The sequence below is a fragment of the Polynucleobacter yangtzensis genome (genome assembly GCF_027924165.1).
Lineage (GTDB): Bacteria > Pseudomonadota > Gammaproteobacteria > Burkholderiales > Burkholderiaceae > Polynucleobacter > Polynucleobacter yangtzensis.
Genome location: NZ_AP026973.1, coordinates 856,149 through 913,303 on the forward strand (window position 1 = coordinate 856,149; position 57,155 = coordinate 913,303).

The following is a 57,155-nucleotide window of genomic DNA, read 5'->3' on the forward strand; positions in this document are numbered from 1 at the left end:
ACCTTTATGCTCAGAAAATCGAGTGCACCTTAATTAAGCATAGTATTTATAAAGATTATGTCTTTTATTTAATTTAATTGATATAGCACTAATAAATGTAGGTTAATAATCTAAATAATATATATTGTCAGGCAATTTAATTTATATATAATCACTCTCTAATACGGTTTATATGTATCGTATATAACAACTTATTATTCGGAGAGTGAAAACAATATGCCTTCTTATAAAGAGCTTTTAGCCCAACGCGAGCAGTTGGATAAACAGATTAAAGAAGCAATTGCCCTAGAAAAGGCAGATGGTATCGCCAAGGCAAAGTTAATTATTGAGCAATACAACCTAACGGCTACTGACTTATTTAGTCGTAAAGCTGGCGTTAAGAGTGCTGGCGGCAAGGTTGCCCCTAAATACCGTAATCCTTCTACAGGTGAAACTTGGACTGGTCGCGGCAAAGCGCCTAAGTGGATAGAGGGTAGAGATCGCAGTAGTTATTTAATCTAAATCCTTGTTTTATTTGGGATTTAATACAAAAGGCCGCAAAATGCGGCCTTTTTGTTTGGATCGGCGTCCCCATCTAGCTAAATGCTAGGCACACTTCCTAGCAAGGGCTTCGACAAATAGGGGTTCTAATAATTCATGCCTGCTTCCGTGGGCCCAGCTTCCCTCTGCTTCTGGATTGGTGGCTGGATAGCCAATAATGAGCGGATTAAGGTCAATAAGGCCATTTTCGAGCTCTTTTTTGATGCTTTCGCTTAATGGGGGTTTGCCGCCTGAATTCTCATCCACAAGAGTGACTACGCCAGGATGTAACTTAATAAAACCTTCATCAACTAGAATAGGTATACGCTGTGTGTCCTTGTTTTTACTCAAATAATGTATCAAATGGACTTGCTCTACTGGTGGAATAAGAGCATCCAAAAAGATCAAATCGGGAGCTATGGATACGGCTTTCATGAGACCCTCCAGACTATCAACCGCCATCTCCATATCTACTTTAAGCTGCCAATCGGCGATGGCCTCTATTAATTCTTGCCCATTTTCAGATCTTCTAAATATCCCCATAGCAACGCAGTTTTGGGTTGTCTTTTGACGCATTGCTCTTTTTCTGCGTTGCAACTGCTGCTCCAGTGAGCTGGCTAATATCCTGCGATGTCCTCCCCGAGTCTTCCAGGCAATTAATTCACCCAATTCCACCATTTTCTGAACGGTTCCCAAGGAAACTTGTAAAACCTTGGCGCTTTGGCGGGTGCTGAGATATTCCGTTTCTGGGGTAATTGATTTCATATTTCCCTTAATTTCATTTAATTGTTTGAAGATTTAGAGAATAAAAATCAAAATCATTTGAATCTGTCGGCAATCCTTTAAAGAGGGGTAGGAAAGTTCTTATTAATTGCTCTAAATAGGGAGATACCCCCAAAACCCCTTAAATCAGGGAAAGCCCTTTATGTATCAATGGTCATTCGTGTTAAATTACTGTCGTAGTACCAGTATTTGCACAGATCAATTCGTGAAGCGGTATAGCCGTAGAGCGGATGGTTTTAACCACAGTTTTTAATCGGGAAACCCGATGAAAGGTGAGCATCATGATGCAGGATCAAAGAGATAATTCATATCTCTTCGGCGGAAACGCCCCCTACGTAGAGGAACTCTACGAATCCTACTTGCACGATCCAGCTTCCGTAGCTGATCATTGGCGAGATTATTTCGATAACGTGAAACAGGTTCCAGCAGTTGATGGTTCATCTCGAACTGACATTGCACACGGACCGATTGTTGCTTCATTTGCTGAGCGCGCTAAGCAAGGTCCTATCAGAACGATTTCTGATTCGGCTGACTCAGAGATGGGCCGCAAACGCGTTGCTGTTCAGCAGTTAATTGCCGCGTATCGTAACGTCGGCAATCGCTGGGCAAACTTAGATCCATTAAAGCGGACAGAGCGCCAGGACATTCCTGAGTTAGATCCCGCTTTCTATGGCTTTACTGATGGCGATATGGATATCGTCTTCAATACAAGTAATACATTCTTCGGTAAGAACGAAATGTCTTTGCGCGACTTGCTCCAAGCTTTGCGCGAAACATATTGCGGCACGATTGGTGTCGAGTTCATGTTCATTGCCGATCAAAAGATTAAGAAGTGGTGGCAAGAGAAGTTGGAGTCCATTCGCTCAACTCCACAATTTAATGTGGAAGAGAAGCGTCAAATTTTGGATCGCGTTACGGCTGCTGAAGGTCTAGAGCGTTACCTCCAGGCTAAGTATGTTGGTCAAAAGCGCTTCTCCTTAGAGGGTGGCGAGAGCTTTATCGCTTGTATGGACGAGTTGATTCGTGATGCAGGTAATAGAGGCGTTCAAGAGATTGTTATTGGTATGGCCCACCGTGGTCGTCTCAACGTATTGGTAAACACCTTGGGCAAAATGCCTAAAGACCTGTTTGCTGAGTTTGAGCACAAAGGCCCTGAAACATTGCCTGCGGGTGACGTGAAGTACCACCAAGGCTTCTCAAGCGATATTTCTACTCCTGGCGGTCCGGTTCACTTGTCATTAGCATTTAACCCATCCCATTTGGAGATCGTTAACCCAGTGGTTGAAGGATCTGCACGTGCTCGTATGGAGCGTCGCGGTGATATGTTGGGTGATCAAGTTATGCCAATCTTGGTTCACGGTGATGCTGCGATTGCAGGTCAGGGTGTGATGCAAGAAACATTGGCGATGTCTGAGGTTCGTGGTTACTCAACCGGCGGCACAGTGCACATTGTGATTAACAACCAAATCGGTTTCACAACTTCTGATCCACGTGACTTGCGTTCTAGCTTGTACTGTACCGACATCATGAAGGTTGTTGATGCGCCTGTATTGCACGTGAACGGTGATGATCCTGAGGCGGTAGTCTTGGCAACCAAGTTGGCTGTTGAGTTCCGCATGAAGTTCCATAAAGACGTGGCGATTGACATTATCTGTTTCCGTAAGCTTGGTCACAACGAACAAGATACGCCTGCAATGACCCAGCCATTGATGTACAAGATCATTGCTGCACACCCTGGCACACGTAAGCTATACGCCGACAAGTTAGAAACTCAAGGCGTATTGCCGGCCGGTACTGGTGACCTGATGGTTAAAGAGTATCGCGCTGCAATGGATGAAGGTAAGCAGACATCTGATCCAGTGTTGAGCAACTTCAAAGGTAAGTTTGCTGTGGATTGGTCTCCATTCTTAAATAAGAAGTGGACTGATGAAGCTGATACAGCAATTCCGTTGACTGAGTGGAAGCGCTTGGCTGAGAAGATTTCTACTATTCCAGAAGGTTTCAAGGCGCATCCATTGGTTGCTAAGGTTTATAACGACCGTGCAGCAATGGGGCGTGGTGAGACAAATATCGACTGGGGTATGGGTGAGCACATGGCTTTCGCATCCCTGGTTGCAAGCGGCTACCCAGTTCGCTTGTCTGGTGAAGATAGTGGACGCGGTACCTTTACTCATCGTCACGCGGTATTGCATGAGCAAAACCGCGAGAAGTGGGATACCGGTACTTACATTGCGCTTCAGCATGTCACTAAGGATCAAGCACCGTTTGTGGTGATTGACTCCATTCTTTCTGAAGAAGCAGTTCTTGGATTCGAGTACGGTTACGCTGCAGCTGAACCAAATACTCTCACTATCTGGGAAGCTCAATTCGGTGACTTTGCTAACGGCGCACAGGTTGTTATTGACCAGTTCATCGCTTCTGGAGAAGTGAAGTGGGGTCGTGCCAATGGTTTAGTGATGATGTTGCCGCACGGTTATGAAGGTCAAGGCCCAGAGCATTCCTCTGCACGTCTTGAGCGCTTTATGCAGTTATGCGCTGATACCAATATGCAGGTTATTCAGCCGACTACTGCAGCGCAAATCTTCCACGTATTGCGTCGTCAGATGATTCGTCAGTTCCGCAAGCCGCTGATCTTGATGACACCAAAATCATTGCTGCGTAATAAAGAAGCTGCATCACCTTTATCTGAATTTACAAAAGGTGGTTTCCAGACTGTTATTGGTGAGCGTGATGAGTCTATCGACGCAAAACAAGTCACCCGTTTGGTAATGTGCTCTGGCAAAGTCTATTACGACTTGGTTAAGCAGCGTGCCGAGAAGAAGATTGGCGATGTTGCCATTATTCGCTTGGAGCAGTTGTATCCATTCCCGCACAAAGCAGTGACTGCTGAAATGAAGAAATATCCCAAGTTGGAAGACGTGGTTTGGTGTCAAGATGAGCCACAAAACCAAGGTGCTTGGTTCTTCGTGCAACACAATATCTTGGAAAACATGTCTGATGGCATGAAGTTGGGCTATGCAGGCCGTCCTGCATCAGCATCACCAGCTTGTGGTTATGCCCATCTCCACCAAGAACAGCAGAAGTCTTTGCTGAATGCAGCATTTGCCAAACTCAAAGGTTACGTGATCACGAAATAATCGTCTTCATAACTCAACATACACATATATAAACAGGATTAATCATGGCTATTTTCGAAGTTAAAGTTCCACAACTCTCCGAGTCAGTTGCTGAAGCAACTTTGTTGCAATGGAAAAAGAAGGTTGGCGACGCTGTTGGTCAAGACGAGATCTTGATCGAAATCGAAACAGATAAAGTGGTTCTCGAAGTTCCAGCTCCATCTGCTGGTGTTTTGACAGAAATCGTTGTTGCTGACGGCGGTACTGTTGTTGCCGAGCAGTTGATTGCGAAGATTGATAGCACTGCTGTTGCAGCCGCAGCTCCTGCTGCTGCCGCACCTGCACCAGCTGCTGCTCCTGCTGCAGCTCCAGCGCCTGCTAAAGCTGCAGCTCCTGCTGCTAAAGCTGGCGCAGCCGCAGCTCCTTCAGCTGCAAAAATTCTTGCGGAGAAGGGTGTCGATGCTGGGCAAGTTGCTGGATCTGGTCGTGATGGTCGTATCACTAAAGGTGATGCATTAAATGCTTCTGCAGGTGGTGCTAAGTCTGCTGCATTGCCAAGCGCGCCAATTCCAACTGGCGATCGTCCAGAAGAGCGCGTTCCAATGAGCCGCTTGCGTGCTCGTATTGCTGAGCGTTTGCTCGAGTCTCAAGCAAACAACGCCATCTTGACTACATTCAATGAGGTCAACATGGGTCCAGTGATTGCTTTACGCAATAAATATAAAGACCAGTTTGAGAAGACTCATGGCGTGAAGTTAGGTTTCATGTCTTTCTTCGTTAAGGCTGCAACACACGCTTTGAAGAAATTCCCGCTCTTGAATGCTTCAGTTGACGGTAATGACATTGTTTACCACGGTTACTTTGATATCGGTATCGCTGTGAGCTCACCGCGTGGCTTGGTGGTTCCAATTCTGCGTGACGTAGACCAAATGAATTTGGCTGACATTGAGAAGAAGATTGCTGAGTTCGGCACTAAAGCTCGTGAAGGTAAGTTGTCTATTGAAGAGTTGACTGGCGGCACATTCTCCATCTCTAACGGTGGCGTATTTGGCTCCATGCTTTCTACTCCGATCATCAACCCGCCACAGTCCGCTATTTTGGGCATTCACGCTACTAAAGACCGTGCCGTTGTTGAAAATGGTCAAGTAGTTGTTCGCCCAATTAACTACCTTGCTTTGTCATACGATCACCGCATCATTGACGGCCGTGAGGCTGTGCTTGGTTTGGTTGCCATGAAGGATGCGTTGGAAGATCCTTCACGTCTTCTCCTTGATTTGTAAGAAGGGAAGATCATGAGCCAAGCTTTTGACGTAGTAGTAATTGGTGGTGGCCCTGGTGGCTATATCGCCGCAATTCGTGCAGCGCAACTCGGTTTCAAAGTTGCCTGTGCCGAATCTAATTCTTATGATGATCCTAAGGGTGAGCCACGTTTAGGTGGTACATGCTTGAACGTCGGTTGTATTCCTTCTAAGGCCTTGTTGGCTTCTTCAGAGGAGTTCGAGAAGATCAATCATCATGCTGCTGATCACGGAATTAAAGTGGGTGCAGTTAGCATCGACTCCAAGAAGATGATTGCCCGTAAGGATGACATCGTTACGAAAATGACTGGTGGCATTCAGTACTTATTCCGCAAGAACAAAATCACTTTGTTAAAAGGCCATGCTTCATTTGAAGGTAAGGGTGCTGATGGCTATCAAATCAAAATTGATGGCAAAGACAAAGAAACTGTTACTGCAAAGAATGTAATCATTGCAACTGGTTCTAAAGCGCGTCATCTTCCAGGCATCACAGTAGACAACGTGTTGATTTGCGATAACGAAGGTGCTTTGAAGTTTGATTCTGCCCCTAAGAAATTGGGCGTTATCGGTGCAGGCGTCATTGGCTTGGAGTTAGGTTCTGTATGGCGTCGTCTTGGCGCTGAAGTGACTGTGCTCGAAGCTATGCCTTCATTCTTGGCTGCTTGCGATGCTGGCATTGCAAAAGAAGCGCAAAAGTTGTTTGCTAAGCAAGGTTTGAGCATTAACACTGGCGTAAAAATTGGTGATGTGAAAGCTGACAAGAAGGGCGTAGTAGTTAATTACACTGACAGCGCTGGTAAAGCCGCAAAGTTGGAATGTGATCGCTTAATTGTTTCTGTTGGTCGCGTACCAAACACCGATAAATTAGGTTTAGATAAGATTGGTCTTAAAGTCGATGAGCGTGGCTTCATTCCTATTGATGACCATACTTGCGCAACTGCAGCGCCTGGCGTTTACGCTGTTGGTGACGTAGTGCGTGGACCAATGTTGGCACATAAAGCAGAAGACGAAGGTGTCTTGGTTGCTGAAGTGATTGCTGGTCAAAAACCACATATCGATTACAACTGCATTCCTTGGGTTATCTACACTGATCCTGAGATTGCATGGGTTGGTAAAACAGAACAGGCACTCAAAGAAGCTGGTGTTGCTTATAAAGCAGGTCAGTTCCCATTTGCTGCTAACGGCCGTGCGTTAGGCATGGGTCGCGCTGATGGTTTCATCAAAGTATTAGCTGATGCTAAGACCGATGAGATTCTTGGCGTTCATATCATTGGTGCCAATGCTTCCGACCTCATTGCTGAAGCAGCGGTAGCTATGGAATTCAAAGCAGCAGCAGAAGATATTGCTCGTATCTGTCATGCACATCCAAGTTTGTCTGAAGTGATGCGCGAAGCAGCGTTAGCGACAGACTCACGTGCATTAAATATGTAATTGAAAACCATTGAGTTTTACCAACAAGAGTTAAAAGCGCGCGGGTATCAAAGTGATCCCGCGCAGCTTCGTGCTGTTGAGCGTTTGCAAAAATGCGAAGACGAATGGATTGCCTATAAGGAAATCCGCAGCAATAAACTGAAGAAAAAGATTTTTAAGCCAAACCTCCCTCGTGGTCTTTATCTATGGGGTGGAGTAGGTCGCGGCAAATCTTTCTTGATGGACTGCTTTTATGCAGCATCCCCCTTAGAAAAAAAGATCCGTATTCACTTTCATGAGTTCATGCGTGAAGTGCATCGCGAACTCCATGAGTTATCAGGCTTATCCGATCCCTTAGACGAGCTAGCAAAGCGTATTTCTAATCGTTATCGCTTGATTTGTTTTGATGAGTTTCATATCAATGACATTGCCGATGCAATGATTTTGTATCGGTTACTAGATGCTCTTTTTGCAGACCGCGTACAGTTTGTGATGACCTCTAACTATCGTCCTGACCAGCTTTATCCAAATGGTTTGCATCGTGATCGATTGCTTCCCGCCATTAAGCTGCTCGAAGAAAAATTAGATGTATTAAACGTTGATGCGGGCAATGATTACCGTCGGGTACAGATGGCCCAAGTTGAGGCTTACCTGACTCCCGTTAATGCTGAAACACAAGCGACCCTAGGTCAAATGTTCCAAACGCTGATTGGTAATCAAAAAGAGAAGCGCAATCCTATTTTGAATATTGAGTCCCGTGAATTACGCCCTTTGCATATGGCTGATGGCGTAGTTTGGTTTGATTTCAAAACCCTATGTTGCGGTCCTCGTTCGCAAAACGACTACCTGGAGATTGCTAACCAGTTTCATACGGTAATTTTGTCTGGGGTGCCCTATATGCCCCCAAGAATGACAAACGAGGCCCGGCGCTTTATTTGGTTAATTGACGTCCTGTACGACCACAAGATCAAGCTAATCATCTCAGCAGAGGTTCCAGCCCCGGATTTGTATACAGAGGGTCAAATTACTGCTGAATTCTCCAGAACCGTGTCCCGTTTGATCGAGATGCAGTCTCGTGACTACCTGGATGCACCGCGCCGGGTAATTGATACCAGCTTGACCTAAAATAGGGTCATGAGCAGCTTTTCACCCCTTAATGCCGACTTGCATTGCCATTCAGTGATTTCTGATGGCACTTTGACGCCTGAAGAATTGGCGGAACGCGCCAAAGCGAATGGTGTGCATTTGTGGGCGCTAACTGATCATGATGAACTCGGCGGACAGAAGCGCGCTAGAGAAGCAGCCAGCGCTCTCAATATTGATTATCTCGGTGGTGTTGAAATATCCGTGACTTGGATGGGTGAGACTATTCATATTGTTGGACTTGGTATCGATGCGGAGCATATTGGAATTATTGAGGGCTTGCGTCAAACGCGTGATGGTCGCGCGAATCGTGCGCAGCTGATGGCTGAACAATTGCTCAAGGTAGGCATTCCTGGTGCCTATGAAGGTGCGCTTCATTTTGCCGGCAATCATGAGTTGATCTCCAGAACTCACTTCGCACGTTTTTTGGTGGAGCAGGGCGTGTGTCGCAATACAGAGCATGTATTTAAAAATTACTTGATAGAAGGTAAGCCGGGATACGTTCCTCATCAGTGGGCCAGTCTAGACAATGCTGTTCACTGGATTAAGTCCGCAGGGGGTGTAGCAGTGATTGCTCATCCAGGTCGTTACAGCAGGTTAAACGCCATGCAAATGGACGAACTCTACAAACACTTTAAGGACCTAGGCGGCTTGGCAATTGAGGTTATTACTGGCAGTCATAGTCCAGATCAATATAAAACCTTCGCAAAGATTGCACAGCAATACGGCTTCTTAGCTTCCCGTGGATCAGATTTTCATGATCCGAATGAAAGTCACATTGACTTGGGTAATTTGCCGCATTTGCCGGACCATCTCACTCCAGTATGGTCTGCCTTTCATTAATCGCCGACCACTTAATTCCTTAATTCATTATTCCCTAATCACTTAGAAAAAGAAAACAGATGTTTGCAGAACGCGTTCTCTCTGGCATGCGCCCAACCGGTAATTTGCACTTAGGTCACTACCATGGTGTTTTAAAGAACTGGGTGCACTTGCAGTCCGAATACCCTTGTTTCTTTTTCGTAGCGGATTGGCATGCATTAACTACCCACTATGAAACCCCGGATGTGATTGAGCAATCTGTATGGGACATGGTGATTGATTGGTTGGCAACAGGTGTAGATCCTAATCAAGCCACTTTGTTTATCCAAAGCAAAGTGCCTGAGCATGCTGAACTTTTCTTATTACTTTCTATGGGAACGCCATTGGGTTGGCTGGAGCGGGTGCCTACCTATAAGGATCAGATTGAGAAGCTAAAGGAAAAGGATCTCCAAACCTATGGCTTCCTAGGTTATCCGCTATTACAGGCCGCTGATATTTTGATTTATCGCGCCCAGTTTGTGCCTGTAGGTGAAGATCAGGTGCCTCACGTAGAGATGACTCGTGAAGTAGCTCGTCGCTTTAATTACTTGTATGGACGTGAGCCTGGCTTTGAAGAAAAAGCATTAGAAGCTGTTAAAAAATTAGGTAGCAAGCGCGCCAAGATGTACGCTGAATTGCGAGTTGCTTTTCAGGAGCGTGGAGATGATGAAGCTTTAGAACAAGCAAAAGCATTGTTGCAAGAAGCGCAAAGTCTATCCATGGCCGACCGCGAGAGACTCTTTGGTTTCTTGGAAGGTGCTCGCAAAATCATTCTGCCTGAACCTCAAGCGTTACTAACAACAGCATCACGCATGCCTGGTATCGATGGACAAAAAATGTCCAAGTCATACGGCAACACTATTAGTATTCGTGAAAATCCAGAGGATGTGATTAAGAAGATTCGTACGATGCCTACAGATCCTGCACGTGTACGAAGAACTGATGTGGGTGATCCAGCACGTTGCCCAGTTTGGCAGCTTCACACCGTTTACTCCAATGAAGAGACAAAGCAATGGGTGGATAAGGGTTGCAAGTCAGCAGGTATTGGATGTCTTGAATGCAAGCAGCCCGTAATTGATTCTATTTTGGCGGAGCAACAGCCTATGTTTGAGCGTGCTCAGAAGTACTTGGATGACCCTAGCTTGCTGCGTTCCATCATTGCTGATGGTTGCGATAAGGCGCGTAAGGTTGCGCAAGAAACTATGCGCGAGGTTCGTGAAGCAATGGGCCTGGCTTACGATTGAGAATTCATGTTGCCTAATGCGCATGATGTGATTTCCAACGCTTCCCCCTGGGTGAAGCGGTTTTCTCCGCTTATTCCAAAGGGTGGGGTTGTTTTGGATTTAGCGTGTGGATCCGGGCGTCACTCTGAGTGGTTGGCAAATGCTGGTCATCAGGTGTTAGCCGTGGACCAAGATATTTCAACTGTTCAAGCTTTGAATAATCCCCTCATTACCCCAAAGTGTTGTGATCTTGAGCAGGCAGCATGGCCCCTCGATAACTTTGCCTTCAGCGCCATTGTGGTGACCAATTACCTCTATCGCCCACATTTAGACCAGCTGCCCAAAATGCTACAAGAAGGGGGCGTCTTAATCTACGAAACCTTCGCCCTAGGGAATGGGGAATTTGGTAAGCCATCGAACCCGAATTTCCTGCTAAATCCAGGGGAATTGCTGGCATTTGCCGCTTCCTATGGGCTTAAAGTGGTGGCTTATGAGGACATTTATGTGGACCAGCCCAAACCAGCTATGGTTCAGCGCCTATGCGCCGTAAAAGGTGAGCTAAAACAGCGCATTCCGTTACAATTTCAGGGTTAAGACAGCTAAAAATCGGTGCATATTCGGTGACAAATACAGCTCATTCCAAAGGTATTAAAAAGCCTATTGCTGGCAGCATGCCAGCTATCGTTACTCCGATGTTTGAAGACGGCAGTCTGGATTACGCCAGCTTGCGTTCTTTATTGGATTGGCATGTGGCAGAAGGTACTGACGGAATTGTGATTGTTGGAACTAGCGGCGAATCACCTACGGTTTCTGTTGAAGAGCATTGCGAACTCATTCGTGTAACGGTAGAGCAGATTGCAGGACGTATTCCTGTGATCGCAGGTACTGGTGGTAATTCCACTATTGAAGCGATTGAGCTAACTAAGTACGCGAAGCAAGTCGGCGCTGATGCCAGCTTGCAAGTAGTGCCGTATTACAACAAGCCTACACAAGAGGGTATGTATGCCCACTTTAAAAAGATTGCTGAGTCAGTAGATTTGCCGGTAATTTTGTATAACGTTCCCGGAAGAACAGTTGCTGATTTGGTTGGCGATACCGTAGTGCGTTTAGCTGGTGTGCCAGGCATTATTGGCATTAAAGAGGCTACAGGCAGCTTGGAGCGCGGAACTTTATTGATCAATGATCTTAAGCGCGCTGGGCATCAAGATTTTTCAGTCTTCTCTGGAGATGATTTAACAGCCGCTATGTTGATGTTGATGGGTGGCAAGGGCAATATTTCTGTTACAGCCAATATTGCACCACGCTTAATGCATGAGCTGTGCGTTGCTGCTATGTCTGATGATGTAAAGCGAACACGTGAAATTCAATATCAATTGATTGCAGTTCACAAGGCGATGTTTACAGAAGCAAACCCAATCCCAGTGAAGTGGGCTCTGCATGAGATGGGTAAGATTACCTCTGGCATTCGTTTGCCATTAACGCCTTTGAGCAATTCCCTTCGTGAGCCATTAAAGGCAGCTTTAAAACAGGCCAACTTATTATGATGAATTTGCTTCAATCCATCCGTCGATATCTATCGATTATTGCTTTAGTCACTTGTAGCATTGCACTATTAAGTTCATGCAAGTCAGTGACCAGCAGCGATACAGTTGACTATAAGAGTGCTGGCGCCGTTCGTGGCCCTAATCTGTCATACCCCCCTGATTTAATTACTGCGCAAGCAGATCGTCGTTACATTGTTCAAGATGGCACAGCCACCATGTCTGAATATAATGCCGCGGTTAAGAAATCAGCACAGCTGCGTAGCAACGTCATGACTGGTATCCCTGGTATGCGGATTGCGCGTGATGGTGAGCGTCGTTGGTTGGTTGTAGAAAAGCCAGCGCCTGAGCTTTACCCACAGGTAAAAGATTTTTGGCAAGAGAATGGTTTCTTGCTAGTCGTTGACTCACCATCAACTGGCATTATGGAAACTGACTGGGCCGAGAATCGCGCAAAAATTGCGCAAGATTGGATTCGTTCAACTATTGGCGGCGCCTTGGATTCTGTTTACGATACTGGCGAACGCGATAAGTACAAAACTCGTCTTGAAGTTACAAAGCCTGGTGAAACAGAGATTTACATTACTCAGCGCGGCGCAATCGAAAAATGTACTACCGATACAACGGGCGCTTGTTTATCCACAATTTGGACTCCTCGCCCTAATGACCCTGAGTTAGAGGCTGCTTTTTTGGCGCGCTTGATGGAGCGCCTGGGCATGACTCAAGAGCAAGCAAAAGCAATGGTAGCAACACCTCTAGGTCCTAAAACTCCAAAAGCGAAGTTTGTACAAGATGGCGCTAATCAGGCTCATATTGAGCTCGGCGTAAGCTTTGATCGCTCTTGGCGGGATGTTGGATTGGCTCTTGATCGATCAAACTTTACCGTGGAAGATCGTAATCGTACTGCCGGTGTTTACTATGTACGCTACGTCAATCCTAAAGAATTGGGTGATACCAAAGGCTTCTTCTCAAACTTATTCAGCAGCAAAGATGATTCAAGCTTGAAGGCAAAAAAATATCAGGTTGTTGTAAAGAGTACTGGTGAGAATTCTGCGAATGTTTATGTGCAAAACGCCGAAGGTAAGCCTGAAAATACGCCTGCTGGATTCCAGTTATTAACCTTGTTAACAGAGCAACTCACAAGGTAATTCGTTTTTTTTTACAGCAAATAAAAAAGCCGCTTTTCAGCGGCTTTTTTTCTTCATGAAGAAGATTACTTCTTAGCGTCAGCAGCAGGAGCAGCTGGAGCTGGAGCAGCAGCAGGAGCTTCAGCAGCTGGAGCAGCTGGAGCAGCAGCAGGAGCAGCTTCAACAGGCTTTGCTTCTTCTTTTTTACCGCAAGCGGCCAAGGCGATTGCTAACATAGCAGCGAATACGAGTGACTTCTTCATTTGTAAATTCCTTTAAAAAATTAACAACAATTACCGGTAATTGTTCTCTGGATAAACCAAGGGATAGTCCCTAGGTAGTTTCCAGTATTTATTATATCCATCTCTGAAATCAGCTCTCAAAAGTAAGCCAGCCAGCCAAATAAGCCTCATAAAGGCTTGATTTATCAAGACTTTGGATTTTGGCCTTGGCAAGTAATTTTGATGCCGATAGGGTCTGCCAAGCGCGGATAATCGCTGGACTCTGTGCTTTTGTCATTTCTTCCCCGTTGCAATAAACCTGCTTATTGAGGGTCAAAATACGGGTTTGCGGATGGGGGATGAGCCTGCTGGATTCAAGCGCCTTCTGAAATTGCTGTGGGTTTAGAGGCCTATTTGGAGACTCAAAGATTGCTTGTTGCTTGGGTTCTGACAAGTAGCTAGTAATGCCAGGCAAGAAACCATTAATTTGATCGAGTTTTAATTCTTTGAGTTTAGAGCGCAGCTGTTGAATCAACTCCTCGGGTAATTGTTCGGCGCTGTGAGTTGCCTTTTGTTTTGGATCTGCAAATTTCCTCTCCAGGTCTGGAATATCCTCGAGAGATTCAGCTAGGCGCCATAATCCTTCTTGCAATAATTCTTTAAAACTAGGTGAACGGAATCCAACTGACCAAGTCTGGCAGCCTGGATCTAAAGCGATACCATCATGCGCAATGTGTGGCGGCAGATATAGCATGTCACCAGGTTCTAGTATCCAATCTTGCTCGGGCTTAAAGTGCTGCAAGATCTTCAGTGGTAACTTGGGATTGAGGCTGAGGTCTTTCTGTTCTGAAATGCGCCACTGCCTTCTGCCGGACATTTGAATAAGAAAGACGTCATAAGAATCAAAGTGTGGGCCAACGCCACCCCCAACACCAGCAATGCTAATCATCAAATCATCAAGACGAGCATCTGGAATGAAGCGAAACCAAGATAGTATTTTTGCGGCAGCAGGATGATGTGCCTCCATGCCCTGAAACAACAAAGTCCAGTTAGGCTTACCTATAGAGGGTATTGCTTGCTTGGAAAATGGCCCATGATCAAAAGTCCAAGGCTTAGCCTTCACTAAGCGTGACTCGACGTCTTCATTTAATGCAAATTGCAGCAATTGTTTTGACGGAATGGGGCTATCTAGAGGCTCGCCCTGATGGGCGGATAGGCCAAATGCAGGAATCGCCCCACGAATCAGCAGGGGCTTTTTATGCCAATACTGCGTCATGAATTGATCTGGGCTAATCCCCCCAAATAGGGCCCAGGGCTTACCTAGAGGGAGCTTTACTGGGGCTTGGGGTGGTTGATAGGGTTTGCTCAAGTAAAATGAGGTCATAAAGATATAGATGCTTTTAGAAACTGATTAATACCGAATGTTCGACAAATTCCGCATGAAGATTGAAAAAAATACTATCGTATCCCTTCGCTACAAGCTAACTGATGCACAAAATAATGTCATCGAAGAGCCAGATTCTCCGATGGTATACCTGCACGGTGGGTATGAGGGTACTTTTCCGAAAATTGAAACTTTGCTCGATGGTCAAGATGTTGGCTACGAGGCTACGATTCAGTTGGAGCCTAACGAGGCTTTTGGTGAATACGATCCGGAGCTTTTGAAGATCGAACCCCGCACACGCTTTCCGGAGCCATTGGAAGTGGGTATGCAGTTTGAGGGCGTTCCTGATGCTGAAGAGGATGCAGCTGCAGATGATACGGATGATGAGCCGCTCATTTATACCGTGACCGATGTTGCTGACAACCAAGTAGTTTTAGATGGAAATCATCCATTGGCCGGCATGGCTTTGCGTTTTTGGGTGCAGGTTGAAGATGTACGTGCTGCCACTGATGATGAGATTGAAAATCGCCATCCTGAAGGCGGAGAGAGTTTTTCATTTGGCATGCCTAATGACGATGATGGTGATGACGATGAAGAGTTTCCAGGTGGTGCATTAGGTGGCAACGATGCAGGGCCACGCACACTGCATTGATTTAAAAGCCTACAGACAAAATTAAAGGGATAGCATGCTATCCCTTTTTTCTTTTCAACTTTCTTAGCAAGGAATTACTCTTTCAACCATTCTTTAATGGCGTCTAAATCACGCTTGGTGTCGCTTGAGCTAGCATCTGCACTATCTGGGCTGTTGTTGAGTTTGGCAAGGGCCTTTTCTAGCGCTGCAATCTTAGCTTCCTGCTCAATCGTTGCATCAATCAAGCCTTTTAGCGCCATGGATACAGGGTCATCAATATTAGGTGTGATGCCATAAGCGGAGAAGTATTCTTTGGTTTTGCTATCGGCGCTTTGCGGTAAATCTGGATGCAATATGCGCGCAGGAATACCAACCGCAGTAGCACCAGCTGGAATTTCTTTGAGTACTACAGCATTAGAGCCAACGCGTGCACCATCGCCCACGGTAAATCCACCGAGAACTTTTGCACCAGCACTCACAACGACGCCTTTGCCCAGAGTGGGGTGACGTTTCACGCCTTTATAAAGCGATGTGCCACCTAATGTGACCCCCTGATAAATGGTGCAATCATCACCAATTTCAGTTGTCTCTCCAATCACAATGCCTAGGCCGTGATCTAAGAAAACTCTGCGACCAATCTTGGCACCCGGATGAATTTCGATACCAGTTAAAAAGCGCGAAAACATGGAGAGTACGCGTGCAATCCATTTCAGGCCAAGATTCCACAAAAAGTGGGAGACGCGATGCAACCAAACTGCATGCAGGCCTTGATAGCAAGTAATGACCTCGAGGCGGTTCCGAGCTGCAGGGTCTCTGGCAATGATTGAGTCGACTTGGTCGAAGAAGGAATTAGACATAAATAGATTTTAACGGGATGTGCTTATTTTCTCAGGAGCATCTGTTTAGCTATCCCTCGCAACAGATCGATTTCTTCCTTATGCAGACGACTTCGGGCAAATAGGGCTTGAATGCGTGGCATCAGTTTCTTCGGGTTTGCGGGATCTAAGTAGCCGATGGCCTCAAGTCCCTCGCGCCAATGCTCCAGCATGGCGGCAACTGCTGCAGGATCGGCAAAATCAGCCATTTCTTCGCGATTGGCTAAGGCGTTACGCTTACCGTCATGCTGGGTAAGTGTTTCTCTGAGGGTATAGGCGCAGACCATCAGCGCCTGGGCAAGATTGAGCGAGGGGTAATCGGGGTTGGCATCCAGCCAGACTCTGTGGGTGCATAAAGCCAAATGCTCGTTATCTAGCCCCGTTCTTTCTGGGCCAAAGAGAAGTGCCACCTGTCCACCGCTCTGGACTGAAGCCCCAATCAGGGACTTAGCAGCTTCCCAATCGATAGCGGGGGGACCAAACTCTCGGTCACGGCTGGTGAGACCCAAAACTAGCGAGCAGCCCTCGACGGAGGTGGTTAAGGAGTCATTCTCTATGGAGCCTTCAAGAACGTCTGCAGCACCGCTAGCTAGGGCTATGGCCTCGGGATGAGAAGCAACCCCCTTGATCTTTGGATTAATCAATCTGAGATCGCTAAAACCCATGGTTTTGAGGGCGCGAGCAGCTGACCCCACGTTTCCTGGGTGACTGGTTTCGACTAAAACCCAGCGGAGTAATGCGGATGTTTCGATATTCATCAAGGCGCTTTAGGCTGGTTAATAGGGGGTAATAAACGCTAATCGTTTAGAATCAATCTGTTAGCTTCGTATTGTCATGCAATTTACCCTAGTTGTAGGCATTACAAGGAGCTTGTTCTTATTTAATTTGTCCATCAATACTATGCATCCCATGTTAAATGTGGCCGTGAAGGCCGCCCGTCGCGCTGGAACAGTGATTAATCGTGCTTCCTTGAATTTGGAGCGCTTGCAGGTTGACCGCAAGCAACACAACGATTTCGTAACCGAGGTGGACAAAGCCGCAGAAGCGGCCATCATTGAAACGCTCAGTGAAGCCTATCCAACCCATGGATTTTTGGCTGAAGAAACTGGTGAGCGTAATGCTGATGCAGAAAATGTGTGGATCATTGATCCGCTAGATGGCACTACGAATTTCATTCACGGATTTCCTCAGTATGCAGTTTCGATTGCGCTTGCCGTTAATGGCGTAACTCAACAAGCGGTTGTGTATGACCCAACACGCGATGAGTTGTTTACAGCGACACGTGGAGCCGGCGCCTATTTAGATCGTCGGCGTTTGCGTGTTGCCACACAAGATCGTTTGGCTAATTCTTTATTGGGAACAGGCTTTCCTTATCGTGAAGATCAGGACTTAGAAAAGTATTTAAAAATCTTTGGCGATATGTCACGCCAATGTGCGGGTCTGCGTCGTCCGGGTGCCGCATCTTTAGACTTGGCTTACGTAGCAGCTGGCCGTTACGATGGTTTCTTTGAGAGCGATCTCAAACCTTGGGATATGGCTGCAGGCGCTTTGCTGATTACCGAAGCGGGTGGTTTGATTGGCAACTATCGCGGCGAAGAAGGCTTCTTGCAAAGCGGTGAAGTGATGGCAGCAAATCCGCGCATCTTTGCACAAATGGTGCAAACACTTTCTAAATACTCTGCTTCTTAATTAAGAAATCGAATTAAGTAATCGACCTGTTAGTTTTTAATCAGATCGATGTAGCGTGTACCGGCATCATCAATGAGTAGGGCGCTCGCTCTCGGGCGACCGCTCTCTGGGTGATCTAGATCCCAATCAGATAGCACCCAACGCTGCCACTGCTGGCCATCCATCGACTCTTCATGGTGTGCTGGCATATGGGTATGCCCATGAATCAATAAATTCCCTGAGTGATCTCTTAGCACTGCAGCGCAAGCTTGTTGTGTGACATCCATCTTGAGTCGATGCGCGCTTGATGCTTGTGTCTGTTGGTATTGGGTGTGACTATTGCTGCGAAGGTGCTGAGCAATGCCCCTGCGCCAATTGAGTGGCAGGCTTAAGAAAATCTTTTGTATCCAAGACTTTCTTACCCAGCCTCTAAAAATTTGATAACCAACATCTGCTGTGCATAAAGCATCACCATGTGCCAATACCCACTTCTTCGAATCAATCTCAACAGTAGTTGGATCTGGCAAGAGTGTCATGCCAGTTTTTTTGATAAAGCTATGACCAATTAAAAAATCTCGATTACCGTGCAGGTAATACGTTTTTACTTTGGTGGAGAGATTAGCGATCGCACGCTGTACTTCCTGCTGAAAAGGGGAGTGCGCCGCAGCGTCATCACCCACCCAATATTCAAATAAGTCGCCCAGAATAAATACAGCCTCTACTTTTGGAGCCTCTTTTTCGCAAAAGTCAAAAAAGCGTTGCGCCGTCAAGGGCATTGACGGCGTGAGGTGCAGGTCTGATATGAGCAGTGCGCTCGCGTGATGCGGAGTCATTCCTCGAGAACAGTGGCTTTCTCAATTACAACATCTTCCGCAGGAACATCCTGATGAAAACCAGAGCTACCAGTCTTTACCTTGCGAATAGTGTCAACAACATCCATGCCATCAGTGACTTTGCCAAATACAGCGTAACCCCAGCCCTGAGCATTAGGAGCAGTATGGTTTAAGAAGTCATTGTCATTTACGTTAATGAAGAATTGCGCAGTTGCTGAATGCGGTTCGCTAGTACGAGCCATTGCTACGGTGTAGCGATCATTCTTGAGGCCATTATTGGCTTCGTTTTCAATTTCCGCACCTGTTGGCTTCTGTTTCATACCAGCAGACATGCCGCCACCCTGAATCATGAAGTTATCAATCACGCGATGAAAGATGGTTCCATCGTAGTGACCGCTTTTCACGTATTGCAAAAAGTTGGCAACGCTTTTAGGTGCCTTAGCTGCATCGAGTGAGAGGGTGATATCACCCTTATTAGTTTTTAGGAGAACTTTCGCCATTATTAGATCTACTTTCTGGAAGGTTAGTGGATGGGTTATTGCTTGGTAATGAATCCGTTGTATTTAAGGATGGATTCATTGCGGGATTGAGGGCGCGATTTACAGGACGCTTCGCTGGAGGCTTTAAGACATCCAAAAGTGCTTTAGCGCGATTAGAGTATTGACGTTGATTGAGTTGAGCGTTCTTTGCGGCATCTTCATATGCCTGAGCGCCAAGGCGGATATAGATCTCACCTAAATTGGCTGAGGCAATGGCATAGCTCGGTCGCAATTTGAGGGCAAGCTCAAGATAGTCTCGTGCTTCTATCCATTGACCTTGGTTTGCTGCAATCGCCGCTAGATTGTTATAGGGCTCTGGCAGTTCTGGAAACTGCTGCGTGATTTCAATCAAAGTTTTTTTGGCTTGATCAAATTGACGCATCTCAATTTGTAAACGTGCTTTTACGAAACGTAATTGAACATTTCGCGGAGTCTTTTTCAGATCGGCATTAATTTGAGTTACTGCATCTTGGTATTTGCGCGCCTTGATGAGTTTTTCAACATCTGATGGGACTGCATTCTTGGTAATAGGATCAGGTTCAATAATCAAGAAGGATAAAAAAGGCACCCCAACAGTTTCAGATAATTCTGGATTTAATGGGTCATACCCCATGTCAGCAGAAAGTCTTGGCGGATCTGTGGGGCTGTAGCCGCCTAAATAAGGTTGGGGGGCTCCCTGCGAAGAGCTAGCTTCCTGTGCATTTAACGCTCTAATTTCAGCATCAGCCCGCTGCTGGGCAGGGGTGCTACAGCCCGACAATAGAGCTAGGATTGCCAAGGCGGCAAAAGCTGAGGCAAAGACCTTATTCAAGGCAGGGCGTGGCGCTGGGGCGTTGTGGGGCATAGAGGAAGGGGTGTGAAACTGGCTCATTCGATATACTCAGCGCTCAGTCTAACAAATTGGCGCTACTTGCCCCACCTTTATAGCCCTATGCTGCAAATCTATAACACCCTTAGCCGTTCTAAACAGGTCTTTAAGCCCATAGTGCCGGGCAAGGTGAAGATGTACGTCTGCGGCATGACCGTTTATGACTTTTGCCATATTGGGCATGCCAGAGTCATGATTGTCTTTGATATGGTGGTTCGCTGGCTCAGGGCGAGTGGCTATGAAGTTCTTTATGTACGCAACATCACCGATATTGATGACAAGATCATTAATCGCGCCATTGAAAATGGCGAACCTATTTCTGCATTAACAAATCGCTTTATTGATGCCATGCATGCCGACTCAGATGAGTTGGGTTTAATGCATCCTGATCAAGAGCCTCGCGCAACCGATTACATCGGACAAATGCAGGGCATGATCGGTAAGCTCATTGAAAATGAATTGGCCTACCAAGCTAATGACGGCGATGTTAATTTTGCTGTGCGCTTATTACCGCGTTACGGTCAGCTGTCTGGAAAAACTCTAGACGAATTAAATGCAGGCGAGCGTGTAGCAGTAGGTGATGGCAAGCGCGACCCTTTGGATTTTGTTTTATGGAAAAGCGCCAAGCCTGAAGAGCCTGTGGATACGCGCTGGAAGTCACCCTGGGGCGAGGGCCGCCCGGGTTGGCATATTGAGTGCTCAGCAATGTCTTGCGACTTGTTAGGTGAGCACTTTGATATTCATGGTGGCGGTGCTGACTTGCAATTTCCGCATCACGAAAATGAAATCGCCCAAAGTGAAGGCGCCCTCTACGGCAAAGACCGCAAAGAAGACGATGCTCCCTTTGTAAATTACTGGATGCATAACGGCCACATTCGCGTTAACGAAGAGAAGATGTCCAAGTCATTAGGTAACTTCTTCTTAATTCGCGATGTCCTCAAAAGCTTTGACCCTGAGGTGCTGCGTTTCTTCATGTTGAAGGCGCACTACCGTAGCCCTATCAACTATAGCGACGCACAGCTTGAAGAAGCTCGCTCTGGATTGGTGCGCCTGTATACCGCTCTAGCGCAAGGCCCTAAAGCCCAAGTAATTCAATTGGACCCAAATAACCCATGGGCTAAGCGTTTTGCTGATGCCATGAATGATGATTTCAATACGCCTGAAGCGATTGCAGTCTTGTTTGACTTGGCCAGTGAAGTTAATCGTGCGCAAGGCGAAGAGAAGCAATTACTTGCCAATACGTTGAAGGCTCTTGGCGCGGCATTGAATTTCTTGCAGCGTGATCCCACTGCATTTTTGCAGGCGGGCTCTAAGGATCAGGATGGCTTAACGCCATCACAAATTGAAGAACAAATTGCAGCACGCGTAGCTGCCAAGCAAGCAAAAGACTTTGCAAAGGCAGACTTGATTCGTAAAACATTGTCGGAGCAGGGTATTGTTTTGGAAGATAAACCCGGCGGCCTTACAGAATGGCGCAGAGCTTAATGACGGCTGCAAAAACAGAGAATGCAGTAAAAGCAGAAGCAATCCTTGAAGAAGTCGCTCCAGAATATTGGGAGCAGGCTTGTAAAGAATTGATGAAGCAGGATCGCATACTCAAAAAACTCATCCCAAGGCATGGTTCAGGCTTTTTAGTTACGCGTGGCGATCCATTCAATACTCTGGCAAGGGCTATAGTTGGTCAGCAGATTTCAGTCGCGGCAGCACAATCCGTTTGGAATAGGGTTGTTGCTGCCAGCAAAAAGAAAGTCACCCCGAAAAATATCCTAGCGCTCTCAGTAGAGGAATTGCGTGCCGCCGGATTATCTGGACGCAAGGTTGAATACATCCGAGATCTGGCAGACCACTTCGATTCAGGGCGCCTTCATGCCAATCAATGGAAAGATATGGATGATGAGAGCGTTATCAAGGAATTGAGCTCAATTCGGGGGATTGGCCGCTGGACTGCTGAAATGTTCCTCATTTTCAATATGATTCGACCCGATATCCTCCCCTTGGACGATGTTGGCCTTATTAAGGCCATTTCCCTTAATTACTTCAGCGGAGAGCCTGTCAGCCGCCATGAAGCGCGCGAGGTGGCTGCTAATTGGGCCCCGTGGCGTACGGTTGCCACCTGGTATATGTGGAGAAGTATCGACCCAATTCCAGTTGAATATTAAAATCAAGCTATGAAAACGACTTTCCTGGATTTTGAGCAGCAAATCGCCGAATTAGAGTCAAAGATTGAAGAGCTGCGTTTTGTACAAGATGAGTCATCGGTAGATATCTCCGATGAGATCAAAACGCTTGCTGAAAAAAGTCAGCAGCTAACAAAAGATGTTTACGCCAATCTCACTCCTTGGCAAGTTTCTCAAGTAGCGCGTCATCCACAGCGTCCATACACTTTGGATTATGTCGGCGCTTTATTTACCGATTTCCACGAGTTACATGGTGATCGTACTTTTGCAGATGATCAATCGATCATCGGTGGTCTAGCCCGTTTTGAAAATCAACCATGCATGGTGATTGGCCATCAAAAGGGTCGCGATACTAAAGAGCGTGCTCTGCGAAACTTTGGCATGAGCCGTCCTGAGGGTTATCGCAAAGCAATGCGCCTCATGCGTCTTGCTGAAAAGTTTGGTATTCCTGTTTTCACTTTTGTAGATACGCCAGGTGCGTTCCCTGGTATTGATGCCGAAGAGCGTAACCAGTCGGAAGCAATTGGCCGCAACTTATATGTACAAGCAGAATTAGAAGTGCCCATCATTGCAACGATTATTGGTGAGGGTGGTTCAGGTGGCGCACTTGCAATCGCTATGGGTGACGTTGTATTGATGCTGCAAAACTCCACATACTCAGTGATCTCCCCAGAAGGTTGCGCTTCTATTCTTTGGAAGACGGCTGATAAGGCTCCCGAGGCTGCTGAACAGTTGGGCCTCACGGCGCAACGTTTGAAGGCTCTGGGCCTGATTGACAAGATTGTGGCCGAACCTATTGGTGGCGCGCATCGTGATTACGACAATATGATGAGCAATATGCGCAAAGCACTTGCGGAATCTTTAAAAACCTTTGATGGCATGAAAGTAGATGCATTGCTTGAGCGTCGTCATGAGCGTTTGATGAGTTATGGCAAGTTCAAGGAAATCACAGCAAAGTCCTAAGTCAGGAAAACGAATTGCGGTTGCCTTAAGTGGTGGCCTCGATTCGGTTGTGTTGCTCGACACGGTTTGCAAAGCGCAAGCCAAGAACCAAACCAACAATCAAATCTATGCATTCCATATTCATCATGGCTTACAAAAGCCGGCGGATGATTGGCTGATCTTTTGCGAGAAGCTCGCGAAACAATACAAGATTCATTTTGATTTTCGCCTCCTGCATTTAGACGGTGCCAAAGAGCAGGGCAATATTGAAGCAAGAGCAAGAGCAGGGCGCTACGAAGCGCTGACGGATCTGTGTGAAGAATATGGCATCGAAGATTTACTCTTGGCGCATCACCAAAATGATCAAGCGGAGACGGTTCTCTTGCAACTCCTCCGAGGCTCTGGTGTGGCGGGCCTATCGGGCATGCCTACAAGCAGGCAATTAGAACTCAATAACCACAACATCACTCTGTGGCGTCCACTCTTAAATCAAAGTAGGCAAGAGCTGGAGGCTTACGCTAAAGAGCATAAGCTCAAGTGGATTGAAGATCCCAGCAATCAAAATATAAAATATCGTCGCAATGCAGTACGTAAGAAAATTATTCCTGCGCTTGAAAAGATCCAGCCTGAAGCTTTGGCTAATATGGCGCGAAGTGCACAACTGCTTGGTGAGGTGCAAACTTTACTCAACCGTCTGGCTGAGCAAGATGGCAAAAGTATTCTCAATAAGAGTCAGCTGAAATTAGAGCCGCTACTGGCATTAGCAAAAGAGGATTTACCTGCTGCAAATAATGTCTTACGTTATTGGTTGCAAACACAGCAGTTGGCTATGCCATCACAAGAGCGCTTACATGCATGGTGGCGTGATCTTGCACAAGTTAAAGCAGATGCCAATCTTGAGTGGCTACATGACGAGAGAAAGATTTACCTGTGGCGCGGCATGTTGCAGGTGGGCAATGTGGAAGCGGGGCGGTGGGTTTTAAAAACCTTGCCAGCCAACTCTAAGCAATTGGGGCTTCCTGCTAACTGGGTAAAAGAGGCTCAAGACAACAATGAAATTAGCCTTAGGGAGCGTCAAGGCTCTGAGAAGATTCAGATTAAGCCTAAGACCCCCCGTAAAACCCTCAAAAACCTCTATCAGGAGGCTGATATCCCGCCCTGGGAGCGTCAGGCACCCTTACTCTATATCAACGATGAATTGATTGCTGTGGCCGGTATTGGGCTTAGCTATCCACACTTGATTACCTCAGGTAGGCGCGTACTCCCAGAATGGGTGCAAAACCCTGTAAAATAAGCCCTTTTTAGATCCTCAGGGAAGTTTTCCCTGTCACAAATAGTTAAATAAACGGTTTTTATGGCTCTTATCGTTCATAAATATGGCGGCACCTCAATGGGCTCAACTGAGCGCATTGCCAATGTTGCTAAACGCGTTGCTAAATGGATGCGTGCCGGCCATCAAGTGGTGGTCGTGCCTTCAGCTATGTCAGGCGAAACCAATCGCTTGCTCGGCTTAGCAAAAGAAATTAATCCTGATGCTAATCCGCGTGAATTAGATCAAATCGCTTCTACAGGCGAGCAAGTCAGTTCCGGTCTCTTGGCCTTAGCACTCATGCGTGAAGGCATTGATGCAGTCAGCTATGCTGGCTGGCAAGTTACTGTGCATACCGACTCTTCTTTCACGAAAGCGCGCATCAAGAGTATTGAAAGCGAGAAGATTCTCAAGGATCTTAATGCAGGTCGCGCTGTAGTAGTTACTGGCTTTCAGGGCGTAGACCCAAACGGCAACATCACGACACTAGGTCGCGGTGGTTCTGATACATCAGCAGTTGCCATGGCAGCAGCCTTGAAAGCAGATGAGTGCTTAATCTACACAGACGTTGATGGTGTGTACACCACTGACCCACGTGTTTGCGAAGATGCACGCCGCTTAGACAAAATTACTTTTGAAGAGATGCTAGAAATGGCTAGCTTAGGCTCAAAGGTATTGCAGATTCGTTCAGTTGAGTTTGCAGGCAAGTACAAAGTTAAAACCCGGGTTCTGTCTTCTTTGACAGACCCATTGATGCCTTTGGCTGATGAGATGAGCTCAGGCACCTTGATTACATTTGAAGAGGACAGCACTATGGAAGCCGCAGTTATTTCCGGCATCGCCTTTGCGCGTGATGAAGCGAAGATTACCGTTCTTGGAGTTCCTGATCGCCCAGGCATTGCTTATCAAATCCTTGGTCCGATTGCGGATGCCAATATTGATGTGGACATCATTATTCAGAACCAATCTGTAGAAGGTAAGACTGATTTCACTTTTACAGTGCCACGTGCTGATTATCAAAAAGCATTAGACATTCTGAAGAACACTGTGCAAGCGCACATTGAAGCAAAAGAGATTTCTGGTGATCCAAAAGTTTCCAAAGTTTCAGTGGTTGGCGTAGGTATGCGTTCTCATGTTGGCATTGCCAGCAAGATGTTCCGCACTTTATCAGAAGAGGGCATCAATATTCTGATGATCTCCACTAGCGAAATTAAGATCTCAGTCGTCATCGATGAGAAATACATGGAATTGGCTGTACGTGCCTTGCACAAGGCATTTGAGTTGGACCAGAAGTAAGTCAAAAAGCGCAATAAACCCCTCGGAAGCGGTTATCCGTTAAACTGTGGGGCGTTGTAATAGTAAGAAGTACGGAGACGTGGCCGAGCTGGTCGAAGGCACTCCCCTGCTAAGGGAGCATCGGGGCTAAAACTCTGATCGGAGGTTCGAATCCTCTCGTCTCCGCCAAGTACTTAAAGATAAAGGGGCCTCGGCCCCTTTATTTATTTCTAGACTCAAGTTAACGCTTTTATGATTATTATTTCAAGAAGCCTCATTATTATTTACAACCACTGTAAAAAAGGATTCCCGTGAAACGCATCATTCTTTTAGTGCTTGCTACTTCCTTCTCTATTATTTCTGGCCTAGCGTTCGCCTATCCTACAAAACCCATAACGATTATTGTTCCTCAGGCGCCTGGCGGAACAAACGACATTGTTGGTCGTGTTGTTGCGCAGCGTCTTGGCGAGCAAATGAAAGCTTCAGTGATTGTCGAAAATAAGCCTGGAGCTGGCGGCAATATTGGCACTCAGTATGTTGCTAATGGATCAAAAGATGGCTACACACTTTTGATGACTATTAGTAGTGCTCAAGCTATTAATCCTGCGCTTTATAAAAACCCAGGATTTGATCCGGTAAATGACTTTATTCCACTGGCAATGATTGGCTCAGTCCCTAATGTCTTAGTGGTCAATCCAAACTTCCCAGCCAAGAATTTAGATGAATTCTTAAAGTTGGTTAAATCAAAGCCTCCAGAAACTTATCAATATGCTTCGGCAGGGAATGGCACTTTAAACCATCTCTTGGGTGAAATGCTTAATCAAAGTTACGGCATATCCTTGCAACACATTCCTTATAAAGGTGTGGCGCCTGCTCTCAACGATCTCTTGGGGGGTCAGGTTCAAATCGCGTTTGCGAGTTTGCCGTCTGTACTGCAATACATCAATTCACAAAAACTGATTGCTCTTGGTGTTAGCTCCCCAAAGCGTTCACCGATTCTTCCGGACGTTCCTTCGATTTCAGAAAAAGTTCCTGGATTCTCTGGATCCTTGTGGATTGGATTGTTTGCGCCAAAAGGTACGCCTAAACCTGTGGTTGATAAATTGCAAAAGGAGATGCAGCTAACACTCGCAAACCCAGAGTTAAGGGAAAAATTACAAGCATCTGGAGTAGAGCTTGTAAACATGACTCCCACTGAGTTTGCAAAACAGCTGCAGGACGACATTGCTCGTTGGGCCAAGATAGTTAAGACATCTGGAGCGTCGCTAGACTAGGCCCCCAAGATATTTAAGAATGCAAAATAAATAAAGGGGCCTCAGCCCCTTTATTTATTTCTAGTGGTGTAATAAAGATTAATTAAAACCGTTCACTGCCTGCATATAGCCTTGAATATATTGTGGCGGTACATAGAGCTCAGTCTTGATACCAGACTTCGAGGAAACGGTAATGATAAAACCCTTCTTCATTCTGTCTTTGAGGAATGCTTCAGTCAATTGAATTGAGAGTACTTCTCTGAAGATACATCCTCGTTCACCACAGGCGCCTGCTTCTCTTCCAACCACTTTAAATGTCGAAGCAGGCGTGTTTTCTAGAATTGCTGAATCGTAATAACGCCATTGTGAAAAATACGTTAACTGCGCAACCAACTCATAAGTCTTTGCACCTTGCTTTGTCTGCTCAGCTCTGAGGCTAAACATTTCATAAGTATTGACTTCATCCATCGTGTTGATGGGAGGGCCCTGATAGGTTTTTCCACCAGTTACTGAGTTAGGTGTGATGATGGTTGAGTGATAAACATCATTAATTTCCCAGCCGCTAATTTTTTTGTCGTTGTGGTTACAGGCGGCAAGACCGGCACCAATTGCCAACAATAGAACTACTCGATAGATGATGCGATGCATATAAAACTCCTTAATATCACCAAATCATACTATCCCTTGGTGAGGGCCTTAGTTTCTCTGGCTTAGACGTACTTTCCAGTCAAACCGCCATCAACCACCAGTTCAGTGCCGGTGATGTAGGCAGCCGCATCAGATACCAAGAAGGCGCAGGCATGAGCCACATCCCAGGCTGAGCCTGAGCGACCCAAGGGCACCTGACGATCGCGGGCAGCGCGGGCCTCATCAAGCCCATTTTCCGAAAACATTTTCGCTACAGTATTGGCAATCCGCGGGGTATCGATTAGGCCGGGCACTACTGTATTAGCTCGAATACCCTTATCGGCATATTGCTGGGCAATCATCCGAATAAATTGGGTGTTGGCAGCTTTAGTCACGCTATAGGCTAGGTGAGGGTATCCAAGATAGCGCATACCGGCTACTGAGGAAATGGCGATGATGTTGCCAGTCTTTCTGGATACCATTTCAGGCAAAACTTCCTGAGCTGCTAATAAAAGGCTGCGTACATTGACTTTATGTATACGATCAAAATCCTCAGCACTGGTTTCCATAGGCCCGCCAACTTTGCCGATACCCACGTTATGATGCAAAACATCAATAGGACCAAACTGATTGCGCGCCTCTCTGAAAAGTCTCTTCACATCCTCTTCTTCGGAGACATCGCCTACAAAAGTTTTGGCTATGCCACCTTCATCTTGGATGATCTTGGTTGTTTCTTCTGCCGATGCTTGATCTCGGTCGACTACGCAGACCTTGGCACCAAGACGCGCGTAGGTAACGCATGAAGCTCTACCAATGCTCCAGCCTGGGCCAACTGAACCGCCACCTGATACAAAGATCACGCGATGAGTGAGGTCGGTAGGTAAGCCTGGAGGATGCTTTGGATTCATCTACTGGCTAAGACCCACAGTCATGCCACCGCATACATAAACCACCTGACCACTAGTAAATCCAGCGCGTTGGTCAAGTAATGAAGCAGCTATGTGAGCTACCTCCTCAGGTTGACCAATGCGACCTAGTGGCACGCTATCCAAGATACGTTGAGTGGCTGGCGCTCCTGGAGGATTAGCGCTTTGAAAAAGTTCAGTAGCAATCGGGCCCGGCCCAATAGCATTTACGGTAATACCATCAGCGGCAAGCTCTAAAGCGAGCGTGCGAGTAAGGCCTAACAATCCTGCTTTAGAGGTTGCATAAGCAATACGCTCTTCTTTACCCAAGGCGGCACGACTAGCGATATTCACAATACGGCCAAAGTGAGCAGACTTCATAGCGGGGAGTAGGGCTTGTACACAGATGATGGCAGCAGCGACATTCACATTCATTACCGCCTGAAAATCAGCGATGGTGGTTTTCTCAATCGTGGCAGGGCGAACAATACCAGCGTTGTTAACTAAGCGAGTAATCTTAAATTTGGATGTGACGTCCGTTAATGCAGTACGTAAAATTTTTTCGTCTGATACATCCACTTGAACAAAGGTTTCATGTTCAGCAATATTTTCGGGGGCCGCTTTATCAAAGTTGATAACATGCATGCCATCCGCAGTAAGACGCTCTGCAATTGCACGACCGATGCCACGGCTAGCGCCAGTAACTAAGACACATTCTCTAGCGCTCATAATTAGCCAATCTTATTGGCGCCATCCACAAATGGAATGGCGTGCTCGACGGTATCCCAAATAAAGCGGCCTGATGGACTTTGCTGTTCTTCAACAATATGCGCTACTAAGCCAGCTGAGCGTGAAATCACCGCAAAGCCACGCATTACTGCTGTGGGTATGCCAATTTCGCCTAGGAGGGCTGCAACAGCACCAGTTGCATTGATGGTGATTGGACGACCGGCAACCTCATCAACTGCCTTAGAAAGGGTCTCTAGTGCGCGAATATGATCGCCTTTGAGTTCTTTCTCGGCGCGACCCATGTCTAAGAGTTTGTAAGCTCTTGGATCTACTGGTTTATGAAGGTGATGACCAAAGCCAGGAATAGCCCCCTTAATGCTCTTGTAGTGCTGAGCAATCAATAGGGCTTCAGCATATTGATCTTTTGCGGCGATGATGCGATCTAGTAGGGCAGAGCAATTCTCCATCGTACCGATAAATGAGCTGCCAACTGCCAATAGGCCAGCTGATACTGCGCCTTGCAGATTTTCAGGGGCGCTCATATAGATCAAACGTGTGGCAATCGCACTCGGCGTTAATCCGTGCTCCATCAACACAATCAGTACCACATCCGTAATGCGGATATCTACACCGCGCGGTTCTCTACCCAGAATCTGCATCAACATCACTTCGGTAAAAGTCTTCTTGCCCATTAAATCTTCAACTAAATCAGCATCACGGTAATGCAAGCTAGTGAGGGTGTGAGTGCACAGACTGGTAACGGGAGTTTTTTTATTAGTCATGGAAATAATTTCTAAATTTTATTTAGGCGGGGGATTGAAGTTTTTGAATGACAGCACTCTTAAGCAACTTGCCTACATTAGAGCGAGGCAAGCTCTCATAAAAGTGCACGTGTTTTGGCGTTTGCACTGGTCCCAGTAGGTTGCGTACAAATGCAATGAGTTCTGCTTCGTCAGCTTTTTGTCCTGGATGTAATTGCACCGCCGCCTGAACAGTTTCTCCCCACTTTTCATCGGGAAGACCAAAGACTAGGCACTCATGAACAGCAGGATGTTGACTTAATGCATTCTCAACGTCAACGGGATACACATTAAAACCACCAGTAATCACAATGTCTTTGAGGCGATCTTTGAGATATAAAAAACCACGTTCATCAATTAAGCCACGATCACCAGTATGCAACCAGCCATCAATAATTGTTTCAGCGGTCTTCTCTGGCATACGCCAATAGCCATTCATGAGTAGGTCACCGCGGGCAACTACCTCACCGATTTCACCGGTAGGCAATATTTTTCCTTCGGGAGACATGATCGCCACATCACTAAACCATGTGGGTCTACCAACGGCCGCCCAATTATTGGGATCTTCAAAATCTTCTGGCCGCATGACAGTCAAAATTTGTGGCGCTTCAGTTTGACCATAGGTAGTTCCTAAAACTGGGCCAAAGAAATCGCGCACCTTACGAACTTGCTCTGGCGGCATTGGAGCGCCACCATAAATCAGTCTGCGCAGTTTTGGAAAATCATTTCTGGATGCATTGGGCAGAGCCATGAGCATGTAAACCAGAGTTGGGGGCATAAAGCAAACGGTACCCCTGCGATCCCGAAATGCGGATCTGACCACCTCTGCGCCGGCGCCATCTAGGATGACGTGACAGCCACCCTGAGCCAGAATGGGAATAATGTAAGTGGATGTGCCATGCGTAATCGGAGCAGCTACAACATAACGCTCATGCTCATCAAATCCCCATACCTGAATTTGATTGCTAATGTTGGCCATCCATGCGCGATAGGGCTGCATTACACCCTTGGGTGCGCCTGTAGTGCCGCCTGTAAATTTAATTGCCTGAATAGCCTCTTGAGGTAATTCAAATGAGGGCTGCGGAGCATCCACGTGTAAATGGATGAGCTCTTCCATACTTCTAGCCGAAGTATCAGAGTCTGCACCTGTATATACCCAGGCACCTGGCGCGCCTTTGAGTAATTCCTGGTTAACAGCATCCAAGATCACAATCGAAGGCTCTGTGATGTTGATAATGCGAGCAATTTCCGGGTGAGTACTTTTGGGGTTCAAAGGCACCCATACCTTGCCGCATGCCAAGATGGCAAGCAGAGCAGTGATGTGATCAGCGCTATTTCCTGCGCAAATGGCAACCCGGCTTTGCAAGGTTGGATCTAATGCAGTAAGTCCAGCCGCCAAAGCCTTTACTCGAGAAGCTAGCGTGGCGTAATGAATTGGACCCGTGGGTGTATCAATGGCAATGCGATCGGGCCAACGCTGCGCAGCCCTCCAGAAAAAATCAATCGGAAACATAAATTAAGCCTACTTCACAAAGACGATTTTCGAAGGGCTGAGGGGGGTGTTCTTATTCGGCTTTAGCGCCAGATTCTTTCACCACTTCACGCCAGCGTTTTACTTCAGAAGCCTCAAATGCTGCCATCTTTTCTGGCGAGCCCGGTTCAGGTGTGGCAGCCAACTCTTGCATGCGCTGACGAACTTCCGGTGAATTCAATGCTTTGTTTAAAGCGGAATTCAATTGCGCAATGATTGGCTTTGGGGTTCCTGCTGGAGCAACCAATGCAAACCAAGATTGCACATCAAATCCTGGGTAGCCTGATTCAGCAATCGTTGGGACATCTGGCAAAAACGGTGAGCGTTGAGCACTGGTAACTGCAATCGGACGAAGTTTTCCGGCCTTGATATGAGGTAATGCAGAAGGAGCGTTATCAAACATCGATTCAACTTGACCGCCAAGTAGGTCGGTTACTGCAGGGGCGCTACCTTTGTATGGAATATGGAGCATCTGAATTTTGGCTTGCATCTTGAACATTTCACCAGAAAGGTGAATAGACGAGCCGCTACCAGAAGAGGCGAACGTGACGCCGTCTTTCGAATTCTTGGCGTAGCGCACATAGTCTGCAACTGTTTTCACGGGAAGATTTGGATTAACGACCAAAATATTTGGAATCTTGGCAATCATGCCAATTGGCTCAAAGTCTTTAATCGGGTCGTAGCCCAAGTTTGGATAGAGCGTAGCGTTAATGGTATTGGCGATTGAAAATGCGTAGAGCGTATAGCCATCTGCAGGAGAGCGAGCAACCAATTCAGCGCCAACGTTGCTATTAGCCCCAGGCTTATTTTCAACCAAGATAGATTGACCCAACGTAGTACTCATGTTGACAGATACCAATCTTGTCAAAACGTCTGTAGCGCCGCCAGCAGAGTAGCCAACAATGATCTTAATAGGCTTGGTCGGCCAAGCCGATGATGTCTGGGCCACGGCCGATATCGAGGTGGCTGCAATAAGGGCAGCAAAAACAGTCAGCAATCCTTTTTTGGGTGTGAAGCGTAAAGACATAGATCTCCTCCGGTTTGTAGGGTGCTTTAAGACAATCTTTTTAAGCCCCAATTTTTATTTATCCAGTATTTATAACACCAAAGTTACGTAGGCGCCTCTTTGCCACCTTTCCTTTAAATGCTGCAGTTGCACTGTCTTATTAGGGTATCTCGCTACCCTTTTATTCAACTTCACAACTTCACAACTTCAGAAGTTGTGATATAGTGTTGGAACTGGGAGATGAAATGAAGAGACAAATACCAAAAACACATCAAGCCTTGGAGTGGGTGGGGAAGGGGCTGACTGCTGCTCAAGCAGCCAGAAAGATGGAAATTTCAGAATCCAGTGTGTATGCCGCTCTTAAAAAGACCAGAGCTAAAGAAGTGGGTTGTTGTCCAACATGTGGTCACAAAATAAGGAACTAAGATGAAAAAGACTCTATTAGCAGCCGTATCAATCTCCGTTGCTGCGTTTGCATATGCAAATACAAAGCCGTCGGATTCTTCTGAGTTAGTAAATCAGCAATGCAAGATATCTGCTGAAGCGGTGTCTACGTTGAAGGGGTTGCGCTATGGCAATACGTCCATTCGCAAGGATGTCTCCACATTGATTAATGCAAGCCTAAAAACCCCGGAGAATCGGGATCTCGCGCAAAAGACCCTCAACCTCATGGTTGACGACAAATCATCCGATGTTAGAAGCTTAGAGGGTAAGTACTGCTCTTAAGGAGTTCAGTTCAACCGATCTAAATTGGCACACAACGCAGAATGTCCTGATTGTGGGAATGTGCGGGCATTGTTTGATCAATGTCCGCATTGCAGTTCTATTGCATTGCCTATCCTGAGCTCCGATACGATCGAGCTCAATATTAAGCAAGACGGCCCCTATGTAGATGAAGCCCTAGAGAGGCTTACGGAATATCTACGCAAATCTCTTGAGGTTGGTATCAAAGCGATTGTGCTGATTCATGGCTATGGGTCTAGCGGAGAGGGTGGTCGCATTAAATGGGCCATTCATGACGCACTAGAAAATAATCGCTATTCCGATAGGGTGGATGAGTATTACTTTGGCGAAGATGTGGCTTATGGTAGCGAAGCCTATCATGCTTTGCATAAACGACGCCCAGGGTTAAAGCGTTATCTCAAGCGCTTCAAAGAGGGTAATGCTGGAATGACAGTCTTATTACTCAAATCCTACTAGAAGTGCTTAGAATAGGGTTATATGTGCAATTGTTGCCTTACTAACTGGGAATCTCGCTATGACCGCTAAGAAATTTGACCATTCAGTTGTCCATGATGACAAACAAGCTGGTGCCGAAAGCCTCATTGGTGAATTCAAGTCTCTTATGGCTGATGCCGAGGCATTAATCAAGGCTACCGAAGATCACCCGGGGGAGGCGATTAGCTCTATTCGCAATAAAGCTCTAGAAACTTTGGCTGGTGCTAAAGAAAGTCTTTCTGGCGTTGAAGGTAAGTTGCTAGATAAAGCAAAGATAGCAGCTGATGGTGCAGATGATTTTGTCCATCGCAATCCATGGGAGGCTGTTGGTGTTGCAGCAGGCTTGGGCTTGCTCATTGGTTTATTTATTGGCCGTCGTTAATACTTTATGTCTCAAGAAAACTTACTTTCATCCATCAAGGGCCTAGCCTCTACTGGGGCATCCATTGCTCAAACGCGTTTAGAGCTTTTATCGCTTGATGTACAAATAGCTAGAAGCAAATTCATTAGCTTGTTAGTGATGATTATTAGCGCCTTATTCTTTCTATTTTTTGGATTAGTGATGTTGGCATTACTGATCGTGATCTATAGCTGGGAAACAGACCGAATGATGGCTCTTGGTTTGTTAACTGGAGCATTCTTATCGGTTGGATTAATTCTGGCATTCTTAATTACTCAGTCACTGCGCAAGATGCCGAGATTATTCGAAGCCTCAATTACTGAATTAGCTAAAGATCGCGAAGCATTTTCAAAATGAGGGATAAGCCAAAGGACCTAGAGCATCGTCAACAAGAACTAATGCTTCAGGCTAGTCGAGAGCGCAAGGCCTTTGCTGAACACTTTGAGGCTTGGGAAAAGCCGCTTTCATGGGCGGATAAAGGAATTGATGCGGTTCAATTCTTGAAGAGCAACCCTATTTTATGGACTAGTGCATTTGCAGCGCTTGCGCATTACAAACCAAAACTGGCAAGCAAGGTTTTAGCGGTGGGTTGGGGTGCTATGAAAATAGTAAAGAGTGCTAAAAAGCTCATCTAGCATTTCAAAACAGATTGATGGCGAATACGATTCTGCTCCAGCAGTTCATTGCCGTTTAAGAAGGTAATCTCCAGTAAGGTAATTGCACCGCTGACTTCAAAGCCAGCCGAACGGATTAATTTATCAGCCGCAATTAATGTTCCGCCGGTAGCCAGCACATCATCCAGTAACAATACTTTGGCATCTTTGGGTAATGTGGATTGCTGAATTTCTAGAGAATCATTTCCATACTCAAGACCGTAGGCTTCACGATGACTAGCCAAGGGAAGTTTGTTGGGTTTTCTAGCTAACGCCAAGCCCTTATGAGCGAGGTGGGCTAACGCAGAGCCAAAGATAAAACCCCGCGATTCAATACCCAGGATATGGGTGTAATCAAACTGCTGTGCAATCTCATCTAGCTGACGAATAGCTTCTTTAAAGGCGACTGGATTGGCAAGTAGGGGAGAAATATCCCTAAAGAGAACCCCTGGTTTTGGAAAGTCAGGAACTCCGGGTAGATAATCTAATAAATTCATTGCCAACCAATATGAAAACAGAACTACTCATTATTACCGCATTAGAGTCTGAGCTCAAGCGTGAAGCTTTGCCAAGCGGCGTAGAGATCATCTATACGGGGATTGGCAAAATTAATGCAACTATCACCAGCATCAAAGCAATTAATCAATATTCACCTAAAAGAATCTTGAATTTTGGTACGGCTGGAAAAATCAAACCTGATCTACATGGTTTGCTGGAGATCGGCAAGGTGATTCAGCGCGATATGCAAGCTGAGCCATTAGCGCCTCGTGGTAGCACGCCATTCTGTGTACGACCACAAGAATATCTATCTACCGGGCAATTTGTCTGTGGCTCTGGCGATAGCTTCGTCACGACACATGACCCATGGTTGCATAGTCTGGGAGTAGACGTGGTGGATATGGAGTTATTTGCGATTGCTGCCGTTGCTTATGATTACCAAATTCCATGGCAATCATTTAAGTACATTACTGATGATGCCAATGAGAGCTCTGGTGATGATTGGCACGCTAAAGTCCATCATGGTCAAGATCTATTCCTGGAGAAAATGAGGGATATGTTGCGCAATTAGTTTTGATGGCATTATGGGATTATTCATTCCTGCCTTTGGCTATTTTTTATTGGCCCAGGCGTTTTAAAGGGGTAATCAGTGAGTATTGCATCGGCGCCTGTTAATGGGTCTTGGAGCGATAAAAGGTGGCTTTGGCTATTGAGCCCAAGTATCCCCTTGACCTTTACTCTTTCTATTGCTGCATTCGCTGTTACTGGCCAATGGTTGTGCCTGCTTTTTGCTCCATTCATTATTCACGCGGTCATTCCTATTCTGGATATAGCCTTTGGTGAGGATTTTAGTAATCCGCCAGAATCTGCTGTCGAGAACTTAAATAAAGATTTTTTCTATCGCATCATGGTTTGGCTGTATGTGCCATTTCAATTAATTGGTACTGTTTATGGAGCATGGTTAGCATCTACACAATCTTTAGATTGGTATGTATACATAGCATTGATATTGACGGTTGGATCCATCAATGGCATTGGTATTGGTACTGCACATGAGTTGGGCCATAAGCAAGAATCTTTAGATCGTTGGCTATCTAAATTAGCATTAGCGCCGAGTATGTATGGACACTTCTTTGTTGAACATAATCGCGGTCATCACAAACGTGTAGCAACTCCTGAAGATCCAGCTAGTGCCCGTATGGGGGAAAGTTTCTGGTCATTTTTGCCACGTACAGTATGGGGTAGTCTTATTTCTGCCTGGAATCTAGAGCGTGAGCGCTTAGCCAGAAAAGGTAAGGGCGTTTGGAGTATTCAGAACGAAAATCTCCAAGCTTGGTCACTAGGTATTATTTTCTACGGCGCATTAATCATCTGGTTAGGTTGGCCAGCTTTAATCTTCTTGGTATTGCAAGGGATCTACGCTGCTTCGATGTTGGAAGTAGTCAACTATGTAGAGCACTACGGGTTACTACGTCAAAAGGAGAATGGCGAGTACGTTCGCTGTGCACCTGAGCACTCCTGGAATAGCAATCATATTGTCGGTAATATTCTGTTGTATCACCTGCAACGCCATTCAGATCATCATGCACATCCAACGAGACGTTATCAAGCATTACGTCATTTTGATGAGGCCCCACAATTACCGGGCGGCTATGCGTCGATGATTACCTTGGCTTATTTTCCGCCCCTCTGGTTTGCCTTGATGGATAAGCGGGTAGTACAGCATTACGCCGGAGACATGAGCAAAATGAATCTGCAGCCCTCAGCAAAGCAAAGACTCATTCATGACTGGGGTAACAAGTAATGCCGTCACAGACCTTTGATTACATCGTTGTAGGCGGAGGGTCAGCCGGCAGTGTGATGGCAAGTCGCCTTAGCGAGGATGCGAACACTAGCGTGGCATTGCTTGAGGCTGGAGGTAATGGTGATAGTTGGTTGGTAAAAACACCTGCAGCTGCAGTAGCTATGTTGCCAACATCTATTAATAACTATGCCTTTGAGACAGTTCCTCAAAAAGGCTTAAATGGTCGCCGTGGATACCAGCCCAGAGGCAAATGCCTGGGCGGCTCTTCTGCTATTAATGCTATGATTTATACACGAGGTCATCGTTCCGATTACGATCATTGGCATTCTCTTGGAAATCTAGGCTGGTCGTATGACGAGATGCTGCCGTATTTTAAAAAGAGTGAAAACAATACCGCGTTAAAAGACCAATATCACGGTAATGATGGTCCGCTATGTGTATCCAACTTGCAATCACATAATCCATTCCAGCAAATATATCTGAATGCCGCTAAAGAGGCTGGCTTCCCAATTAATTCAGACTTTAATGGCGCGGAGCAAGAGGGTCTTGGCATCTATCAAGTGACCCATAAGAATGGCGAGCGCTGGAGCGCGGCGCGTGGTTATTTACATCCTCATATAGGTAAACGTAATAATCTTCAAGTCCAGACTGGTGTGCAGGTTGATCGAATACTGTTTGAGGGCAAAAAGGCAAGAGGAGTGGCGTATACGCAAGATGGCAAACAACGAGTCATGTATGCCAATAAAGAAATCATTCTTAGTGCTGGTGCTTTTCATTCTCCGCAGCTGTTGATGGTTTCTGGAGTGGGTCCAAAAGATCAATTGAGTCAATTTGGCATACCGCTAGTTCATGATTTGCCAGGCGTTGGTCAAAACTTGCAAGACCATCCAGATTTTATCTTTGGGTATGCGGCTAATAGCTTAGATTTAATTGGTATTTCAGTGGCTGGCAGCATTCGTATTGCACGTGAGATTGCAAAGTACGTCAGCTCGCGTGAAGGCATGATTGCTACTAACTTTGCAGAGGCTGGAGGATTTCTTAAGACGGATCCAAGTCTTGATGCGCCAGATGTGCAATTGCATTTCGTAGTCAGTCTGGTGGAGGATCATGCTCGTAAGTTACATATGGCCCACGGCTATTCATGTCATGTGTGTGTACTAAGACCTAAAAGCCGCGGCCAAGTCAGTTTGTCGAGTAACAGCATGAAAGATGCGCCATTAATTGATCCTGGGTTTTTGAGTGAAGAAGAGGACATGGAAACTCTGGTTAAGGGGTACAAGCTCACCAAGCAATTGATGGACGCGCCTAGCTTAGCAAGTGTCACAACTAAGAATGTTTTTACTCCAGATGTAAAAACAGACGAAGATATTCGGAAAATTATTCGGGTGAGGGCGGATACTGTCTATCACCCAGTAGGCACTTGCAAAATGGGCAACGATGCTATGGCAGTGGTTGACGCTAATCTAAAGGTCCATGGAATAGAGGGGCTGCGCGTCGTAGATGGATCCATCATGCCGACTCTGGTTGGCGGTAATACGAACGCCCCCATTATTGCTATTGCTGAAAAAGCAGCGGATATGATCCGCTGCCAGTAGTTTTACTGTTCAGCTTTGTACCAAACTTGAGTACGGCCTAGTAGTGGAACCCCGATATAGCCGCGGACATCCATCTTCTTGCCATCTTCAGTCGCAATTTTGACCTTGTAGACTTCACCTTCTTTGGGGTCGAGGATTTTTCCACCAGACCATACGCCGGGTTGATCCTGCTTTAGATCCGTCATGATCTTCATGCCAACAATCGGCTTATCTTTTCTATCATCCTTGCAGAGATTGCAGTTAACCAGGGGTGTTTCATTTGGTCTTGGGTATGTTTTGATAATGGTGCCTTCAAGCACGCCATTGACCTGCTCAATTTTGATTAAAGAAGCAGGTTGATTGGTTTTGTCATCAATGGTTTTCCACACCCCGATAGCAGGATCTGTTTGTGCGTAAGCAGCCCCGGAAAATGCAATGAGGCAGGCAGATAAAGTCAGTAATTGTTTTGTATTCATGATGTCTCCTAATTAGTAATCATGTCATCAGCAGCGCTCAAATATTCCAGCAGCGCCCATGCCAGTACCAACGCACATCGTGACCATGGCATGCTTTAGGTTACGTCGCTGCAAGGCATGGATGGCGGTAGCAGCACGAATCGCGCCAGTTGCCCCTAATGGATGACCAAGGGCAATAGCGCTTCCTAGCGGATTGACTTTGCTTTGATCCAAGCCAAGATCGCGAATAACTGCTAAAGACTGAGCTGCAAAAGCCTCGTTCAATTCAATCCAGTCCATATCCTGTAGATTTAAACCTGCAAGTTTTAATGCGGCAGGAATCGCCTCTTTAGGTCCAATACCCATGATTTCTGGCGCTACACCTTTAACAGCAAAGCTTACAAATCGAGCTAAAGGAGTGAGTCCAAAGGTTTTAATGGCCTTCTCACTAGCTAGAATCAGTGCACCTACACCATCAGAGGTTTGCGAGCTGTTACCTGCTGTAACACTTCCCCTTGCGGCAAATGGAGATTTGAGCTTTGCTAATCCTTCTAGTGAAGTATCAACGCGCGGACCTTCATCTTTCAAGAACTCACGCCACTGAACATCAACTTGACCCTTATCGAGATTCATTGAACGATGGGCAACCTTAACAGGGAAGATTTCAGAATTAAATTCACCGGCAGCTTGGGCAGCCATCGCTTTTTGATGTGACTGAAAAGCAAATGCATCCTGATCTTCTCTGCTGATTTTCCATTGCTGAGCAACTTTCTCGGCTGTCAATCCCATGCCGTAGGCAATCCCAATATTCTCATCGCTCATAAAGATCTCTGGTGACATCGATGGCGTATTGCCACCCATGGGAACCATACTCATGGACTCCACGCCGCCTGCAATCATCACATCAGCCTCGCCAACCCGAATGCGATCCGCAGCCATAGCAATGGCATTCAGACCTGATGAGCAGAAGCGATTAACGGTAATGCCGCCAACGGTATTAGGTAGACCGCCTAGGAGGAGTCCTATGCGTGCCACATTCAAGCCTTGTTGGGCTTCTGGCATAGCGCAACCAATAATTGCGTCTTCAATTGCTTTAGGGTCTAAGGTGGGTACTTGCGTCAAGATATGTTGAAGAGCATTGCCAAGTAAATCATCTGGTCGAGTATTTTTTAATGCACCTCGTCCTGATCTACCAACGGCGCTACGAGTAGCTGCAACGATATATGCGTCTTGGATATTTTTCATAGTGATATCTCAGTAAATTAGTTACGAACCGGCTTGCCGTTTTGCAAAATGCCCATAATGCGTTCCATGGTCTTTGGGTGACCAATAAGTTCAACAAACGCTTGACGTTCTAGCTTGAGCAACCATTCCTCAGTCACTAGGGTGCCAGCATCTACATCTCCGCCACTAATGATGTCAATAATCTTCTTAGCAATAAATGCATCATGCTCTGATATAAAACCTCCATCACGCATATTGATTACTTGACCCATTACTGTTGAAGCTACTGAACGTCCGCCAACAGGAATTAGGGCCGGTATGGGTGGTCTATAGCCAGCATAGCGCATGGCTTTGACTTGATTTTGCGCAAGCGACAATAACTCATATACGTTGGGAACGATGATGTCGCCTTTTTGCAGGTAAGCCATCTTCAAAGCATCTTGAGCAGATGAAGAAACCTTAGCCATCGCTGCATTTTCAAAAGAAGCTTTTGTGAAATCTAAGTAGTTGGTATTACCAGCAAGTGCTACACCTTGTGCCGCACGAATAGCGGCTTCTTTGAGGCCACCACCAGCTGGCAATAAGCCGACGCCGACTTCAACTAGACCAATATAGCTTTCGATTGCTGCGACCCTACGAGCAGATTGCATTACTAATTCGCAGCCACCACCTAGTGCAATGCCAGATACTGCGCTAATAACAGGAACCTGCGAGTACTTCACACGCATCATCGTATCTTGGAATAGCTTTACAAATGGCTCAACTCCAGCAGGACCGCCTTTCATAACCATCGGTAGTGCTGCTTCTAAGTTTGCGCCAGCAGAGAATGGTCCGCCAGGGGTTCCAAGCTTGAGTGAGCTAGGTTGCCAGATCACCAGTCCCTCGTAATTCGCTTCTGCAATTTCAATAGCCTTCTGTATGCCATTGAGCACATCAGGGCTGATGGTATTCATCTTTGATCTAAATGAAGCGATCAATACATCGGGTTGGGCTTGGTCTACCCAGGCACGCAGATCGGGATTTTCATAGATGGTGGTGCCAGCAGTTTTCGGGTCAGGGGATCCATCACCTAGCAGTGGCGCTCTAAATACTTGTTTTTGATATACGGGTAAGTTTGAGCGGGGTACATATTTATTCTCGGAGGCAGACCAAGATCCTTCTGGCGTATGAAATGCCTGTTTCTCTGCCACGGGACCGCTAAATAGCCATGTAGGTAAAGGTTCTTTGCTGAGTGTTTTGCCAGCATCAATATCTTCCTTGATCCAGTTGGCAACTTGCGTTACGCCAGCTGCTTGCCAGTCTTCAAAAGGGCCTTTGTCCCAGCCATAACCCCAACGCATCGCAAAATCAATTTCACGAGCTGATTGAGCAATGTCACCCAAGTGAATTGCGCAGTAGTGGAAGATGTCACGATAAATAGCCCATAAGAATTGTGCTTGAGGTTCATCGGTATCGCGGAGTAACTCAAGGCGCTCATTAATTGGCTTCTTCAGAATGCGTTCAATTAAAGGCTCAATAGTTGCGGTAGAGGGTTTGTATTCACCAGTGGCGGCATCTAGTACAAGAACACTCTTGCCATCTTTGCGATAAAACCCTGCCTTTGTCTTTTGGCCTAAAGCGCCTTTGGCAATTAGCTGGGTTACTACCTCTGGAATTTTAAATAGAGTGGAGAAGGGATCTCCTTGTAAGGAGTTTTCCATGGTTTTGATTACATGAGCCATGGTATCCAAACCAACAACATCACTAGTTCTGAAAGTTGCTGATTTGGCGCGACCGAGTTTGCTTCCAGTGATTGCATCCACCGCATCAAACCCAAGACCAAATTTTTGCGCTTCAGCAAACACAGCCAAAATTGAGAACACACCTACACGATTACCAATAAAGTTTGGCGTATCTTTAGCTCTGACAACGCCTTTACCCATGGTGGAGGTCATAAATGTCTCTAGCGCATCCAAAACAGTTGGATCGGTATCGGCTGCAGGAATGAGTTCCAGTAAATGCATGTAGCGCGGTGGGTTAAAGAAATGCACACCGCAAAAGCGTTTTTTTAGATCGCCTGAGAAACCTTTAGCAAGTTCACCAATAGGCAGACCTGAGGTATTTGTAGCAAAAAGTGCATGCGCTGGAATATGCGGGGCGACTTTCTCATAGAGGGCATGCTTCCAATCCAAACGCTCTGCAATCGCTTCAATAATGAGATCACAGTCTGCTAACAACCCCAAGTCATCTTCATAGTTTGCCGCCTGAATCAAATTGGCATCACTCGCAAGACCTAAAGGAGCGGGCTTGAGTTTCTTAAGATTCTCAATAGCCTTAAGGGCAATTGCATTTTTATGAACTGGTTTGCCATCATCAGATTTTCCCGGCAGGTCAAATAAGACAACTGGTAACCCGACGTTAATACATTGAGCAGCAATCTGCGCACCCATAACGCCAGCACCCAGAATGGCTACTTTTTTAATAATCTTGTTTTCACTCATAGTTCATCTTTCAGAAAAAATCAGCTGGCATTGCCATTAAAGATTTGGAGCCGGCGCGTGCTTGACGAATCAGCATCGCAGTCTCAGGCAGGAGTTTGTCAAAGTAAAAGCGGGCGGTGGCCAATTTCGCTTGATAAAAAGGATCGTTACTAGATTTATTGGCTAAAGCAATTTTGGCCATGCGTGCAAATAAATAGGAGTAAATCAGATGACCCACTACACGCAGATAGGGAACAGCAGCGGCTCCCACTTCTTCGTGATTCATCATGGCTTTCATGCCAATCTCTTTAGTGAGTTTTTCAACCTTAACAGCGATATCAGAAAGGGGGTCAATAAACTCCTGCATTTCTTTACGGACGCCTTCATCCTCAATGAACTGTTCGATAATCTTTCCAAATTTGGTCAGTTTTTTGCCCATATCACCAAGTACTTTGCGACCCAAAAGATCCAGTGATTGAATCGTATTGGTACCTTCATAAATCATATTGATGCGAGCATCACGCACATACTGCTCCATACCCCATTCGGCAATATAACCATGGCCACCAAATACCTGCATACCTTCATTGGTTGCTACAAAAGCGTTATCAGTCAAGAATGCCTTAATGATTGGAGTGAGTAAGGCAACCATCTCACCAGTTTCTTTGCGTACGCTCTCATCCGGATGATTAAGTTCGGTATCAATCATGAGAGCAACCCAGTAGGAGAATGCTCTCCCAGCTTCTGCGTAAGCTCTTTGGGTCAATAACATTCTGCGTACGTCAGGATGAACAATAATCGGATCCGCTGCTTTCTCTGGTGCTTTTGCTCCAGTGAGGCTGCGCATCTGTAAACGCTCCTTTGCATAAGCAACTGAGTTTTGATAAGCCACCTCAGTTAATCCAAGACTTTGCATGCCTACACCAAGGCGAGCTGCATTCATCATGACGAACATGGCATTTAAACCTTTGTGAGGTTCTCCCACTAGGGTACCAATGGCGCCATCAAAGTTCATGACGCAAGTGGCATTGCCATGAATGCCCATCTTATGTTCAAGAGATCCACAGGAAACAGCGTTAGGTTTGCCAACTGAGCCATCTGACCCAATCTGAAACTTAGGCACCGCGAACAAGGAGATACCTTTACTGCCGATAGGTGAGTCAGGCAATCGTGCAAGAACTAGATGAACAATGTTCTCAGCAAGATCATGATCTCCGCTGGAAATAAAGATCTTTGTTCCGGTAATAGCGTAAGTGCCATCAGCTTGCGGTTCAGCTTTGGTCTTAAGTAAACCCAGATCAGTGCCACAATGTGGCTCGGTTAAGCACATTGTTCCAGTCCATTGACCAGACACTAATTTCTCAAGGTAGGTTTTTTTCTGCTCATCAGTACCATGGGCATGTAAGCACTCGTAGGCACCATGTGATAAGCCTGGATACATCGTCCAAGATTGATTGGCTGAGTTCAGTGTTTCATAAAGAACGGTATTGAGTAATTGCGGCAATCCTTGTCCGCCATATTCAGGATCGCAGGATAGGGCGGGCCAGCCACCAGCAACATATTGCTCATAGGCTTGCTTAAAGCCAGTGGGTGTTGTGACCGATCCATCGACTTTGCGTGTACATCCCTCTTTATCGCCAATCTGATTCAAAGGAAAAGCAATTTCGCTAGCGAACTTACCGGCTTCCTCGATGATTTGATTCATTGTGTCTTTATCAACATCTTGATAGGCCGGGAGGTTAGAAAACTCTTTACTAGCATCCAGTAGTTCATGGATTACAAATTGAATATCGCGGAGTGGTGGGTTGTATTGAGGCATATCAGTTCCAGATTTGATAAAAATGAAAGTTATTTAGTAGTTGCTTGATGATTGAGAAAAATATTCTTAATGAGCTTATTCGCCAGAGCCAAGCTCTTTGGGTTCTTCAGAAACCTAGAATCGTGATGTGCACCCAAAACAATGCTGTAAAGATGAAAGAGCATTTCTTGAGGAACAACAGATTTCTTGAGGTGTCCGGCTGTAATGGATTCCTTGATGGCGCGAAGCAGGGCAGAGCGCCAGTCTTCAACACTGCGTACCAATTCATCGCGTACGATTCCAGGACGATCGTCAAACTCAGCAGCGCCCGCAATAAAGAAGCAACTAGAAGTATTCTCCCCAACACTGATCTTCAGCCATGAATCAATCATGTAGCGTAAACGGGGCAATCCTTTTGGTTTAGATAAAGCAGGAATAAAAACAATTTCAGAGAAATAGTCGTAATACTTGCGGATGACTTCAATCTGAAGTTCTTCGCGGGAGCCGAAGTGCGCAAAGACACCGCTCTTGCTCATGCCAACCGAGTCGGCCAAGTGACCAATCGTGATTCCTTCAAGCCCTGATTTGCTGGCTATATCGAGGGCGGCCTGCAAAATCGTTGATTTTGTAGTTAAACCCTTTTTGGACTCAGTAGCTAAAGCCGTAGAGGTTGACCTTGTATCAAGCATGGGTATCAATATTTACCTTTATTGTTGTAAAAATAATACGATCGTTCGTTTATATTACAGCAATTTCCTACAACGCAAAACCCACGTCAAATAAGCCCTACAGAATGCTTACTACACGTAGGGCTAATTTTTTTGTTGCAACGCAAAACAAATAAAGGGAAAACCCGAGATACAAATCAAATTAAAACTAATTAAGATGCTCCGAGTAGTTTCAAATTAATTAAAAAAACCAAACACAGGAAGACATATGAAAACAGTAAAGACTAGCGCCTTAGTTTTAGCTATGGCTGGTGTATTTGCAACAAGTGCTAATGCACAGTCAGCAAAGGCAAATCCATGGGAAGGTTTTTATGCTGAAGCAGCAGTTGGGTGGGGACAATTCAATCCTACAATTAGCAGCGCATCGATACAAACTGCGAGAGGAACTCTTCCAGTAACGACCCAGCAAGACAATCTTTCCTCTGGAAAAAACAAGATTGGCTTGGGTTATACATTTGGCATTGATGATAAGTACACGCTCGGTATTGCGGCGAGCTATTCTCTTGGAGCTTCATCAGCTGCAAACGGATCTTTTTGGGTTACTGGATCACCCTCTACAGCCAAATGGTTCAAATATCAGATAAAAGATGTGTGGTCAGTAACCTTAAACCCTGGCTATGCAATCGATAAGGATAAATTGGCTTATGCGAAAGTCGGCATGACCGGTAATACTATGGGTATTAATGGACAAACTGCCAATTATCAAACCGTAAACTTTACTGGTTACGTTCTTGGTTTGGGTTACAAGCAATTGGTTACTAAATCTATCTACGTTCTTGGCGAGGTCAACTATGCCGGTATTAGCTCCAAAACAGCAACAATTCAAACTAGTTCAGGCCCGCTTACGGGTAACGTAGGTGGTTCAGGCGTTGATGTGATGGTTGGTTTGGGTTACAAGTTTTAAAAAAAACTGCACCATTAAATTTAAGCCCTCCTCACAGAGGGCTTTTTATTTTTTTAAATATATTTTTGCAACATATGTTTAGAATGATTCAAACAGTTTTAATAATCTGAATATAAATAAAAATATATCGAGACAGGAAATAACTACATGGTTAATCCCTCAAAACCTTGGTTAAAAAACTATCCAGAAGGTGTACCTCATGATGTCGACATCTCTGCTTATTCATCATTGCTGCAAATGTTTGATGAAGCCTTTGAGCGCTTTCCAAATCGCCGAGCATGTGAGTATCTAGGTAAGTATTTAACTTACAGTGAGCTTGATCAGCACTCCAGACATTTTGCCGCCTATTTGCAGAATATTGGATTAGAACCCGGCGCTCGTATTGCCATCATGCTGCCTAATGTGATGCAATATCAGATAGCGATGCTGGGTGTACTAAGAGCTGGATTTGTGGTGGTCAATGTCAATCCACTATATACGGCTCGCGAACTGGAGCATCAACTCAAAGATAGCGGCGCAACTGCTCTTATTGTTCTTGAAAACTTTGCTCATGTTTATCAACAAATTGCCTCAAGCGCACCACTAAAGAAGGTTGTTGTTACTTCGATGGGTGAGATGATTGGCATCAAGGGTGCAATCGTTAACTTTGTCGTTCGCAATGTTAAAAAGTTGGTCCCTGCTTGGCATATACCTGGTCATACTCTCTTTACACAGGCTTTGAGTGAGGGCGGTCGCCAGCAATGGAAAAAGCCCAACACTACGCTCGACGATATTGCCTTCTTGCAATATACGGGAGGTACAACCGGCTTATCAAAAGGCGCGATTCTGCTGCATAGAAATATTTTGTCAAATGTGCTGCAGACGGACTTATGGTTAGAGCCAGGATTAAAGAGAAAACCTGTTGATCAATTGGTCTTCTTATGTGCTTTACCGCTTTATCACATCTTTGCTTTAACAGCATGTGCGCTTATGGGAATGCGCAAGGGCGGCCTTTTAATTTTGGTGCCTAATCCACGTGACTTTGATGGCTTTATTAAGTTGCTGAAAAAGCATCCTGATATCAATATTTTCCCGGGCGTCAATACATTATTTAATGCTCTGATGCATAAACCAGAATTTGCTTCAGTCAAGTTCCCTAATATTTTGGCAACCATCGGTGGCGGCATGGCAATGCAAAAGGTAGTTGCCGATCAATGGCAGAAAATGACTGGCGCGCCTATTGCCGAGGGTTACGGGTTATCAGAAACCTCTCCAGTAGCCTGCGTTAATTCACCATTGATTGAAAGTTTTACAGGTTATATAGGTTTACCTGTTTCTGGAACTGAAGTGCGTATTTTGGATGATGCAGGAAATGAAGTGCCTTTCGGTAATCCTGGCGAAATTTGTATTCGTGGTCCACAAGTGATGGCCGGCTATTGGAATAAGCCCGAAGAAACGAAGAATGTGATGACTGCTGATGGATTCTTTAGGTCCGGTGACATTGGAATCATGAATGCCGATGGATATACTAAGATCGTTGATCGTAAAAAGGATATGGTGCTGGTATCCGGTTTTAATGTCTACCCAAATGAAGTGGAAGAAGTGCTATCTCTCATCCCGGGCGTTTTGGAATGTGCAGTCATTGGTGTGCCAGACGAAGATTCTGGTGAGGCAGTAAAGGCATTTATCGTTAAGCAGGACCCGGATTTAACAGAGGAGGCTATCTTGGCGTACTGCAAAGAAAACCTCACCAACTATAAGCGTCCTAAGCACATTGTCTTCCGTAACGATTTGCCAAAGACCAATGTTGGAAAAATTTTAAGACGTGAGCTCAGGGATCTATGAGTCATATCCCAAAAATATTGCAAGGACTTCGATTGCCGATCATCTCGGCGCCGATGTTCACTGTGAGTTATCCAGAGCTCGTCCTTGCGCAATGCAAGGCAGGTATTGTGGGATCGTTCCCAGCCTTAAATGCCAGACCACAAGAGATGCTGGATGATTGGTTAAGTCAAATTCAGAGTGAGTTGGAGGATTTTGAGAAATCCAATCCAAATTCTAAGGTTGGGCCATTGGCCGTTAACCAGATCGTTCACGTCTCCAATGCACGACTAGAGCAGGATATGTATTCCTGCGTAAAGCACCGCATTCCAATTTACATCACTAGTCTGAGAGCTCCTGTTAAGGAGATTATTGATGCGGTTCATAGCTATGGCGGCATTGTCTTGCATGATGTTATCAATATTCGTCATGCTGAAAAAGCTTTAGAGGCAGGCGTGGACGGTTTGATATTGGTCGCTGCTGGAGCAGGAGGCCATGCCGGTGCATTGTCTCCATTTGCACTGGTAGGGGAAGTAAGAAAGATATTCCAGGGTCCAATTGTTCTTTCTGGTGCAATCTCAACAGGTGATGCAGTGCTAGCCGCACAAGCAATGGGTGCTGATTTTGCGTATATGGGGACTCGATTTATTGCCAGTCAAGAAGCGCATGCGAGCGAGCAATATAAACAGGCCATTGTGACTGCGCAGGCCGCTGATATTGTTTATACAGATCATTTCACAGGCATTCATGGCAACTATATTAAGCAGAGCATCGTTAATGCTGGCCTAGATCCAACCAATCTTCCAGAAGGTGATCCGCAAGCATTTGCCAAACTCTCGCAAGCGGGTAAGGATAGCTCTGGCGCTAAGGCATGGAAAGATATTTGGGGTGCAGGTCAGGGTGTAGGTCTTATTGACGGGGTACCCACGGTTGCTCAGATTGTTGATCAACTCGAGAGTGAGTATCAGGCAGCAAAGAAGCGCTTAACATCATAAATTTGCCTAATATAATGAGGGAATAATACTTCCCTCAATTGTCTTACCTAAGTAACTGCTCATCGTGATTCTTTGGCTACGCTCACTACTGTTTTACCTATTTGGCTTTATATCAGTCACCATTTTTGCGACTGCGATTATTCTGGTCATTCCATTTACTAGTATTCGTACTCGCTACAGCATGGGTGTAGCTTGGTGTCGATTAATCCAGAAAGTTTTGTATTTACTATGCGGTATTGGGTCTCAGGTTAAGGGATTAGAAAATATTCCAAAAGATCCCAATAAGCCATTAATCGTTCTGGGCAAGCACCAGTCTGCCTGGGAAACCTTTGTTTATCCATCGATATTTCCAAAAGAGCTCTGTTTTGTATTTAAAAGGGAGCTTTTATACGTGCCATTCTTTGGATGGGCTCTAGCTTCATTACGCATGATTCATATCAATCGTGGCGATCGAGAAAATGCCAGAGAAGCTGTTGCTGCCCAGGGTAAGGTGGTTTTAAAAGAGGGTAGATGGATTGCGATTTTTCCAGAAGGCACTCGCACCCCTCGAGGATCGTTTAAGCCTTATCGCAAAGGTGGTGTTCGTCTCGCCATCAGTACGCAAACCGATATTTTGCCTGTCGCACAAAACTCAGGTGCCATTTGGCCAAGAAAGACCTTTCTTAAGCGCCCTGGTTTGATTACGCTTTCAATTGGGCCAGTCATTTCCGTTCAGGGTAAAACTGAAGAGCAGTTACAGCTGGAGGTAGAAGCTTGGATTGAGGGAGAGATGCGCAGACTTGATGCGCCTGCTTACGGGAATTAAATAAGCAAAAAAGTTAAAGATGCGCCTTAGCTTTTCTTGATCTTCTTGCGGATGTAGAGCGTCTTTGTAATACGCGCAACGACATCTTCTTCTCGGTCTTTCACGTCGACGACAAAATCCCTTAGGACTTTATTGCCAGACTCTGCGGCACTAATAATCTCGTCAATTTGAGATTGAGTCAGCTCAAAGGAGGCATGTACAGGACCCTTACCAGGCTTGAGGAATTCAATTTTTGCTGCTTGATCCCAAACAATGTAGCCTTTACCAATATTTTGAGACACCATCATCATAAAGAAGGGGTCAGTCATGGCAAATAGACTTCCGCCAAAGTGAACCCCTAGGATGTTGCGATTTAAAAGACCATGCTTTAAGCGCACTTTGGCGTGACGAAAATCTTTAGCAATACTTTCCACAGTAATGCCCGCACCCAAGAATGGGGGCCATATATTCATACCCTTACGCAAGAGGTTTGCATTCATCACAGTCTTCAATCTTTACTTTGACTGAGGGGTCTTGCCAACCATCTTGACTGCCCTCAAGAAATCAAAGTCGACACCTTGGTCTGCTTGAGTAACGGTATCCAAAAAGAGTTTCTTGTATCCACGCTCTGCAGTTGGAGAGGTGATGGGGTTGTCCTTCATGCGCTGAGCTAATTCTTCATCAGAAATTAAAAGGCTTATCTCACGATTCTTAACACTTAAGCGAATGCGATCGCCATTGCGGACTTGGGCTAATGGGCCGCCAATAGCAGATTCAGGTGTGACGTGCAACACAATCGTGCCAAAGGCGGTGCCGCTCATGCGTCCATCAGAAATACGTACGATGTCTTTCACCCCTGCACGTGCCAATTTCATTGGAATTGGAATATAACCAGCCTCAGGCATACCAGGAGCACCTTTGGGTCCAATATTCTTGAGCACCAAAATATCTTCAGCGGTGACATCCAATTCAGGGCTATCAATGCGGTTGGCTAAATCAGCGGCATTCTCAAATACTACAGCTCGACCTTCATGCTCCATCAGTTTTTCATTTGCTGCTGATTGTTTAATAATCGCGCCGCCAGGAGCAAGGTTGCCGTGCAATACGGCAATGCTGCCACGTGGATAGATAGGCTTATCAAAGGGGCGAACTACATCTTGTTTGAAGCTCGGTGGTGCGGCATCAATTTCTTCGCCTAGTGTTCTACCTGATACGGTCATGGCATTTAACTTCAGCAATGGCTTGAGTTCGCGTAGTAGGGTAGTCATGCCTCCTGCGTCATGGAAATTTTCCATGTAATGATCGCCAGAGGGTTTTAAATCAACCAGAACCGGAGTCTCGTCGCCCATTTTGTCGAGAGCATCTAAGTCTATTTCCAATCCCATACGTCCGGCAATGGCGGCAAGGTGAACAATGCCGTTTGTTGATCCGCCAATCGCTAGTAATACACGCATAGCATTTTCAAAAGCATCTGCAGTGAGTACTTTGTCTATGGTTAAACCTTCTTTGGCCATCTTCACCGCACAAGTACCAGTTTCTTCAGCAACGCGGATACGATCAGCCGTAACAGCTGGAGGGGTGGCGCCGCCAGGAACAGTCATGCCAAGCGCTTCAGATATGCAAGCCATAGTGCTGGCGGTACCCATGACAGAGCATGTACCTACGCTGGCGACAAGCTGATCGTTCACTTCATCTTTTTCTACTTCATCAATTTCACCAGCGCGGAACTTACCCCAATAACGGCGGCAATCAGTACAGGCGCCAACACGTTCACTACGATGTGAGCCAGTCAACATTGATCCCGTAATCAGTTGGATTGCTGGCAGTCCTGCGGAAGCGGCACCCATCATTTGTGCAGGTACAGTTTTATCGCAACCACCAATCATGACGACAGCATCCATCGGCTGTGCACGCAACATTTCTTCGGTGTCCATTGACATCAAATTGCGTAAATACATGCTGGTAGGAGCCGCAAAACTTTCATGAATGGAGATTGTTGGAAATTCCATTGGCAAACCACCAGCTAACATAACGCCACGTTTTACTGCTTCAAGCAGTTGCGGCATATTGCCGTGACAAGGGTTGTATGCGCTACCAGTATTAATGATGCCAATAACAGGGCGATCTAACGCACTATTGGTATAGCCGGCACCCTTGATAAAAGCTTTGCGCAGGAATAAAGAAAATCCTTTATCGCCATAGCTAGTTAAGCCTTTGCGTAAACCGCTCTCTGCAGGGTCTTTTGGTTTATTGCTCATGAATGTCTCAATTCTCTTTTTAGTGTTCTTTTGGGTTCATTGTAGCGATTCAAGACCTTATTTACCTACAGGCCGCCACCCCAGCGATATTGCCAAGAGAGCCCCAGTGCGGTGTAGTCGGTATTGGTATTGGAATAAACACCCTTACTACCAGTTAGGCGGATTGAATTGTGCTTATTGATGGGGTAAGACATGGTGCTTCCAAAGCGCCAATTTTCTTGTGAACCAGTGATTGCTGTGCCATTGACATATTTTTGACCGCCGGTAAAGTAGGTGGCATCAGCAGATATATATGCCATGTTTTGAAAGTAATAAATGACGTGGGCTTCAGACGAATATATCGGGTTTTGGGAGAGCGTATTGCTTCCCAGAAAGCTAGTGTTACTTGTATAGATCGTAGCCATACCCGCTAATTCCAAACGCCATGGACCAATTGCTTGTGATGCTCCGATAGCAGGCTGAATCAGCGAACGATTAGCGCCTACGTTGAGCATTTGTTCGCTGTTGTACTTACCCCATGGAATAGATGCGGCTAGGCTGGTGCCGATAATAAGATCTTGTTGATAATTTTTAAATTCATCTAAGGAGAGTGCTGGTGCTCCATAAAGATTGGCTGAGACTTTCACAACAGGATCGGATAATCCTTCAGCAGATGCGTTTATATTTTGAGGGCCAAGTGTGCCTGTCCCAGAGAGTTGAGCATACGGCACCAGGAGGCTGATTCGTCCAGACTGCCCAAAGACGTCGATGATGCGAGTTAGATTTACCGCTTCAGTAGTCAGCGTATAAGAACCACTTTTGGCCTGAGCAATGCCGCCTGTAACAAAATTGATGCCAATTGGCGCATTGGAATATGCACGAGCTTCAATTTCTTGAGCTTGAGCCTTCTGAAAAGTAAATACCAATAGACATAGCCAAAAAATTCTCACGCAATACAAATAGATCAATTACTTTTTAGAACCAAACAGAATTGCCAGTGTGGCTGTATTGCCTATTGCTTGGTTCACACCAATAAAAATTAAATAGGGCCAAACAATAAGCCAGTAGAGAATGGACATTGCAAAAATTCTTAAAGGCTCGCCATTACCGAATGCTGCCATGGAAGCGATAAATGCCTTGCCATGAAATAACCCATCTACTCCTGCCTCTAGGAAGTTCAAGGCAAGTACGAAAATTAAATAAACAAAAGATTCGAACAAAAGAGAGTTCACAATTCCATGTTCTTTATTGATTTTGATCGGATAGGCCGCTTGTGCAATCAGCATAAATTTAGCGGAGATTCCTGCCTTGATTAATGCAAAGCCGAAGATCGATAACGGGATAGGGCGCTCCTCAAGAGCGGTCGCCGCAACAAAAGCAATTGCACAAAACCAAGCTCCGAAATAAAGGGTTAGGGCAAAAGCTTTTTTGGCTTCATCCTTGAGCTTATCTTTTAAGCTCAGATGGTTAGGTTTACTAACGGTATTGTTCGTCATTAAGAATAATCAATCAAAGAAATATAGGACGATCACTCGCCGCAAGTGGCGCAAGAGCCCGCAGTTTCCACTGGAGCAGGCTCCTGTGTATAGCGTGCAATAAAGGCATGCTTACTGTTCATCGGAATCTTGAGCCAAACAAAGTGGCCTGAGCCAGGTGCAACATCAATTGGTTCGCCATTCATATTCCACATTTCAGTCAAGACAACATCAGTATTGCCGTTAGGCTCAATGACCTCTAATTTGTCACCAACGGAAAAGCGGTTCTTAACGTCAACCTTGACACGTCCCGAAGCAGAATCGATATCAAGAGTCTCTCCAACATAAAGGCTGCGTCCTGATAGGGAATGGCCGCGCATATAGAGTTGATACTCTTTATCGTGGTGACGCTCATAAAAGCCATCGGTGTAGCCTCGGTTAGCCAAGCCTTCTAGCTGACCTAATAAAGCTGTATTAAATGGTCTGCCTGCTACGGCGTCATTGATTGCTGCTCGGTAGGCTTGAACGGTACGTGAAACGTAATAAGGTGATTTGGTGCGGCCTTCGATCTTGAAAGAATCAACGCCCATTTTAGTTAGGCGCTCGATATGCTCAACGGCTCGAAGATCCTTGGAGTTCATGATGTAAGTGCCATGCTCATCTTCTTCCATGGGCATCAAATCGTCCGGACGGCGGGCTTCCTGAAGAAGAACTACATCACCGCTGCCATTTTGTTGTCCAGGTTTGACCTTGTAGTCCCATCGGCAGGCATTAGTACAGGCGCCTTGATTGGAGTCACGATGAGACATATAGCCTGACAGTAAGCAGCGTCCTGAATAAGCAATGCAGAGCGCGCCATGCACAAAAACCTCAAGCTCCATTTCAGGACAGTCTTGACGAACTTCTTCGATTTCATCAAAGGAGAGTTCACGCGACAAAATGACGCGACTAATACCAACAGAACGCCAGAACTTTGCAGAAGCACCATTAACCGTATTGGCTTGAACTGATAAATGAATAGGCATATCTGGCCAAGCTTCACGTGCCATCATGATCAACCCAGGGTCTGACATGATTAAAGCGTCCGGCTTTAATGCAATGACCGGATCCATATCTTTAATATAAGTCCGAGTTTTGCCACCATGGGGTAATAAATTGGAAACTAAGTAAAACTTTTTACCCATGTCATGGGCAGTATCGATGCCTTGCTTGAGAACCTCAATCTTGCCAAAGTCGTTATTGCGAACCCGCAGTGAATAACGAGGTTGTCCAGCATAAATGGCATCCGCACCAAAATCAAATGCGGTGCGCAACATATTAAGGCTGCCAGCGGGGGCGAGTAGTTCAGGAATCTTATTCATAGGGTCTATTTTAGTGTGCTTAGACCGAATATTGCATAAGAAATTTATGCGCGCGAAAGGGCATTTTTAAGCCATTTCATTGGTTCCCCCTACCGGGCGCCTGAGGATTTATAGAGTTTTCCTTAAAAACTTAGCATCGAATGAGTTTTAGCATTCTCATAAATGAATGTTCATTCACATGTTTTTTACTGTTTATGACTACGCATCATTATTAGGGGTGACAACAATATTTTGGCAGTATCTTTTATTGGGGTGAGAAGTTTAAATGTTAATGTGAAATTAGATTTCGCAAATAACGGAAATTCAAAAAACACCCCAATATCTTTTTCATTAAATTTATCAAGCGGCAATGGTAGGTAATCTAGTAGAAAATTACTATTTTTTCTAGGCAAATGTGCTCATATGCGCGCAATTTGTGTTGCTTAAATATCTTGTTACATTTTCAGATGACAATAATCAGTCTGAAGATTTTTAGTGTGATGAGTCAGCTTTACTAATAGTTTCAAGTTTCTCGAATAATTGATGAAAACCTCTGCCATCGTTATTTTAAAAGCTGTTAAAGTTCAAGAAGTTCTAAAAATAAAGATTAAAAATGTTGAATCCTAAATTATTGCTGTCCTTCAGTTTAATTATTTTCTCAGTATTGGCCGAGGCAAATACATTAGAAGATATTCAAAAAACGAAAGTACTGAAGGTATGCATTTGGCCGGATTACTTCGGTATCAGTTATCGCAACCCGCGCTCGGGAGCACTTCAGGGACTCGATATCAATTTGTCACGTGATTTTGCGCAAGAGTTAGGTGTCAAACCCCAGTATGTGGAGACAAGCTTTGCTGGTTTTATTGCTGATGTAGAGAATCGTAATTGCCATATTGCCATGATGGGGGTTGGCGTGATTCCATCCCGAGCTGAGCGCGTCAATTTTTCAGCGCCGTACTTGCGCAGTGACGTCTACGCAGTGACCTCTAAATCAAATACAACGATTAAGACATGGGACGATTTGGATCGGCCTGGTCGAGTCATTTCTGTCCTGAAGGGCACTTTTATGGAGCCGCTCATGAAGCAGACTTTAAAGCAAGCCACTTTGCAAGTTGCAGAGCGTCCAGGTGAGCGTGAACGTGATGTTGAATCTGGTCGTTCGGATGCGTTCATGACTGACTACCCATACACACAACGTATGTTGGCCAATACCGACTGGGCTCGTGTTGTTTCACCAACTCGACCTATACAGCCGACCGATTATGCTTATGCAGTTGCAAAAGGAGACGCTGCTTGGCTGGCGCGCGTAAATCAGTTTGTGGCTCAGGCAAAGAAAGACGGTCGTTTAGATAAATATGCGACCGAATTTAAGCTGCAACAGATCGTAGTGAAAGACTAATTTTCGTGGCTGTACGTACCGACTTTGAAGTTGAGCCAATTAAGTTTCGGATTATATTTGCCGTTTCTCTAATATCTGCGCTAGCAGTAATCTGGTCGGTATATTTTGTTGGCACCCGCTATGTTCAAGAGTCTGCGATTCGAGCCCTAAAGCAACAGACTCAGTCTGAGACTGCGATTTTAGAAGACCATCTATCACGCAGTCTTGATGTGGTAACCGCTCGATTACGATTAGTTGCGGCATATGCAAATGTGCAATCACTCAATGACGAGCGACTACGTGGAGATCGGCTTTACGAACTCATTCAAGAGGACCGTGTGGTCCGCAGTCTTTCACTAGTTGACGATAACGGCCGGATCGTAGCAAGCTCAAACTCGCGAAATCTAGGGGCCTTGATGCCTCAGAGTGAGCTGCCTGATATAGCTGCGAAGGGTAACAATTCAGCAACTATAAGCTTTGGTAATGTCTATGAATACCGTGATATTTTTGAAATTACCCAAGATACGCCTGCAAATAGCAGCTTGAGATTCTGGTTGGCATCAATACCCGTCAACATTAGCGGGCGGATTTATCACTGGATTGCGACAATTAATATTGGACTATTTGAAAATTTATGGCAGCGCATCGACGAAGATCCCAATACCGAGATTGCAGTATTCGATTACCAGGGTAAAAGAATTGCTGCGCATCACGGAGATATCAGCAAGTCAACACAAGGTTTTGGCAAAGAGTTATTGGAAAATGTGAGTCGTACGGATCTGGGATTTTTTGAGTCTCAGATAAACTCTAATCTGTTCGCTGCCTATCGTTCCAGTA

Annotated in this window: 58 protein-coding genes and 1 tRNA gene (2 of these 59 cut by a window edge); 34 read left to right on the forward strand and 25 right to left on the reverse strand. The window is 45.7% G+C overall.

Translation table 11 applies throughout. From position 1 onward, the window contains the following. A protein-coding gene (locus QMF28_RS04500; protein ID WP_216214674.1) for a PaaI family thioesterase crosses the window boundary here: on the forward strand, window positions 1–33 show its final stretch. Its footprint begins 381 nt before the window's first position; 33 of the gene's 414 nt are visible here — the last part of the coding sequence; its start codon lies off the left edge, out of view; its stop codon occupies window positions 31–33. Window positions 34–216: 183 nt separating this feature from the next. Beyond that, window positions 217–501, forward strand: a complete 285-nt coding sequence (locus QMF28_RS04505) for an H-NS histone family protein (RefSeq protein ID WP_068321522.1) — start codon at window positions 217–219, stop codon at window positions 499–501. An 84-nt stretch (window positions 502–585) separates the two neighbouring features. Here QMF28_RS04505 and QMF28_RS04510 read toward each other — a convergent pair whose 3' ends face one another. After that, complete coding sequence (locus QMF28_RS04510; protein WP_281743449.1) at window positions 586–1,284, reverse strand: helix-turn-helix domain-containing protein; 699 nt, start codon at window positions 1,282–1,284, stop codon at window positions 586–588. Window positions 1,285–1,583: 299 nt separating this feature from the next. On the opposite strand from QMF28_RS04510, the gene QMF28_RS04515 reads away from it, so the two are divergent. The 9 genes from QMF28_RS04515 to bamC all read left to right on the forward strand — a co-directional run bounded on the left by QMF28_RS04515 (window position 1,584) and on the right by bamC (window position 13,042). After that, the gene (locus QMF28_RS04515; RefSeq protein ID WP_068321528.1) at window positions 1,584–4,439 is read left to right on the forward strand and encodes a 2-oxoglutarate dehydrogenase E1 component; all 2,856 of its coding nucleotides are present in this window, start codon (window positions 1,584–1,586) and stop codon (window positions 4,437–4,439) included. Between the two features lie 44 nt (window positions 4,440–4,483). Beyond that, window positions 4,484–5,698 (forward strand): 2-oxoglutarate dehydrogenase complex dihydrolipoyllysine-residue succinyltransferase, encoded by a 1,215-nt coding sequence (gene odhB, locus QMF28_RS04520; protein WP_215349488.1) that lies wholly within the window; start codon window positions 4,484–4,486, stop codon window positions 5,696–5,698. A gap of 12 nt (window positions 5,699–5,710) precedes the next feature. Then, window positions 5,711–7,147 carry a dihydrolipoyl dehydrogenase gene (gene lpdA, locus QMF28_RS04525; RefSeq protein ID WP_068321534.1) on the forward strand — a complete coding sequence of 479 codons (1,437 nt, stop codon included), beginning with the start codon at window positions 5,711–5,713 and terminating at the stop codon, window positions 7,145–7,147. Then, window positions 7,148–8,251, forward strand: a complete 1,104-nt coding sequence (gene zapE / locus QMF28_RS04530; protein WP_281743451.1) for a cell division protein ZapE — start codon at window positions 7,148–7,150, stop codon at window positions 8,249–8,251. 9 nt (window positions 8,252–8,260) lie between these two features. Beyond that, complete coding sequence (locus QMF28_RS04535) at window positions 8,261–9,112, forward strand: 3',5'-nucleoside bisphosphate phosphatase (RefSeq protein WP_281743454.1); 852 nt, start codon at window positions 8,261–8,263, stop codon at window positions 9,110–9,112. Between the two features lie 59 nt (window positions 9,113–9,171). After that, a complete protein-coding gene (locus QMF28_RS04540; RefSeq protein ID WP_068321544.1) occupies window positions 9,172–10,374 on the forward strand; it encodes a tryptophan--tRNA ligase in 1,203 nt (400 codons plus the stop codon). Between the two features lie 6 nt (window positions 10,375–10,380). Continuing rightward, window positions 10,381–10,947 carry a class I SAM-dependent methyltransferase gene (locus QMF28_RS04545; protein ID WP_281743455.1) on the forward strand — a complete coding sequence of 189 codons (567 nt, stop codon included), beginning with the start codon at window positions 10,381–10,383 and terminating at the stop codon, window positions 10,945–10,947. A 77-nt stretch (window positions 10,948–11,024) separates the two neighbouring features. After that, a complete protein-coding gene (gene dapA, locus QMF28_RS04550; RefSeq protein ID WP_068321634.1) occupies window positions 11,025–11,897 on the forward strand; it encodes a 4-hydroxy-tetrahydrodipicolinate synthase in 873 nt (290 codons plus the stop codon). Further along, the gene (gene bamC / locus QMF28_RS04555) at window positions 11,897–13,042 is read left to right on the forward strand and encodes an NlpB/DapX family lipoprotein (RefSeq protein ID WP_281743628.1); all 1,146 of its coding nucleotides are present in this window, start codon (window positions 11,897–11,899) and stop codon (window positions 13,040–13,042) included. The genes dapA and bamC overlap by 1 nt, the downstream gene beginning before the upstream one ends. Before the next feature lie 65 nt (window positions 13,043–13,107). On the opposite strand, the gene QMF28_RS04560 is transcribed toward bamC, so the two are convergent. Continuing rightward, window positions 13,108–13,284: a hypothetical protein gene (locus tag QMF28_RS04560; protein WP_167345990.1), complete on the reverse strand. Its 177-nt coding sequence runs from the start codon at window positions 13,282–13,284 to the stop codon at window positions 13,108–13,110. A 109-nt stretch (window positions 13,285–13,393) separates the two neighbouring features. Continuing rightward, on the reverse strand, window positions 13,394–14,626 hold the full coding sequence (locus QMF28_RS04565; protein WP_281743456.1) for a cupin domain-containing protein: 1,233 nt from the start codon (window positions 14,624–14,626) through the stop codon (window positions 13,394–13,396). A 55-nt stretch (window positions 14,627–14,681) separates the two neighbouring features. On the opposite strand from QMF28_RS04565, the gene QMF28_RS04570 reads away from it, so the two are divergent. Further along, complete coding sequence (locus tag QMF28_RS04570) at window positions 14,682–15,278, forward strand: FKBP-type peptidyl-prolyl cis-trans isomerase (protein ID WP_281743630.1); 597 nt, start codon at window positions 14,682–14,684, stop codon at window positions 15,276–15,278. 74 nt (window positions 15,279–15,352) lie between these two features. Here QMF28_RS04570 and cysE read toward each other — a convergent pair whose 3' ends face one another. Both cysE and QMF28_RS04580 read right to left on the reverse strand, forming a co-directional pair. Further along, entirely contained in the window at window positions 15,353–16,114 is a 762-nt protein-coding gene (gene cysE / locus QMF28_RS04575; RefSeq protein WP_068321556.1) for a serine O-acetyltransferase, read from the reverse strand. Between the two features lie 23 nt (window positions 16,115–16,137). Further along, a complete protein-coding gene (locus QMF28_RS04580; protein WP_281743458.1) occupies window positions 16,138–16,890 on the reverse strand; it encodes an RNA methyltransferase in 753 nt (250 codons plus the stop codon). 142 nt (window positions 16,891–17,032) lie between these two features. Here QMF28_RS04580 and QMF28_RS04585 point away from each other — a divergent pair, with 142 nt between their 5' ends. Then, window positions 17,033–17,821, forward strand: coding sequence for an inositol monophosphatase family protein (locus QMF28_RS04585; RefSeq protein WP_068321562.1), 789 nt, complete (start codon window positions 17,033–17,035; stop codon window positions 17,819–17,821). Window positions 17,822–17,850: 29 nt separating this feature from the next. Here the strand turns inward: QMF28_RS04585 and QMF28_RS04590 are convergent, their stop codons facing one another. The 3 genes from QMF28_RS04590 to QMF28_RS04600 are packed head-to-tail and all read right to left on the reverse strand — an operon-like array spanning window position 17,851 to window position 20,043. Next, entirely contained in the window at window positions 17,851–18,633 is a 783-nt protein-coding gene (locus QMF28_RS04590; protein WP_281743459.1) for a UDP-2,3-diacylglucosamine diphosphatase, read from the reverse strand. After that, window positions 18,630–19,133: a peptidylprolyl isomerase gene (locus tag QMF28_RS04595; RefSeq protein ID WP_216244655.1), complete on the reverse strand. Its 504-nt coding sequence runs from the start codon at window positions 19,131–19,133 to the stop codon at window positions 18,630–18,632. The genes QMF28_RS04590 and QMF28_RS04595 overlap by 4 nt, the downstream gene beginning before the upstream one ends. After that, entirely contained in the window at window positions 19,108–20,043 is a 936-nt protein-coding gene (locus tag QMF28_RS04600; protein ID WP_281743460.1) for a tetratricopeptide repeat protein, read from the reverse strand. The genes QMF28_RS04595 and QMF28_RS04600 overlap by 26 nt, the downstream gene beginning before the upstream one ends. A gap of 60 nt (window positions 20,044–20,103) precedes the next feature. Here QMF28_RS04600 and cysS point away from each other — a divergent pair, with 60 nt between their 5' ends. The 7 genes from cysS (at window position 20,104) to QMF28_RS04635 (ending at window position 27,017) form a co-directional block, all read left to right on the forward strand. Beyond that, window positions 20,104–21,525, forward strand: coding sequence for a cysteine--tRNA ligase (gene cysS, locus QMF28_RS04605; RefSeq protein WP_281743462.1), 1,422 nt, complete (start codon window positions 20,104–20,106; stop codon window positions 21,523–21,525). Next, window positions 21,525–22,199, forward strand: a complete 675-nt coding sequence (locus QMF28_RS04610) for a DNA-3-methyladenine glycosylase family protein (protein WP_281743464.1) — start codon at window positions 21,525–21,527, stop codon at window positions 22,197–22,199. The genes cysS and QMF28_RS04610 overlap by 1 nt, the downstream gene beginning before the upstream one ends. 9 nt (window positions 22,200–22,208) lie before the next feature. Next, entirely contained in the window at window positions 22,209–23,180 is a 972-nt protein-coding gene (locus QMF28_RS04615) for an acetyl-CoA carboxylase carboxyltransferase subunit alpha (protein ID WP_215361765.1), read from the forward strand. Further along, window positions 23,146–24,453: a tRNA lysidine(34) synthetase TilS gene (tilS, locus tag QMF28_RS04620; protein ID WP_281743465.1), complete on the forward strand. Its 1,308-nt coding sequence runs from the start codon at window positions 23,146–23,148 to the stop codon at window positions 24,451–24,453. The genes QMF28_RS04615 and tilS overlap by 35 nt, the downstream gene beginning before the upstream one ends. A 60-nt stretch (window positions 24,454–24,513) precedes the next feature. Next, window positions 24,514–25,764 carry an aspartate kinase gene (locus QMF28_RS04625; RefSeq protein ID WP_216214715.1) on the forward strand — a complete coding sequence of 417 codons (1,251 nt, stop codon included), beginning with the start codon at window positions 24,514–24,516 and terminating at the stop codon, window positions 25,762–25,764. 73 nt (window positions 25,765–25,837) lie between these two features. After that, window positions 25,838–25,932, forward strand: a tRNA-Ser gene (locus QMF28_RS04630). Between the two features lie 131 nt (window positions 25,933–26,063). After that, window positions 26,064–27,017 carry a Bug family tripartite tricarboxylate transporter substrate binding protein gene (locus QMF28_RS04635; RefSeq protein WP_281743632.1) on the forward strand — a complete coding sequence of 318 codons (954 nt, stop codon included), beginning with the start codon at window positions 26,064–26,066 and terminating at the stop codon, window positions 27,015–27,017. A gap of 78 nt (window positions 27,018–27,095) precedes the next feature. Here the strand turns inward: QMF28_RS04635 and QMF28_RS04640 are convergent, their stop codons facing one another. From QMF28_RS04640 to QMF28_RS04665, 6 genes are all read right to left on the reverse strand, one after another. Then, window positions 27,096–27,644 carry a hypothetical protein gene (locus tag QMF28_RS04640; RefSeq protein ID WP_281743468.1) on the reverse strand — a complete coding sequence of 183 codons (549 nt, stop codon included), beginning with the start codon at window positions 27,642–27,644 and terminating at the stop codon, window positions 27,096–27,098. Between the two features lie 62 nt (window positions 27,645–27,706). Continuing rightward, window positions 27,707–28,531, reverse strand: a complete 825-nt coding sequence (locus QMF28_RS04645) for an SDR family NAD(P)-dependent oxidoreductase (RefSeq protein ID WP_281743470.1) — start codon at window positions 28,529–28,531, stop codon at window positions 27,707–27,709. Further along, window positions 28,532–29,257 (reverse strand): SDR family oxidoreductase, encoded by a 726-nt coding sequence (locus QMF28_RS04650; RefSeq protein ID WP_281743471.1) that lies wholly within the window; start codon window positions 29,255–29,257, stop codon window positions 28,532–28,534. A 2-nt stretch (window positions 29,258–29,259) separates the two neighbouring features. Beyond that, window positions 29,260–30,039 carry a citryl-CoA lyase gene (locus QMF28_RS04655; RefSeq protein WP_281743473.1) on the reverse strand — a complete coding sequence of 260 codons (780 nt, stop codon included), beginning with the start codon at window positions 30,037–30,039 and terminating at the stop codon, window positions 29,260–29,262. Window positions 30,040–30,061: 22 nt separating this feature from the next. Next, window positions 30,062–31,570 (reverse strand): class I adenylate-forming enzyme family protein, encoded by a 1,509-nt coding sequence (locus QMF28_RS04660; protein WP_281743474.1) that lies wholly within the window; start codon window positions 31,568–31,570, stop codon window positions 30,062–30,064. A gap of 52 nt (window positions 31,571–31,622) precedes the next feature. Beyond that, complete coding sequence (locus tag QMF28_RS04665; protein ID WP_281743475.1) at window positions 31,623–32,615, reverse strand: Bug family tripartite tricarboxylate transporter substrate binding protein; 993 nt, start codon at window positions 32,613–32,615, stop codon at window positions 31,623–31,625. Between the two features lie 405 nt (window positions 32,616–33,020). Between QMF28_RS04665 and QMF28_RS04670 the strand changes: the two genes are divergently transcribed. From QMF28_RS04670 to QMF28_RS04690, 5 genes are read left to right on the forward strand one after another with little or no spacing between them, the layout of a single operon-like run. Then, on the forward strand, window positions 33,021–33,320 hold the full coding sequence (locus tag QMF28_RS04670; RefSeq protein ID WP_068320730.1) for a hypothetical protein: 300 nt from the start codon (window positions 33,021–33,023) through the stop codon (window positions 33,318–33,320). A 60-nt stretch (window positions 33,321–33,380) separates the two neighbouring features. Beyond that, window positions 33,381–33,794, forward strand: a complete 414-nt coding sequence (locus tag QMF28_RS04675) for a Smr/MutS family protein (RefSeq protein ID WP_281743476.1) — start codon at window positions 33,381–33,383, stop codon at window positions 33,792–33,794. Window positions 33,795–33,852: 58 nt separating this feature from the next. Continuing rightward, a complete protein-coding gene (locus QMF28_RS04680; RefSeq protein ID WP_281743477.1) occupies window positions 33,853–34,194 on the forward strand; it encodes an ElaB/YgaM/YqjD family protein in 342 nt (113 codons plus the stop codon). A gap of 6 nt (window positions 34,195–34,200) precedes the next feature. Next, window positions 34,201–34,569 (forward strand): phage holin family protein, encoded by a 369-nt coding sequence (locus QMF28_RS04685; RefSeq protein WP_281743479.1) that lies wholly within the window; start codon window positions 34,201–34,203, stop codon window positions 34,567–34,569. Then, a complete protein-coding gene (locus QMF28_RS04690; RefSeq protein WP_281743480.1) occupies window positions 34,566–34,847 on the forward strand; it encodes a YqjK-like family protein in 282 nt (93 codons plus the stop codon). The genes QMF28_RS04685 and QMF28_RS04690 overlap by 4 nt, the downstream gene beginning before the upstream one ends. Here the strand turns inward: QMF28_RS04690 and QMF28_RS04695 are convergent. Continuing rightward, window positions 34,844–35,362 (reverse strand): adenine phosphoribosyltransferase, encoded by a 519-nt coding sequence (locus tag QMF28_RS04695; RefSeq protein ID WP_281743481.1) that lies wholly within the window; start codon window positions 35,360–35,362, stop codon window positions 34,844–34,846. The genes QMF28_RS04690 and QMF28_RS04695 overlap by 4 nt on opposite strands. 11 nt (window positions 35,363–35,373) lie before the next feature. Between QMF28_RS04695 and QMF28_RS04700 the strand changes: the two genes are divergently transcribed. From QMF28_RS04700 to QMF28_RS04710, 3 genes are all read left to right on the forward strand, one after another. Continuing rightward, window positions 35,374–35,934 carry a phosphorylase family protein gene (locus tag QMF28_RS04700; RefSeq protein ID WP_281743483.1) on the forward strand — a complete coding sequence of 187 codons (561 nt, stop codon included), beginning with the start codon at window positions 35,374–35,376 and terminating at the stop codon, window positions 35,932–35,934. A gap of 78 nt (window positions 35,935–36,012) precedes the next feature. Beyond that, window positions 36,013–37,167, forward strand: coding sequence for an alkane 1-monooxygenase (locus QMF28_RS04705; RefSeq protein WP_425594906.1), 1,155 nt, complete (start codon window positions 36,013–36,015; stop codon window positions 37,165–37,167). After that, window positions 37,167–38,762, forward strand: coding sequence for a GMC family oxidoreductase (locus QMF28_RS04710; RefSeq protein WP_281743485.1), 1,596 nt, complete (start codon window positions 37,167–37,169; stop codon window positions 38,760–38,762). Before QMF28_RS04705 ends, QMF28_RS04710 begins: the two co-directional genes overlap by 1 nt. A 2-nt stretch (window positions 38,763–38,764) precedes the next feature. Here QMF28_RS04710 and QMF28_RS04715 read toward each other — a convergent pair whose 3' ends face one another. From QMF28_RS04715 to QMF28_RS04735, 5 genes are read right to left on the reverse strand one after another with little or no spacing between them, the layout of a single operon-like run. Then, a complete protein-coding gene (locus QMF28_RS04715) occupies window positions 38,765–39,217 on the reverse strand; it encodes a DUF2147 domain-containing protein (RefSeq protein ID WP_281743486.1) in 453 nt (150 codons plus the stop codon). 27 nt (window positions 39,218–39,244) lie between these two features. Then, window positions 39,245–40,441 (reverse strand): acetyl-CoA C-acyltransferase, encoded by a 1,197-nt coding sequence (locus tag QMF28_RS04720; RefSeq protein ID WP_281743487.1) that lies wholly within the window; start codon window positions 40,439–40,441, stop codon window positions 39,245–39,247. A gap of 17 nt (window positions 40,442–40,458) precedes the next feature. Beyond that, complete coding sequence (locus QMF28_RS04725) at window positions 40,459–42,900, reverse strand: 3-hydroxyacyl-CoA dehydrogenase/enoyl-CoA hydratase family protein (protein ID WP_281743489.1); 2,442 nt, start codon at window positions 42,898–42,900, stop codon at window positions 40,459–40,461. Between the two features lie 10 nt (window positions 42,901–42,910). Beyond that, the gene (locus tag QMF28_RS04730) at window positions 42,911–44,698 is read right to left on the reverse strand and encodes an acyl-CoA dehydrogenase C-terminal domain-containing protein (RefSeq protein ID WP_281743490.1); all 1,788 of its coding nucleotides are present in this window, start codon (window positions 44,696–44,698) and stop codon (window positions 42,911–42,913) included. Between the two features lie 29 nt (window positions 44,699–44,727). Further along, on the reverse strand, window positions 44,728–45,366 hold the full coding sequence (locus QMF28_RS04735) for a TetR/AcrR family transcriptional regulator (protein ID WP_281743492.1): 639 nt from the start codon (window positions 45,364–45,366) through the stop codon (window positions 44,728–44,730). A 247-nt stretch (window positions 45,367–45,613) separates the two neighbouring features. Between QMF28_RS04735 and QMF28_RS04740 the strand changes: the two genes are divergently transcribed. From QMF28_RS04740 to QMF28_RS04755, 4 genes are all read left to right on the forward strand, one after another. After that, on the forward strand, window positions 45,614–46,309 hold the full coding sequence (locus QMF28_RS04740; protein WP_281743493.1) for an outer membrane protein: 696 nt from the start codon (window positions 45,614–45,616) through the stop codon (window positions 46,307–46,309). A gap of 147 nt (window positions 46,310–46,456) precedes the next feature. Further along, window positions 46,457–48,133, forward strand: coding sequence for a long-chain-fatty-acid--CoA ligase (locus tag QMF28_RS04745; protein WP_281743494.1), 1,677 nt, complete (start codon window positions 46,457–46,459; stop codon window positions 48,131–48,133). Next, window positions 48,130–49,104, forward strand: coding sequence for an NAD(P)H-dependent flavin oxidoreductase (locus QMF28_RS04750; RefSeq protein ID WP_281743495.1), 975 nt, complete (start codon window positions 48,130–48,132; stop codon window positions 49,102–49,104). Before QMF28_RS04745 ends, QMF28_RS04750 begins: the two co-directional genes overlap by 4 nt. 67 nt (window positions 49,105–49,171) lie before the next feature. Then, complete coding sequence (locus QMF28_RS04755; protein WP_425594911.1) at window positions 49,172–49,909, forward strand: lysophospholipid acyltransferase family protein; 738 nt, start codon at window positions 49,172–49,174, stop codon at window positions 49,907–49,909. A gap of 26 nt (window positions 49,910–49,935) precedes the next feature. On the opposite strand, the gene QMF28_RS04760 is transcribed toward QMF28_RS04755, so the two are convergent. From QMF28_RS04760 to trhP, 5 genes are all read right to left on the reverse strand, one after another. Next, complete coding sequence (locus QMF28_RS04760; protein ID WP_281743497.1) at window positions 49,936–50,388, reverse strand: DUF4442 domain-containing protein; 453 nt, start codon at window positions 50,386–50,388, stop codon at window positions 49,936–49,938. Between the two features lie 15 nt (window positions 50,389–50,403). Then, window positions 50,404–52,146 (reverse strand): IlvD/Edd family dehydratase, encoded by a 1,743-nt coding sequence (locus tag QMF28_RS04765; protein ID WP_281743498.1) that lies wholly within the window; start codon window positions 52,144–52,146, stop codon window positions 50,404–50,406. Between the two features lie 65 nt (window positions 52,147–52,211). Beyond that, entirely contained in the window at window positions 52,212–53,075 is an 864-nt protein-coding gene (locus QMF28_RS04770) for a transporter (protein WP_281743499.1), read from the reverse strand. Window positions 53,076–53,093: 18 nt separating this feature from the next. Then, complete coding sequence (locus QMF28_RS04775) at window positions 53,094–53,621, reverse strand: hypothetical protein (RefSeq protein ID WP_068322641.1); 528 nt, start codon at window positions 53,619–53,621, stop codon at window positions 53,094–53,096. Between the two features lie 32 nt (window positions 53,622–53,653). Beyond that, entirely contained in the window at window positions 53,654–54,961 is a 1,308-nt protein-coding gene (gene trhP / locus QMF28_RS04780) for a prephenate-dependent tRNA uridine(34) hydroxylase TrhP (protein ID WP_281743501.1), read from the reverse strand. A 592-nt stretch (window positions 54,962–55,553) separates the two neighbouring features. Between trhP and QMF28_RS04785 the strand changes: the two genes are divergently transcribed. Continuing rightward, complete coding sequence (locus tag QMF28_RS04785) at window positions 55,554–56,339, forward strand: substrate-binding periplasmic protein (protein ID WP_281743503.1); 786 nt, start codon at window positions 55,554–55,556, stop codon at window positions 56,337–56,339. A 5-nt stretch (window positions 56,340–56,344) separates the two neighbouring features. Further along, window positions 56,345–57,155, forward strand: partial view of a sensor domain-containing diguanylate cyclase gene (locus QMF28_RS04790; RefSeq protein WP_281743505.1) — the start only. The gene runs 1,109 nt beyond the window's last position; the window shows 811 of its 1,920 coding nt (coding positions 1–811); the start codon lies at window positions 56,345–56,347; its stop codon lies beyond the right edge, outside the window.

Coding starts and splice junctions, on each gene's coding strand:
- QMF28_RS04740 (WP_281743493.1), top strand. CDS start 45,614: ATGAAAACAGTAAAGACTAGCGCCTTAGTTTTAGCTATGGCTGGTGTA.
- QMF28_RS04510 (WP_281743449.1), bottom strand. CDS start 1,284: ATGAAATCAATTACCCCAGAAACGGAATATCTCAGCACCCGCCAAAGC.
- QMF28_RS04680 (WP_281743477.1), top strand. CDS start 33,853: ATGACCGCTAAGAAATTTGACCATTCAGTTGTCCATGATGACAAACAA.
- QMF28_RS04730 (WP_281743490.1), bottom strand. CDS start 44,698: ATGCCTCAATACAACCCACCACTCCGCGATATTCAATTTGTAATCCAT.
- QMF28_RS04725 (WP_281743489.1), bottom strand. CDS start 42,900: ATGAGTGAAAACAAGATTATTAAAAAAGTAGCCATTCTGGGTGCTGGC.
- QMF28_RS04685 (WP_281743479.1), top strand. CDS start 34,201: ATGTCTCAAGAAAACTTACTTTCATCCATCAAGGGCCTAGCCTCTACT.
- QMF28_RS04570 (WP_281743630.1), top strand. CDS start 14,682: ATGAAGATTGAAAAAAATACTATCGTATCCCTTCGCTACAAGCTAACT.
- QMF28_RS04690 (WP_281743480.1), top strand. CDS start 34,566: ATGAGGGATAAGCCAAAGGACCTAGAGCATCGTCAACAAGAACTAATG.
- QMF28_RS04505 (WP_068321522.1), top strand. CDS start 217: ATGCCTTCTTATAAAGAGCTTTTAGCCCAACGCGAGCAGTTGGATAAA.
- QMF28_RS04600 (WP_281743460.1), bottom strand. CDS start 20,043: ATGAGCCAGTTTCACACCCCTTCCTCTATGCCCCACAACGCCCCAGCG.
- QMF28_RS04645 (WP_281743470.1), bottom strand. CDS start 28,531: ATGAATCCAAAGCATCCTCCAGGCTTACCTACCGACCTCACTCATCGC.
- QMF28_RS04595 (WP_216244655.1), bottom strand. CDS start 19,133: ATGGCGAAAGTTCTCCTAAAAACTAATAAGGGTGATATCACCCTCTCA.
- QMF28_RS04590 (WP_281743459.1), bottom strand. CDS start 18,633: ATGACTCCGCATCACGCGAGCGCACTGCTCATATCAGACCTGCACCTC.
- QMF28_RS04615 (WP_215361765.1), top strand. CDS start 22,209: ATGAAAACGACTTTCCTGGATTTTGAGCAGCAAATCGCCGAATTAGAG.
- QMF28_RS04580 (WP_281743458.1), bottom strand. CDS start 16,890: ATGAATATCGAAACATCCGCATTACTCCGCTGGGTTTTAGTCGAAACC.
- QMF28_RS04585 (WP_068321562.1), top strand. CDS start 17,033: ATGCATCCCATGTTAAATGTGGCCGTGAAGGCCGCCCGTCGCGCTGGA.
- odhB (WP_215349488.1), top strand. CDS start 4,484: ATGGCTATTTTCGAAGTTAAAGTTCCACAACTCTCCGAGTCAGTTGCT.
- QMF28_RS04785 (WP_281743503.1), top strand. CDS start 55,554: ATGTTGAATCCTAAATTATTGCTGTCCTTCAGTTTAATTATTTTCTCA.
- cysE (WP_068321556.1), bottom strand. CDS start 16,114: ATGTCTAATTCCTTCTTCGACCAAGTCGACTCAATCATTGCCAGAGAC.
- QMF28_RS04610 (WP_281743464.1), top strand. CDS start 21,525: ATGACGGCTGCAAAAACAGAGAATGCAGTAAAAGCAGAAGCAATCCTT.
- QMF28_RS04665 (WP_281743475.1), bottom strand. CDS start 32,615: ATGTCTTTACGCTTCACACCCAAAAAAGGATTGCTGACTGTTTTTGCT.
- QMF28_RS04700 (WP_281743483.1), top strand. CDS start 35,374: ATGAAAACAGAACTACTCATTATTACCGCATTAGAGTCTGAGCTCAAG.
- QMF28_RS04745 (WP_281743494.1), top strand. CDS start 46,457: ATGGTTAATCCCTCAAAACCTTGGTTAAAAAACTATCCAGAAGGTGTA.
- QMF28_RS04760 (WP_281743497.1), bottom strand. CDS start 50,388: ATGAATGCAAACCTCTTGCGTAAGGGTATGAATATATGGCCCCCATTC.
- dapA (WP_068321634.1), top strand. CDS start 11,025: ATGCCAGCTATCGTTACTCCGATGTTTGAAGACGGCAGTCTGGATTAC.
- lpdA (WP_068321534.1), top strand. CDS start 5,711: ATGAGCCAAGCTTTTGACGTAGTAGTAATTGGTGGTGGCCCTGGTGGC.
- QMF28_RS04655 (WP_281743473.1), bottom strand. CDS start 30,039: ATGACTAATAAAAAAACTCCCGTTACCAGTCTGTGCACTCACACCCTC.
- QMF28_RS04625 (WP_216214715.1), top strand. CDS start 24,514: ATGGCTCTTATCGTTCATAAATATGGCGGCACCTCAATGGGCTCAACT.
- QMF28_RS04540 (WP_068321544.1), top strand. CDS start 9,172: ATGTTTGCAGAACGCGTTCTCTCTGGCATGCGCCCAACCGGTAATTTG.
- QMF28_RS04565 (WP_281743456.1), bottom strand. CDS start 14,626: ATGACCTCATTTTACTTGAGCAAACCCTATCAACCACCCCAAGCCCCA.
- QMF28_RS04765 (WP_281743498.1), bottom strand. CDS start 52,146: ATGAGCAATAAACCAAAAGACCCTGCAGAGAGCGGTTTACGCAAAGGC.
- QMF28_RS04695 (WP_281743481.1), bottom strand. CDS start 35,362: ATGAATTTATTAGATTATCTACCCGGAGTTCCTGACTTTCCAAAACCA.
- QMF28_RS04545 (WP_281743455.1), top strand. CDS start 10,381: ATGTTGCCTAATGCGCATGATGTGATTTCCAACGCTTCCCCCTGGGTG.
- bamC (WP_281743628.1), top strand. CDS start 11,897: ATGAATTTGCTTCAATCCATCCGTCGATATCTATCGATTATTGCTTTA.
- QMF28_RS04750 (WP_281743495.1), top strand. CDS start 48,130: ATGAGTCATATCCCAAAAATATTGCAAGGACTTCGATTGCCGATCATC.
- tilS (WP_281743465.1), top strand. CDS start 23,146: ATGGCAAGTTCAAGGAAATCACAGCAAAGTCCTAAGTCAGGAAAACGA.
- QMF28_RS04775 (WP_068322641.1), bottom strand. CDS start 53,621: ATGACGAACAATACCGTTAGTAAACCTAACCATCTGAGCTTAAAAGAT.
- QMF28_RS04515 (WP_068321528.1), top strand. CDS start 1,584: ATGATGCAGGATCAAAGAGATAATTCATATCTCTTCGGCGGAAACGCC.
- QMF28_RS04710 (WP_281743485.1), top strand. CDS start 37,167: ATGCCGTCACAGACCTTTGATTACATCGTTGTAGGCGGAGGGTCAGCC.
- QMF28_RS04735 (WP_281743492.1), bottom strand. CDS start 45,366: ATGCTTGATACAAGGTCAACCTCTACGGCTTTAGCTACTGAGTCCAAA.
- QMF28_RS04640 (WP_281743468.1), bottom strand. CDS start 27,644: ATGCATCGCATCATCTATCGAGTAGTTCTATTGTTGGCAATTGGTGCC.
- QMF28_RS04660 (WP_281743474.1), bottom strand. CDS start 31,570: ATGTTTCCGATTGATTTTTTCTGGAGGGCTGCGCAGCGTTGGCCCGAT.
- QMF28_RS04715 (WP_281743486.1), bottom strand. CDS start 39,217: ATGAATACAAAACAATTACTGACTTTATCTGCCTGCCTCATTGCATTT.
- cysS (WP_281743462.1), top strand. CDS start 20,104: ATGCTGCAAATCTATAACACCCTTAGCCGTTCTAAACAGGTCTTTAAG.
- QMF28_RS04650 (WP_281743471.1), bottom strand. CDS start 29,257: ATGAGCGCTAGAGAATGTGTCTTAGTTACTGGCGCTAGCCGTGGCATC.
- QMF28_RS04720 (WP_281743487.1), bottom strand. CDS start 40,441: ATGAAAAATATCCAAGACGCATATATCGTTGCAGCTACTCGTAGCGCC.
- QMF28_RS04535 (WP_281743454.1), top strand. CDS start 8,261: ATGAGCAGCTTTTCACCCCTTAATGCCGACTTGCATTGCCATTCAGTG.
- trhP (WP_281743501.1), bottom strand. CDS start 54,961: ATGAATAAGATTCCTGAACTACTCGCCCCCGCTGGCAGCCTTAATATG.
- QMF28_RS04670 (WP_068320730.1), top strand. CDS start 33,021: ATGAAAAAGACTCTATTAGCAGCCGTATCAATCTCCGTTGCTGCGTTT.
- QMF28_RS04560 (WP_167345990.1), bottom strand. CDS start 13,284: ATGAAGAAGTCACTCGTATTCGCTGCTATGTTAGCAATCGCCTTGGCC.